Source organism: Pseudoduganella buxea, from assembly GCF_009720835.1.
GTDB lineage: Bacteria > Pseudomonadota > Gammaproteobacteria > Burkholderiales > Burkholderiaceae_D > Rugamonas > Rugamonas buxea.
Map to the genome: position 1 here is coordinate 1 of NZ_WNKZ01000046.1, position 46642 is coordinate 46642.

Annotated in this window: 43 protein-coding genes, 1 pseudogene and 1 riboswitch; of the genes and pseudogenes, 24 read left to right on the top strand and 20 right to left on the bottom strand. The window is 67.5% G+C overall.

Translation table 11 applies throughout. The features are described from left to right. Positions 1-205, bottom strand: a pseudogene (locus tag GM672_RS15870) (cupin-like domain-containing protein); the annotation flags it as partial. A 61-nt stretch (positions 206-266) separates the two neighbouring features. Between GM672_RS15870 and GM672_RS15875 the strand changes: the two are divergent. The 4 genes from GM672_RS15875 to GM672_RS15890 are packed head-to-tail and all read left to right on the top strand — an operon-like array spanning position 267 to position 3481. Continuing rightward, entirely contained in the window at positions 267-956 is a 690-nt protein-coding gene (locus tag GM672_RS15875) for a hypothetical protein (protein WP_155471514.1), read from the top strand. A 59-nt stretch (positions 957-1015) separates the two neighbouring features. Continuing rightward, a complete protein-coding gene (locus GM672_RS15880) occupies positions 1016-1849 on the top strand; it encodes an MlaE family ABC transporter permease (protein ID WP_155471515.1) in 834 nt (277 codons plus the stop codon). 10 nt (positions 1850-1859) lie between these two features. After that, positions 1860-2825: an MlaD family protein gene (locus tag GM672_RS15885; RefSeq protein ID WP_155471516.1), complete on the top strand. Its 966-nt coding sequence runs from the start codon at positions 1860-1862 to the stop codon at positions 2823-2825. Continuing rightward, the gene (locus GM672_RS15890; RefSeq protein ID WP_155471517.1) at positions 2822-3481 is read left to right on the top strand and encodes a hypothetical protein; all 660 of its coding nucleotides are present in this window, start codon (positions 2822-2824) and stop codon (positions 3479-3481) included. Before GM672_RS15885 ends, GM672_RS15890 begins: the two co-directional genes overlap by 4 nt. A 9-nt stretch (positions 3482-3490) precedes the next feature. On the opposite strand, the gene GM672_RS15895 is transcribed toward GM672_RS15890, so the two are convergent. Together GM672_RS15895 and GM672_RS15900 are read right to left on the bottom strand one after the other, a co-directional pair. Then, positions 3491-4750, bottom strand: coding sequence for a DEAD/DEAH box helicase (locus GM672_RS15895; RefSeq protein WP_155471518.1), 1260 nt, complete (start codon positions 4748-4750; stop codon positions 3491-3493). A gap of 86 nt (positions 4751-4836) precedes the next feature. Then, positions 4837-6006, bottom strand: a complete 1170-nt coding sequence (locus GM672_RS15900; protein ID WP_155471519.1) for a mandelate racemase/muconate lactonizing enzyme family protein — start codon at positions 6004-6006, stop codon at positions 4837-4839. Between the two features lie 104 nt (positions 6007-6110). Between GM672_RS15900 and GM672_RS15905 the strand changes: the two genes are divergently transcribed. Continuing rightward, a complete protein-coding gene (locus GM672_RS15905) occupies positions 6111-7028 on the top strand; it encodes a LysR family transcriptional regulator (protein ID WP_155471520.1) in 918 nt (305 codons plus the stop codon). Here GM672_RS15905 and GM672_RS15910 read toward each other — a convergent pair. Then, complete coding sequence (locus GM672_RS15910; RefSeq protein WP_155471521.1) at positions 6994-7380, bottom strand: VOC family protein; 387 nt, start codon at positions 7378-7380, stop codon at positions 6994-6996. The two genes, GM672_RS15905 and GM672_RS15910, sit on opposite strands and share 35 nt — an antisense overlap. A 51-nt stretch (positions 7381-7431) precedes the next feature. Next, positions 7432-7842 carry a hypothetical protein gene (locus tag GM672_RS15915; protein ID WP_155471522.1) on the bottom strand — a complete coding sequence of 137 codons (411 nt, stop codon included), beginning with the start codon at positions 7840-7842 and terminating at the stop codon, positions 7432-7434. 78 nt (positions 7843-7920) lie between these two features. On the opposite strand from GM672_RS15915, the gene GM672_RS15920 reads away from it, so the two are divergent. After that, positions 7921-8313 carry a MerR family transcriptional regulator gene (locus tag GM672_RS15920; RefSeq protein WP_155471523.1) on the top strand — a complete coding sequence of 131 codons (393 nt, stop codon included), beginning with the start codon at positions 7921-7923 and terminating at the stop codon, positions 8311-8313. Between the two features lie 15 nt (positions 8314-8328). Here GM672_RS15920 and GM672_RS15925 read toward each other — a convergent pair whose 3' ends face one another. Beyond that, positions 8329-8955, bottom strand: coding sequence for a LysE family translocator (locus GM672_RS15925; RefSeq protein ID WP_155471524.1), 627 nt, complete (start codon positions 8953-8955; stop codon positions 8329-8331). 65 nt (positions 8956-9020) lie between these two features. On the opposite strand from GM672_RS15925, the gene GM672_RS15930 reads away from it, so the two are divergent. From GM672_RS15930 to GM672_RS15970, 9 genes are all read left to right on the top strand, one after another. Next, the gene (locus tag GM672_RS15930; protein WP_229417766.1) at positions 9021-9746 is read left to right on the top strand and encodes a Mut7-C RNAse domain-containing protein; all 726 of its coding nucleotides are present in this window, start codon (positions 9021-9023) and stop codon (positions 9744-9746) included. 118 nt (positions 9747-9864) lie between these two features. Then, a complete protein-coding gene (gene motA, locus GM672_RS15935; protein ID WP_170300094.1) occupies positions 9865-10731 on the top strand; it encodes a flagellar motor stator protein MotA in 867 nt (288 codons plus the stop codon). Positions 10732-10832: 101 nt separating this feature from the next. Further along, a complete protein-coding gene (dapC, locus tag GM672_RS15940; protein WP_170300095.1) occupies positions 10833-12053 on the top strand; it encodes a succinyldiaminopimelate transaminase in 1221 nt (406 codons plus the stop codon). 4 nt (positions 12054-12057) lie between these two features. Further along, positions 12058-12885, top strand: a complete 828-nt coding sequence (dapD, locus tag GM672_RS15945; RefSeq protein WP_155471527.1) for a 2,3,4,5-tetrahydropyridine-2,6-dicarboxylate N-succinyltransferase — start codon at positions 12058-12060, stop codon at positions 12883-12885. Between the two features lie 78 nt (positions 12886-12963). Further along, positions 12964-14112 (top strand): PilT/PilU family type 4a pilus ATPase, encoded by a 1149-nt coding sequence (locus tag GM672_RS15950; protein ID WP_155471551.1) that lies wholly within the window; start codon positions 12964-12966, stop codon positions 14110-14112. A 169-nt stretch (positions 14113-14281) separates the two neighbouring features. Continuing rightward, the gene (locus GM672_RS15955) at positions 14282-14632 is read left to right on the top strand and encodes an ArsC family reductase (RefSeq protein ID WP_155471528.1); all 351 of its coding nucleotides are present in this window, start codon (positions 14282-14284) and stop codon (positions 14630-14632) included. A gap of 7 nt (positions 14633-14639) precedes the next feature. Further along, positions 14640-15773: a succinyl-diaminopimelate desuccinylase gene (dapE, locus tag GM672_RS15960; protein WP_155471529.1), complete on the top strand. Its 1134-nt coding sequence runs from the start codon at positions 14640-14642 to the stop codon at positions 15771-15773. A 36-nt stretch (positions 15774-15809) separates the two neighbouring features. After that, positions 15810-16697 (top strand): 50S ribosomal protein L3 N(5)-glutamine methyltransferase, encoded by an 888-nt coding sequence (gene prmB, locus GM672_RS15965; protein ID WP_155471530.1) that lies wholly within the window; start codon positions 15810-15812, stop codon positions 16695-16697. A gap of 1 nt (position 16698) precedes the next feature. After that, positions 16699-18705, top strand: coding sequence for an ATP-binding cassette domain-containing protein (locus GM672_RS15970; protein ID WP_155471531.1), 2007 nt, complete (start codon positions 16699-16701; stop codon positions 18703-18705). A gap of 24 nt (positions 18706-18729) precedes the next feature. On the opposite strand, the gene GM672_RS15975 is transcribed toward GM672_RS15970, so the two are convergent. Continuing rightward, positions 18730-19227: a chemotaxis protein CheW gene (locus tag GM672_RS15975; protein WP_155471532.1), complete on the bottom strand. Its 498-nt coding sequence runs from the start codon at positions 19225-19227 to the stop codon at positions 18730-18732. 212 nt (positions 19228-19439) lie between these two features. Between GM672_RS15975 and GM672_RS15980 the strand changes: the two genes are divergently transcribed. Next, complete coding sequence (locus GM672_RS15980; protein WP_155471533.1) at positions 19440-20540, top strand: CaiB/BaiF CoA transferase family protein; 1101 nt, start codon at positions 19440-19442, stop codon at positions 20538-20540. On the opposite strand, the gene GM672_RS15985 is transcribed toward GM672_RS15980, so the two are convergent. After that, positions 20530-22419 carry a flagellar assembly protein A gene (locus GM672_RS15985; RefSeq protein WP_229417768.1) on the bottom strand — a complete coding sequence of 630 codons (1890 nt, stop codon included), beginning with the start codon at positions 22417-22419 and terminating at the stop codon, positions 20530-20532. The two genes, GM672_RS15980 and GM672_RS15985, sit on opposite strands and share 11 nt — an antisense overlap. A 177-nt stretch (positions 22420-22596) precedes the next feature. Continuing rightward, a complete protein-coding gene (locus tag GM672_RS15990; protein WP_229417769.1) occupies positions 22597-22983 on the bottom strand; it encodes a hypothetical protein in 387 nt (128 codons plus the stop codon). Positions 22984-23303: 320 nt separating this feature from the next. Here GM672_RS15990 and ompR point away from each other — a divergent pair, with 320 nt between their 5' ends. From ompR to GM672_RS16020, 6 genes are all read left to right on the top strand, one after another. Next, positions 23304-24005, top strand: coding sequence for an osmolarity response regulator transcription factor OmpR (ompR, locus tag GM672_RS15995; RefSeq protein WP_229417773.1), 702 nt, complete (start codon positions 23304-23306; stop codon positions 24003-24005). Between the two features lie 6 nt (positions 24006-24011). Beyond that, positions 24012-25403 (top strand): sensor histidine kinase family protein, encoded by a 1392-nt coding sequence (locus GM672_RS16000; protein WP_155471535.1) that lies wholly within the window; start codon positions 24012-24014, stop codon positions 25401-25403. Positions 25404-25540: 137 nt separating this feature from the next. Continuing rightward, the gene (locus GM672_RS16005; RefSeq protein WP_211517374.1) at positions 25541-26032 is read left to right on the top strand and encodes a VOC family protein; all 492 of its coding nucleotides are present in this window, start codon (positions 25541-25543) and stop codon (positions 26030-26032) included. Between the two features lie 11 nt (positions 26033-26043). Then, a complete protein-coding gene (locus GM672_RS16010) occupies positions 26044-26454 on the top strand; it encodes a YciI family protein (protein ID WP_155471536.1) in 411 nt (136 codons plus the stop codon). Positions 26455-26476: 22 nt separating this feature from the next. Beyond that, positions 26477-27202: a YciI family protein gene (locus GM672_RS16015; protein WP_155471537.1), complete on the top strand. Its 726-nt coding sequence runs from the start codon at positions 26477-26479 to the stop codon at positions 27200-27202. Beyond that, entirely contained in the window at positions 27199-28533 is a 1335-nt protein-coding gene (locus GM672_RS16020) for an RNA polymerase sigma factor (protein WP_155471538.1), read from the top strand. The genes GM672_RS16015 and GM672_RS16020 overlap by 4 nt, the downstream gene beginning before the upstream one ends. On the opposite strand, the gene GM672_RS16025 is transcribed toward GM672_RS16020, so the two are convergent. From GM672_RS16025 to GM672_RS16035, 3 genes are all read right to left on the bottom strand, one after another. Next, positions 28491-28904 (bottom strand): GFA family protein, encoded by a 414-nt coding sequence (locus GM672_RS16025; protein ID WP_155471539.1) that lies wholly within the window; start codon positions 28902-28904, stop codon positions 28491-28493. The genes GM672_RS16020 and GM672_RS16025 overlap by 43 nt on opposite strands. Positions 28905-28940: 36 nt before the next feature. Continuing rightward, positions 28941-29432, bottom strand: coding sequence for an Imm26 family immunity protein (locus GM672_RS16030; RefSeq protein ID WP_155471540.1), 492 nt, complete (start codon positions 29430-29432; stop codon positions 28941-28943). Positions 29433-29548: 116 nt separating this feature from the next. Further along, positions 29549-29857 (bottom strand): ferritin family protein, encoded by a 309-nt coding sequence (locus GM672_RS16035; protein WP_155471541.1) that lies wholly within the window; start codon positions 29855-29857, stop codon positions 29549-29551. Between the two features lie 161 nt (positions 29858-30018). Further along, a riboswitch (TPP riboswitch) is annotated at positions 30019-30116 on the top strand. Between the two features lie 57 nt (positions 30117-30173). Between GM672_RS16035 and GM672_RS16040 the strand changes: the two genes are divergently transcribed. Next, positions 30174-32282: a TonB-dependent siderophore receptor gene (locus GM672_RS16040; RefSeq protein ID WP_155471542.1), complete on the top strand. Its 2109-nt coding sequence runs from the start codon at positions 30174-30176 to the stop codon at positions 32280-32282. Positions 32283-32421: 139 nt separating this feature from the next. On the opposite strand, the gene GM672_RS16045 is transcribed toward GM672_RS16040, so the two are convergent. Both GM672_RS16045 and pnuC read right to left on the bottom strand, forming a co-directional pair. Next, positions 32422-32949: an AAA family ATPase gene (locus GM672_RS16045; protein ID WP_155471543.1), complete on the bottom strand. Its 528-nt coding sequence runs from the start codon at positions 32947-32949 to the stop codon at positions 32422-32424. Further along, the gene (pnuC, locus tag GM672_RS16050) at positions 32946-33569 is read right to left on the bottom strand and encodes a nicotinamide riboside transporter PnuC (protein ID WP_155471544.1); all 624 of its coding nucleotides are present in this window, start codon (positions 33567-33569) and stop codon (positions 32946-32948) included. Before pnuC ends, GM672_RS16045 begins: the two co-directional genes overlap by 4 nt. A gap of 115 nt (positions 33570-33684) precedes the next feature. Here pnuC and GM672_RS16055 point away from each other — a divergent pair, with 115 nt between their 5' ends. Further along, positions 33685-34128 carry a DUF1810 domain-containing protein gene (locus GM672_RS16055; RefSeq protein ID WP_155471545.1) on the top strand — a complete coding sequence of 148 codons (444 nt, stop codon included), beginning with the start codon at positions 33685-33687 and terminating at the stop codon, positions 34126-34128. A 4-nt stretch (positions 34129-34132) separates the two neighbouring features. Here the strand turns inward: GM672_RS16055 and GM672_RS16060 are convergent, their stop codons facing one another. The 6 genes from GM672_RS16060 to GM672_RS16085 form a co-directional block, all read right to left on the bottom strand. After that, positions 34133-35077: an alpha/beta hydrolase gene (locus GM672_RS16060; protein ID WP_155471546.1), complete on the bottom strand. Its 945-nt coding sequence runs from the start codon at positions 35075-35077 to the stop codon at positions 34133-34135. A gap of 234 nt (positions 35078-35311) precedes the next feature. Then, positions 35312-37435 carry a S46 family peptidase gene (locus tag GM672_RS16065; protein WP_260098570.1) on the bottom strand — a complete coding sequence of 708 codons (2124 nt, stop codon included), beginning with the start codon at positions 37433-37435 and terminating at the stop codon, positions 35312-35314. Positions 37436-37540: 105 nt separating this feature from the next. After that, positions 37541-38947, bottom strand: coding sequence for an efflux transporter outer membrane subunit (locus GM672_RS16070; protein ID WP_155471548.1), 1407 nt, complete (start codon positions 38945-38947; stop codon positions 37541-37543). Further along, on the bottom strand, positions 38944-42213 hold the full coding sequence (locus tag GM672_RS16075) for an efflux RND transporter permease subunit (protein WP_170300097.1): 3270 nt from the start codon (positions 42211-42213) through the stop codon (positions 38944-38946). Before GM672_RS16075 ends, GM672_RS16070 begins: the two co-directional genes overlap by 4 nt. Beyond that, positions 42210-45311, bottom strand: coding sequence for an efflux RND transporter permease subunit (locus GM672_RS16080; protein ID WP_155471549.1), 3102 nt, complete (start codon positions 45309-45311; stop codon positions 42210-42212). The genes GM672_RS16075 and GM672_RS16080 overlap by 4 nt, the downstream gene beginning before the upstream one ends. Then, a partial coding sequence (locus tag GM672_RS16085; RefSeq protein WP_229417770.1) for an efflux RND transporter periplasmic adaptor subunit occupies positions 45308-46642 on the bottom strand: 1335 nt, incomplete at its 5' end. The genes GM672_RS16085 and GM672_RS16080, both read right to left, overlap by 4 nt.

Here is a 46642-nt window from a genome sequence, read left to right on the forward strand (position 1 = left end):
GCACGTCGGCCAGCACGGGCAAGGCGCGCGCGGCCGCCTTGATGGCGTCGCGCATGGCCGCGATCGATGCCACGCCGCGCACTTCGGCATCGCGCTGTTCGCGCGCCGTCCTGAGTGCCGCAGCGTCGGCGGCGGCCGACTCCGTCGCCTGCCTGGTGGGCGGCAGGCGCCGCGTGGGCACAGCCGTCGTCTTCTCTACTGCCATCTGCCCTGCCCTTGCTTCGTCATATGTTAACATCGCCAACCCTGGATTTTCAGAGGCAAGCATGACCGATCCTGTCGACCCGCATTGTAGCGCCCCGGAAGACGGGCAGGCGCCGTTCCAGCTGCGCTCGACCGTCGATGCCGCCGCGCTGGAGCGCATGGCTCCGGCGCTCGAGGCCATCCTGCTTGGCCGCCTGATGGCGCACCGGGCACGCTTCGTCAAGCCCTACCAGCCACGCCCCCGCCTCGCCGCCTTCATCAAGCGCTGCTGCGTGGCCGGGCTGCTGCTATCGCTGGCCTTTACCGCCTCGGGTGGGCTGGAATTCGGCCCGTACCGGCTCGACCTGCTGTGCGCCGTCGCCTTCGTGGCGATCCTGGCGCTGTCCTTCGTTCCGCCCCGCCTCGAAGCGTGGGTGCGCAGGCCCTGGCACAGGTACTGGCACCACCTGGCCCGGGTCCGAACCAATACGATCCTGAAGGCAGCGCGGGCCAGCGCGCCCTTCGATGCGCAATACGATATCGACGAGGGCCAGCTGCGCTACACGCGCATCCGCGGCGACGACGGCGAGGGAAACGCCCAGGTGCAGTGGCGCCGCCCCCTGGCCGGCATCGCCGTGCCGGGACCCGGTTTCACGCTGCTCTTCAAGCACGCCCGCGCGCTTGGCCCCACGCTGATCGTGCTGCACGCTCCCTCGGCGGCATTCGACGCCATGCTGGCGCGCCACGGCGTCCATTGCCTGCCGCCGGCGTGAAGTCGTGGCCGGTGTCATCCGGGCTCGCGGCAGCGCAGCCCGGATGTTAAGATCGCAACATGATCACCCATGCATCGCTTTTCCCCTCGCTGCGCCGGCTGCACCGGGCCACCGTGGTCTGGCTCACCAGCTGGTGGCGCCTGGCGCAATTCGCCGTGCTGGTGCTGTCGCGCGCGTTCACGCCATCGAGCTACCGCAAGGACAACCGCAATGCGCTGGCCTGCCAGGTGGTGCTGGGCACGGCGCCGAACCTGCTGTGGTTCTCGGTCCTGTCGGCGCTGATCAGCCTCGTCATCATTCGCATCGTCGTCGTCACGGCCTACAGCTACGGCCTGTCCGGTTACGCGCTGGAGATGGTGGTGCGCGTGCTGGTGCTGGAACTGATCCCGCTGACGGCCGCCCTGTTCGTGGCCTTGCGCACGACCTTGCCCGCCGGCGTCGAGTTCGCGCAGAAGCGCCTGGCCGCGGCGGCAGCGGCAGCGGCCGGATCGGCCGGTACCCGGGTCGACCCGATGACGGCCCTGCGCACCGAGTACTTCCCGCGCGCCGCAGCCGGTGTGTTCGCCGTCTGGCTGCTGGCCGCCGTCAGCTGCATCCTCACCCTGGTGCTGACCTACCTGATCATCTACGGCTTTACGCCCTACGCCCTGCCCGGCTACACGCGCGTGGTCGGGCAGATCTTCAATCCTTCCGTGGCGCTGATCCTGGTGCTGAAGATCGCCCTGTTCAGCTTCGCGGTGGGCATCATCCCGCTCGCGTCGTCGTACTACGATGCCGCCGCCAATCCTTTCGTGCTGCGTTTTCGCGCCACCCACGGCCTGGCGGACATGGTACGCATGTTCTCCGTCGTGCTGCTGATCGAAGGCGCGTCCCTGATGGGCAACTACTACTGATACCGATTCCATGACCGAACCGACTTCCCCCGCCCCGGCACCGGCCGACGCCGCGCCCGTGCGCAATGCCGAACTGAAGGCGGCCCTGCTGTTGATCCTGATGGTGGCGCTTGTCGCCGGCGCCGCCCTCTACCTGATGTATGCGCGCGGTGCATTCGAGCCGACCCAGCGCCTGGTGCTGACGGCCGACGATTCCGAAGGCGTGGCCGTCGGCATGGACGTGACGTTCGCCGGCTTTCCCATCGGCCGCGTGCAACGCATCGAGCTTTCGCCCGAAGGCAAGGCCCGGGTGCTGGTGGACGTGCCGAAGAAGGACGCCCACTGGCTGCGCACCACCAGCATCTTCACTCTCGAAAAAGGCATCGTCGGTGGCGCCAAGCTGCGCGCCTTCACGGGCATTCCGACCGACCCGCCGCTGCCGGACGGCGCCGAACGGGGCATGCTGGTGGGCGACGCGGCCGCCGAAATCCCCCGCCTGCTCGCTGCGGCGCGCGACGTGCTGGCCAATGTGGCGGCATTGACGGCGGAGGAATCGGCGCTGGGCAGCAGCCTCAAAAACGTCCAGGGCGTGACGGAAAAGCTGAACGGCCCGAACGGCGCCATGGGCCTGATCGCCGGCAAAGACCGCAAGGCCCGCGAGCTGCTGGCCAACGCCAATTCGCTGATCGTCAAGGCCGACCGGCTGGTGGGCAATGCCGACAGCAAGGTCTTCGGCAAGGACGGCGTGGCCACCGATGCCCAGGCCGCCATCGTGCAGCTGAACGGCCTGCTGTCGGATGCCCGCGCCAGCCTGAAGAAGATGGATGCCGTGCTGGTGGAAGCCCAGGCCGTGGGCAAGAACGCCCGCGTCGCCACGGAAGACCTGGGGGCGCTGCGCGCCGATATCGACAGCAACCTGCGCCGCATCGAGCAACTGGTGAACGAGATCAATCGCAAGTGGCCGTTCAAGCGCGAGACGGAGATCAAACTGCCATGAAGCCGATATCCCTGACCATCCTGTGCGCCGCCCTGCTGGCCGGCTGCGGCAGCAGCCCGCCCGTGCCGGACTGGAAGATGAACGCGCAAGGCTCGCTGGAACGGGCCACGAATGCCTACCTGTCCGGCAAGGAGCTGGTGGAAAAGACGGAGTTCGGCCGCGCCCGCGAGCAGATCGCCGGCACCGGCAAGATCGACCTGGTGATCCGCGCGGAACTGATCCGCTGCGCCGCACGCACGGCGGCATTGGCCTTCGAGGACTGCGCCGGCTTCGACGCGCTGCGGGCCGACGCGACAGCGGCCGACCTGGCCTACGCCGCCTACCTGGCCGGCCAGCCGGCCCAGGCGGCGCTGTTGCCGGAACCGCAACGCTCCGTGCAGGCGGCCGGCTCCGACCAGGCCGCGGCAAGCGCCGTGAAAACCATCGCCGACCCGCTGTCGCAGCTGGTGGCGGCCGGCGCCCTGTTCAAGGCCAACCGCGCCACACCGGAACTGGTGGCGCAGGCCGTCGATACGGCCTCGAACCAGGGCTGGCGCCGGCCCCTGCTGGCGTGGCTGAACGTGCAGGCGCTGCGGGCGGAAAAGGCCGGCGCGGCGGACGAAGCGGCCCGCATCCGGCGCCGCATCGCGCTGGTGCAGGGCCAGCCGGCGTCCTGAGACTGCGCCCTACTCTTCCAACGCGGCGTCGGCTGCCGCTGCTTCGCGCAGCTTGTCCTTCTTGCTCTTGCGCTTGCCCTTGATGCCGCCGTTGACGGTGTCGGTAATCGCGCTGGCCGGCGGCGCCGCCGTTTCGACGGGCTCGTAGCCGGCCACGGTTTCCCGCGCCAGGCGCAGGCCGTGGCGTTTTTCGATCAGGCGGAAATGCTGTTCCGTGTCAAAACTGACGAAGCTGACGGCCGTGCCGCTGGCGCCGGCGCGGCCCGTGCGGCCGATGCGGTGGGTGTAGTCGGCCGGTGAACGGGGCAGGTCGAAATTGACAACGACGGGCAGCTGGGCGATGTCGATACCGCGCGCGGCCACGTCGGTGGCCACCAGCACGTGCAGGCGGCCGGCCCGGAAGTCGGCCAGCACACCGGTGCGGGCACCCTGGCTGAAGTCGCCGTGGAAGGCTTCGGCGGCGATGCCGTTGCGGCGCAGCTTGTCCGCCACGTGTTCGGAAGCGTACTTGGTGGCCGTGAAGACAAGCACCTGGCGCCAGCCGTTGGCCTTGATCAGGTGCTTGAGCAGTTGCAGCCGGCGCAGCGGATCGACGGCGAATGCGCGCTGCTCGATGGCCGGCGCGTCGCTGCCGTCGGCCTGCACTTCCACCTTGACGGGGTCGGCCAGCAAGGTCGCCGCGAGCGCCTGCACGGCGGGCGGGAAGGTGGCGGAGAAGAACAGGTTCTGGCGCCTGGCCGGCAGCAGCGCCAGGATGCGCTCGATCTCGTCGGCGAAGCCCATGTCGAGCAGCTTGTCCGCTTCGTCCAGCACCAGGGTCGCCGTGTGATCCAGCACCAGCGCGTTGTGCTCGACCAGGTCGAGCAGGCGGCCCGGCGTGGCGACGACGATGTCCGTGCCGCCGCGCAGCGCCATCATCTGCGGGTTGATCGACACGCCACCGAAGACGATGCTGACCTTGATCGTGGACGGCAGGTGCTGAACCAGCTCGCGGATCGCCTCGCCCACCTGGGCCGCCAGCTCGCGCGTGGGCACCAGCACCAGCCCGTGCAGGCCTCGCCGCGTGCCCTGGCGCGCCAGCAGCGCATGCAGCATCGGCAGCGCGAACGCCGCCGTCTTGCCGGAACCGGTGCGGGCGGCGCCCAGCACGTCCCGACCCGCCAGCGCGGCGGGTACGGCGGCGGCCTGGATCGGGGTCGGGGTCTGGTAGCCGATGGCGGCAACCGCTTCGGCAAGGGCGGGCGCGAGGCCCAGCGAGGTAAATGGCATGGCAGTCGATTCTGTGTTCAAGGTGCGCAGTATAAATCACGCGGGCACCTCAGCTGCCATGACGGCCTGCGCAACATGCCGTGCCCCTACTGCCCGGACAACTCACGCATCCTTGCATACAGGTTCGACTTGCCTTCGAAGCCGATGCCCGGCAGGTCCGGCATCGTGATGAAGCCGTTCTCCACCCGCACGCCGTCGGGGAAGCCGCCGAAGGGCTGGAACAGGTCTGGATAGCTTTCGTTCCCGCCCAGGCCCAGGCCCGCCGCGATATTGAGCGACATCTGGTGGCCGCCGTGCGGAATGCAGCGGGTGCGCGACCAGCCGTGTTCCTCCAGCATGTCGAGCGTGCGCAGGTACTCCACCAGGCCGTAGCTCAGGGCACAGTCGAACTGCAGCCAGTCGCGGTCGGGCCGCATGCCGCCGTAGCGGATCAGGTTGCGCGCGTCCTGCATCGAGAACAGGTTCTCGCCCGTCGCCATGGGGTTGGCGTAGTAGCTGCGCAAGGTGGCCTGCAGCTCGAAGTCGAGCGGGTCGCCTGCTTCCTCGTACCAGAACAGGTCGTACTGCGACAGCGCCTTGGCATAGGCGATGGCCGTATCGAGGTCGAAGCGGCCGTTGGCATCGACGGCCAGCTTCTGGCCGTCCTGCAGCACCGACAGCACGGCGTCGATGCGGCGCAGGTCTTCGTCCAGCGAGGCGCCGCCGATCTTCTTCTTGACCACCGTATAGCCCCGGTCGATATAGCTGCGCATCTCGTCCTTCAGCGCATCCATGCTCTGGCCCGGGTAGTAATAACCGCCGGCGGCGTACACGAACACCTTGCGCTCGGGCGTGCCGTTGCCGTAACGGTCGGCCAGCAGCTGGAACAGGGGCTTGCCGGCGATCTTCGCGGTGGCATCCCAGATCGCCATGTCGATGGTGCCGATCGCCACGGAGCGCTCGCCGTGGCCGCCCGGCTTCTCGTTCTGGTACATGCAGTCCCATACCTTGTTCGGATCGAGGTTGGTGCCGGCAGCGTCGACCAGGGTGGCGGGATCGGCTTCCAGGATGCGGGGGATGAAGCGCTCGCGCATCAGCATGCCCTGGCCGTAGCGGCCATTCGAATTGAAGCCGTAGCCCACCACGGGCTTGCCGTCGCGGATCACGTCCGTGACGACGGCCACCAGGCTCAAGGTCATCTTCGAGAAATCGATGTAGGCATTGCGGATGGGGGAACTGATGGGCAAGGTCAGCTCGCGGATGTCGACGATCTTCATGGCGGGTCTCCTGTAAAGGCCCCCACTCTACGCCCGTTCGCGGAACGTATAATTCACCTGGAATCAATCCATTATTACGTTCAAGTGAAGAATCGGGGCGAACCATGACGAGCGACCTGGAATTTTTCGTACTGCTGTCCAAACTGGGCAGCCTGGCCGCGACGGCGCGCGAGATGGCGGTGACGCCACCTGCCGCCACGCGCCGGCTGAAGCAGATGGAAGCGCGGCTGGGCGTACGGCTGGCCCAGCGCAGCACGCGGCGCATCGCCTTGACCGACGAGGGCGAGCTGTACCTGGCCCAGGCCACGCAGATCCTGGCCGATATCCGCGCCATGGAGGATGCCGTCACGAGCCGGCGGGTGGAGCCGAAAGGCCTGCTGCGGGTGAACGCGACGCTCGGCTTCGGGCGCACCACCATCGCGCCGCTGGTGTCGCGCTTCGCCCGCACTCACCCGGAAGTGGCGGTACAGCTGCAGCTGACGGACCGCGCCATCAACCTGGTGGAAGACGGCTACGACCTGGGCATCCGCTTCGGCGAGCTGGCCGATACGCGCCTGGCGGCGCGGCGCATCATCAGCAACCGGCGCTTCCTGTGCGCGGCCCCCGGCTACCTGAAAAAACACGGCGCGCCGGCCTTGCCCGCGGACCTGGCCCTCCATGACTGCATCCTGCACCGGCAGAACGACGAGGCCTATGCCAGCTGGCGGCTGACGCGCGGGCGCAAGACGGAGAACGTCAAGGTGCGCGGCCGCCTGTCGTCGAACGACGGCGACGTGGTGCTGGGCTGGGCCCTGGACGGCCACGGCATCCTGCCCCGCTCGGAATGGGATGCGGCGCGCTACCTCGACAGCGGGCGGCTGCAGGTGGTGCTGCCGGACTACGCGCTGCCGCCGGCGGATTTATACGCCTACTACCCGAGCCGGCACCACCAGAGCGCGCGGGTGCGCGCCTTCATCGACTTCCTCGTGGAGGCGCTGGCGCCGGCCCCTACATCCCCACGTCGCCGTACGGCCCCGCGATGACCACGACATAGCCTTCCGGGTCGCGCAGCCAGATTTCCCGGTGCTGGGCATTGCGGTTCTCGTGCGCTTCCTCCAGCACGGTGGCGCCGCAGGCGGCGATGCGGTCCACCGCGTCGTCGAAATCGTCGGTCCAGAACCACAGCAGCGCGCCGTTGCCGATGACCTTGTCGGGCTTGCCGATATGGGAGTGATGGTGGGCGTCCCAACGGTGCAACTGCAGGATCATGTGGCCCTCGAACATCAGCTGCTCGTAATCGGGGCCGCCGTGGCCGCTCCTGCAGCCGAGCACCGCCTGGTACCAGCGGCTGGACGCTTCGACATCGCTGACGGCGATCAAGGGTTGCGCTTGCATGGTGCACTCCTCCTTCGGACGTGGAATGGCGCCAGCATAGCACCGCTGTACTCAGCCGCGGCGCAGCGGAAGCCACTGCAGCAGCGCCCACGCGGCCTCCGGCACGATGAAAAGCCACAGCAGCGGCGTATCGGATGCGCCCAGTGCCCACGCCATCCACGTGCAGAACAGCAGGCGCCCGACGCCGTCGTAGCGGCCGAAGCGGGTCTGCGGGTCGCTGATGCGCAGCACGGCCCAGGACAGCACGACGGTGCCCATCAGGCAGGCGAACAGCACGTGCAGCGGCGCGAAGGCCGGCAGCGGCGCGCCACCCAGGTCGCCGTTCACCGCCGCCAGGTGGGCGTGCATGAAGGCGAAGGTCCATGGCGTGGCGAAGGGCGCCGTCACGACCAGGTCGTAGATGCCGCTGGCGCGCACGATGCGGCGGTAGGTGGCGGGAGCTAGGTGCAGGAAGGTAGTCATGGCCGGTCTCCAGTTCAAGGGTGCGGCCATGCTAAAGGCTGGAGTACACTCGAAGGTCAAGCACTTTGGAGGAACACGATGCGCATCGGCGAAATCGCCGCCGCTACCGGCATCAGCCGCGACACGCTGCGCTTCTACGAGAAGCGCGGGCTGTTGCGGGCCCGGCGCGGCAGCAACGGCTACCGCGAATATCCGCCCGAGGCGGTGGACTGGCTGCGCTACATCCGCACGGCGCAGGCGCTGGGCTTCACGCTGGCCGAAATCGAGGCCGACCTGCCCCTGCTGGCGGCGCCGAACGCCGTGTCGGCCGCGGCGCTGCGCCAGGCCATGCGCGGCAAGCTGGCCGAAATCGACCGCCGCATCGAGGCGCTGGCCATGCTGCGCGGCGAACTGGCGCGCCGGCTGGACACGATGCCGGCCGATTGCCCGCTGGCCTCGCGCGCCTTGCAGACCACTACCGAAGCCGCCTGACGGCAGTGCCGCCCGTCAGCGCGCCCACATCAGCCGCAAGCCCAGGCCGATGAAGACGATGCCGGCGGCCCGGTCCAGCAGCGGCCCGGCCTGGGGGTGGCGGTTCAGCCACTGCCCGACGGTGCCCGAGAAAAAGCCCAGCAATCCGAACAGCACGGCCGCCTGCAACGCGAAGGTGATGCCCAGCAGGCCCAGTTGCAGGCCCACGGCGCCGTTGGCGGGCACGACGAACTGGGGCAGGAAGGACAGGAAGAACAGCGTCACTTTCGGATTGATGGCGCTGGCCATGCAGCCTTTCAGGAACAGCCGCGCCAGCGGCTCGTCGGTGCCGGCAGCGGCATCGATGCGCACGGCACCGGCATGGCGCAGTGCATTGAAGCCCAGCCACAGCAGGTACAGGCCACCGGCCACGCGCAATCCCGTCAAGGCCAGCGGCGAGGCCGCCACCAGCGCGCTCACGCCCAGCACGGCCAGCAAGGTGTGACTGAGGCAGCCGAAGGCGCAACCGAGGCCGAAGGCGATGCCGCGACTGCGCCCTTTCGACATGCCCATGCCCAGCACCATCAGGTTATCCGGCCCCGGCGATACGGTGAGCAGGACGGCGGTGAGGAGGAAGGCGGAGAACTGGGCAAGGGTCAGCATGGGGCACTCGAGGCGAAAGCGGGAGCGCGAGTATACCAATGGCGCCGATGCGCTAGGATACGATGATGACAGCGCCTGCCATGGTCACCGCCACCTTCACCTTCGACGCAGCCCTGCTGCCCTTCCTGCCGCGCCAGCGCCGCGCCGGGCCGTTCGCCACGCCGTGCGCGCGCGCCGCCACGGTCAAGCACATGGTCGAGGCGCTGGGCGTGCCGCACACGGAGGCGGGCACGATCCTGGTGAACGGCAGGCCGGCGCCGCTCGACCGACTGCTGGAAGACGGCGATAGCGTGCAGGTGCTGGCCGTGGCGCCGACCGTGCTGACGCCGGGCGAAGCCCGCTTCACGGCCGACGCCCACCTGGGCGGGCTGGCACGGCTGTTGCGGATGGCCGGCTTCGACACGCTGTACGACAACGGCGTCGACGATGCCGCCATCGAGGCCGACGCGGCGGACGGCGGGCGCATCGCCCTGACGCGCGACCGCGAATTGCTGAAGCGGCGCGGCGTGGCGCGGGGCTGCTACGTGCGCGCGCTCAAGCCCGAGCAGCAGCTGGCCGAGGTCTTTGCGCGCTATGGCCTGGCCGGCGCCATGCGGCCGTTCACCTTGTGCCTGGCCTGCAACCTGCCCTTGCACGATGTGGCAAAGGCCGACGTGGCCGGGCGCCTGCCCCCTTCCGTGCGGCTGGTGCACCAGCACTTCCTCACCTGCCGGCAGTGCCACGGCGTGTTCTGGCAAGGCTCGCACTGGCAGCGCATGCGCACCCTGCTGGACCGGGTGGGCGCTGCCTGACGCTTTTTCCCAACACGGCCGCCCCAATCGCACGTGCCTTGCGCGAGATTGCCCTACTTCAATAATGACCGCGCTATGGTTGACCGGATACCGATCAAGACAATGCGGGGAGGCTGGCGTGCTGGTGATCATGGGCTTTATCGTCGTTGCGGCCTCCGTTCTGGGCGGCTTCGCGCTGCAGGGCGGGCACCTGGCGGCGCTGTTCCAGCCGACGGAACTGTTGATCATCGGCGGCGCCGCGCTGGGGGCTTTTTGCGTCGCCAACGACCGCCGCTCGATCGCCGCCACCGTGGCCGCGCTGCCGCTGCTGTTCCAGACCTCGCGCCACTCCAAGGCCCTGTACCTGGATTTGATGGCGCTGCTGTTCGAGCTGCTGACGAAGGTGCGCAAGGAAGGCATGATGGCCGTCGAAGGCGACGTCGATACGCCGCACGACAGCGCGCTGTTCGGCCGCTACCCCGCGATCCTGGCCGAGGCCCATGTCCTCGAGTTCATCACGGACTACCTGCGCCTGATGATCTCGGGGAATATGGACGCCTTCCAGATCGAGAACCTGATGGACAACGAGATCGACACCCACCACGAGGACAGCGAAGTGCCCGTCCAGGCCATTGCCCAGATGGCCGAGTCGATGCCGGCCTTCGGCATCGTCGCCGCCGTCATCGGCGTGGTGCACACGATGGCTTCGGTGGGCCTGCCGCCGGCGGAGCTGGGCATGCTGATCGCCGGCGCGCTGGTGGGCACCTTCATCGGCATCCTGCTGTCGTACGGCTTCGTCGGCCCGCTGGCCGCGCTGCTGCGCAGCAAGCACGCCGAGACAGCCAGGATGTACCAGTGCATCAAGGTCACCCTGCTGGCAAGCCTGAACGGTTACGCGCCGGCGCTGGCCGTGGAATTCGGCCGCAAGGTCGTCTCGGCCATGGAACGCCCTTCGTTCCTGGAGCTGGACCGGCAGGTGCGGCAGGCACGGGCACCGGCGAAATAGGCGAGGAGGGACGGCCGGACGGGCGTCGCGGCCCGCGCCAACGCCGGGCCCGCAGCCACGCTATAATGACTGGCTCCGTCCACGCCATCCAGCCGACCAACGTGAATCCACTTCTCGACAAGCTGCATCCCTACCCGTTCGAAAAACTGCGCCAGCTGTTCGCGGGCGTAACGCCCAATGCCGCGCTGCGCCCCATCAGCCTGGGCATCGGCGAGCCGAAACACCCGACGCCCCAGTTCATCCGCCAGGCCCTGGCGGAGAACCTGGGCGGCCTGGCCACCTACCCCACAACGTCCGGCTCGGAGGCGCTGCGCGGCACCATCGCGGGCTGGCTGGAACGGCGCTACGACCTGCCGGCGCTGGACCCGGCCACGCAGGTGCTGCCCGTGAACGGTTCGCGCGAGGCGCTGTTCGCCTTTGCCCAGGCCGTGATCGACCCGGCCGCCAATGCGCTGGTGGTTTGCCCGAACCCGTTCTACCAGATCTACGAAGGCGCGGCCTACCTGGCCGGCGCCGAGCCTTACTTCGTCAATTCGGACCCGGCCCGCAACTTCGCCTGCGACTACGACAGCGTGCCCGACGAAGTGTGGAAGCGGGTGCAGCTGCTGTATCTGTGCTCGCCCGGTAACCCGACCGGTTCCGTGCTGTCGCTGACGGACTGGGAAAACCTGTTCGCGCTGTCCGAGCGTTACGACTTCGTGATCGCCTCGGACGAGTGCTACTCCGAGATCTACCACGGCGACGAGGCGCCGCTGGGCGCGCTGCAGGCGGCCCATATCCTGGGCCTGTCGTCGGTGGACAAGCCGTATGCCCGCCTGGTGGTGTTTTCCAGCCTGTCGAAGCGCTCCAACGTGCCGGGCCTGCGCTCGGGCTTCGTGGCCGGCGACGCCGACATCCTGAAGAAATTCCTGTTGTATCGTACCTACCACGGCGGCGCCATGAGTCCCGCCGTGCAGGCCGCATCGATCGCCGCGTGGAACGACGAGTCCCACGTGGCGGAAAACCGCACGCAGTACCGCGCCAAGTTCACCGTCATCACGCCGCTGTTGCAGCAGGTGCTGGACGTGGCACTGCCCGACGCCGGCTTCTACCTGTGGGCCGACGTCAGCCGCACGGGCCTGACGGACGAAGAATTCGCCCGTCGCCTGTACGAACAATACAATGTCACGGTCCTGCCGGGCAGCTACCTGGCGCGCGATGCCCACGGCAGCAACCCTGGCCGCAACCGCATCCGCATGGCGCTGGTGGCCGAAACGGCCGAGGGCCTGGAAGCCGCACAGCGCATCGTCCAATTCTGTAACACCCTGACTCTACAAAGCTAACATCATGACCCAACAACTTCAGCAAATCATCGAACAGGCCTGGGACAACCGCGCCGAAATCAATCCGGGCAACGGCAGCGCCGAGCTGCGCGACGCCGTCTCGCACGTGCTGGCAGGCCTGGACAACGGCAGCCTGCGCGTGGCGCAGAAGGACAGCGGCACGTGGGTCGTCAACCAGTGGATCAAGAAGGCCGTGCTGCTGTCGTTCCGGCTGGAGAACAACGTCGTGCTGCCATCCGACGGCACGATGCAGTTCTACGACAAGGTGCCCACCAAGTTCGCCGACTACACGCCGGAAGACTTCGCCAAGGGCGGCTTCCGTGTGGTGCCGCCGGCCGTGGCCCGCCGCGGCTCCTTCATCGGCAAGAACGTCGTGCTGATGCCTTCCTACGTCAATATCGGCGCCTATGTCGACGAAGGCGCGATGGTCGATACGTGGGCCACCGTCGGTTCCTGCGCCCAGATCGGCAAGAACGTCCACCTGTCCGGCGGCGTCGGCATCGGCGGCGTGCTCGAACCGATGCAGGCCAACCCCACCATCATCGAAGACAACTGCTTCATCGGCGCCCGCTCCGAGATCGTCGAAGGCGTCATCGTCGAAGAGAACTCCGTCATCTCGATGGGCGTCTACATCGGCCAGTCCACCAAGATCTACGACCGCGCCACCGGCGAAGTGACGTATGGCCGCATCCCGTCGGGCTCCGTCGTCGTCTCCGGCTCGCTGCCTTCGGCGGACGGCAAGTACAGCCTGTACTGCGCCGTCATCGTCAAGCGCGTCGATGCGCAGACCCGCGCCAAGACGGGCATCAACGAACTGCTGCGCGGCGTGTAAGCCGGCGCCTGATGCATTGGGGACTGTCCCTTCGGGGACTGTCCCCGGTTTTTCACCACGGATGGAAACGACACCATGATGGACCGCCTGTTCCAGCTGATGAAGGAGAAGAACGCGTCGGACATGTTCTTCGCGGCGAATTCGCCGGTCCATATCAAGATCAACGGCAACCTGATTCCCATCAACCAGCAGAAGCTGGAGCCGGAGAACATCCGCGCCCTGCTGGCGGAGGTGTGCACGCCCCAGCAGATGGACGAGCTGGAAAGCACGAATGAACTGAACCTGGGCGTGTCGCGCGCCAACCTGGGGCGCTTTCGCCTGTCCGCGTTCCGGCAGCGCGGCAGCATCTCGGCCGTGTTCCGCTTCGTGCCGGCAGTGATTCCCGCCCTGGACGAACTGGGCCTGCCGCCCGTGCTGGCCGAACTGATCATGGAAAAGCGCGGCCTGCTGCTGCTGGTCGGCTCGACGGGATCGGGCAAGTCGACCACCATCGCCTCGATGCTGGACCACCGAAACGAACTGCGGGCCGGCCATATCCTGACCCTGGAAGACCCGATCGAATACCTGTTCAAGAACCGCAAGTCGATCGTGAACCAGCGCGAGATCGGCAGCGACGCGAAGGACTTCGAGACGGCCCTGCGCAACTCGCTGCGCCAGGCGCCGGACTGCATCATGATCGGCGAGATCCGCGACCGCGCCACGATGGCCGCCGCGCTCGCGTATGCCCAGTCGGGCCACCTGGTGCTGGCCACCCTGCACGCCAACAACAGCTACAACGCGCTGAACCGCATCATCAGCTTCTATCCCATCGAGAACCGCCCTGCCCTGCTGCAGGACCTGGCGTCGACCGTCAAGGCCATCGTGTCGCAGCGGCTGATCCGCTCGAGCCAGGGCGGCACGCGTACGGCGGCCGTGGAGGTGATGGTCAATACCCGCCACGTGTCGGACCTGATCGAGAAAGGCGATATCGCCCAGATCAAGGAAGCGCTGGAGACGAGCATGTCGCCGGGATCGCAGTCCTTCGAGCAAGCCCTGTTCCGGCTCGTGCAGGAAGGCCGCATCACGCAGGAAGAGGCGCTGGCCAACGCCGATTCGGCCACCAACCTGCTGTGGTTGCTGAACAATGGCCCGGATTCGCGCCAGGCCAGCCGGCAGGCCGAGCCCGAGCCGAAACCGGCGGCCGATCCGGCCGGGCCGTCGTTCACGGAATTTACGCTGAACGGCTGACGCTTGCCGGCTGCGGCATCCAGGGTACCGGGGCATGCGACCTTGAAAGCCAGAACGAACAATCTGGGTCGGACCCGCCGGGTCCGCCCCCACCTGCCCGTGCGGGCTATAATGTCGCACTTCACTTGCCCACGGCCCTGCACGCGGCCTTCGCTTCCTCCGACACTCCATGATCACTCTCTACGGCATCCCCAACTGCGACACCGTCAAGAAAGCCCGCACCTGGCTGGCCGACCAGCAGCAGGACTTCACCTTCCACGACTTCAAGAAACAGGGCCTGGACGCCGCCACGGTGGCGCACTGGCTGCGCCACCTGGACTGGGAAGTGCTCGTCAATAAGAAAGGCACGACCTGGCGCGGCCTGCCGGACGAGCGCAAGGCCGCCGTCCTCGATGCGGCCAGCGCCACGGCGCTGATGCTGGAATTCCCGTCCGTGATCAAGCGCCCCGTGCTGCAAACGGCCGCCGCCTGCCACGTGGGCTTCAAGCCCGAGCATTACCAACAGATCTTTACCAACTAAGCCATCCATGACCGCTTCCCGTACCCTCGCGCTGACCGAAAAACTGATCGGCCGCTCTTCCGTCACCCCCGAGGACAAAGGCTGCCAGCAGCAATTGATCCACGCGCTGGAGCCGCTGGGCTTCAAGTGCGAAACGATCCAGTCCGGCGACGTGACGAACCTGTGGGCGCGACGCGGCACCGAACAGCCCGTGCTGGTATTTGCCGGCCACACCGACGTCGTGCCCACGGGCCCTGTCGAGCAGTGGGCGTCGGAGCCCTTCTTCCCCACCATCCGCGACGGCAAGCTGTATGGCCGCGGCGCGGCGGACATGAAGACGTCGATTGCCGCCTTCGTCGTCGCCGTCGAGGAATTCGTCGCCGCCCACCCGGACCACAAGGGCTCGATCGCCTTCCTGATCACCAGCGACGAGGAAGGCCCGGCCACGGACGGCACGGTTGTCGTCTGCAACCGCCTGAAGGAACGGGGCGAGGCGATCGACTACTGCATCGTCGGCGAGCCCACCTCGGACAAGACCCTGGGCGACATCATCAAGAACGGCCGGCGCGGTTCGCTGTCCGGCTGCCTGACCATCCAGGGCGTGCAGGGCCATATCGCCTACCCGCAACTGGCGCGCAACCCGATCCACCAGGCCGCCCAGGCGCTGGCCGACCTGGTGGCCGAGGTGTGGGACGAAGGCAATGAATACTACCTGCCGACGTCGTGGCAGATGTCGAACGTGAAGGCCGGCACGGGCGCCAACAACGTCATTCCCGGCGAGATGATCATCGACTTCAACTTCCGCTTCTCGACGGCCAGCACGGCCGATGGCCTGAAGGAGCGCGTGCATGCGATCCTGGACCGCCATGGCCTGGAGTACCACCTGAAGTGGACCCTGTCCGGCCTGCCCTTCCTCACCCCGCGCGGCACCCTGTCGACGGCGCTGTGCGAAGCCATCAAGGCCGAGACGGGCGTGGAAACGGAACTGTCGACGACGGGCGGCACGTCGGACGGGCGCTTTATCGCGCAGATCTGCCCCCAGGTGATAGAATTCGGCCCTCCGAACGCCAGCATCCACAAGATCGACGAGCACATCGAAGTGCGCTTCATCGATCCGCTGAAGAACATCTACCGCCGCACCCTGGAAAACCTGCTGGCCTGAGCCACGCAGCGGCGCGCCACATCTTATCGAGAACCTATGGACACCTCTCTCTTCATCACGCCGCGCGACCTGCTGCGTTACGCCACCACGCGCTTCAATACCGAGAAACTGTTCTTCGGCCACGGCAGCGCCGAGGCGTTCGACGAAGCGGCCTACCTGATCCTGCATACCCTGAAGCTGCCGCTGGACAAGCTCGAGCCCTTCCTGGATGCGCGCCTGCTGCCGCAGGAAGTGCAGCAGGTGCTGGCGGTGATCGAGCGCCGCGCAACCGACCGTATCCCGGCCGCCTACATCACCAACGAAGCGTGGCTCGGCACCTACAGCTTCTATGTCGACGAGCGCACCATCGTGCCCCGTTCGTACATCGCCGAGCTGATTCCCGACTACTTCGCGCCGTGGGTGAACAACCCTGACGGCATCGCCAACGTGCTGGAACTGTGCACGGGCTCCGGCTGCCTGGCCATCATGATGGCCGACGCCTTCCCGGATGCCCAGGTCGACGCCGTCGACATCTCGCCGGATGCGCTGGCCGTTGCCCGCCGCAACGTCGACACGTACAAGCTGCAGGGCCGCGTCAACCTGATCGCCTCTGACCTGTACCAGAACGTGCCGCCGAAGAAGTACGACCTGATCGTCACCAATCCGCCCTACGTCAATTCCGGTTCGATGGCCCAGCTGCCACGGGAATACCTGCACGAGCCGCAGATCGCGCTCGATGGCGGTGCCGACGGGATGGACCTGGTGCGCAGGATCGTCGCCGGCGCGGCCGAGCGCCTGACGGAGGACGGCCTGTTGATCGTCGAAATCGGCAACGAGAAGGCCTACGCGGAGGCCGCCTTCGGCCACCTGGGCCTGACGTGGCTGACCACCAGCCAAGGGGATGACATGGTCTTCCTGCTGACCGCTGACCAACTGAAAATCTAAGATGATACGTTTTAACCAAGTCAGCCTGATGCGCGGCGTGAAGCCGCTGCTGGAAAATGTCGACCTGACCTTGAACCCGGGCGACAAGATCGGCCTGATCGGCGCCAACGGCGCCGGCAAATCGAGCCTGTTCGGCATGCTGCGCAACGAGCTGCACCCGGACCAGGGCGAGATCGACTTCCCCGCCAAGTGGCGCATGGCCTACGTGGCCCAGGAAACGCCGCCGCTGGAACGGGCCGCGCTGGACTACGCCATCGACGGCGACGTCAACCTGCGCAAGCTGCAGGCCGAGCTGGCACGCCTGGAAGCGCTGCCCGAGACGGCGCAGAACTCAATGGACAACGGCATCGCCATCGGCGAGATCTACAGCGCGCTGGCCGACGCGGACGCCTACACGGTGCAGTCGCGCGGCGAACAGCTGCTGCTGGGCCTGGGCTTCTCGATCGACCAGATGCAGCAGAGCGTGGCCAGTTTCTCCGGCGGCTGGCGCATGCGCCTGAACCTGGCGCAGGCGCTGATGTGCCCTTCGGATCTGCTGCTGCTCGATGAACCGACCAACCACCTGGACCTGGACGCCATCATCTGGCTGGAAGACTGGCTGAAACGCTATGCCGGCACCCTGATCATCATTTCGCACGACCGCGACTTCCTCGACGAAATCGTCAACGTCGTCGTCCATATCGACGAGCGCAAGCTGAAACGCTACTCGGGCAACTACTCCAGCTTCGAGCGCCAGCGCGCGGCCCAGATGATCCTGGCCGCCGGCGCGGCCGAGAAGCAGGCCCGCAAGAAGGCCCACCTGGAATCGTTCATCGACCGCTTCAAGGCCAAGGCCTCGAAGGCCAAGCAGGCCCAGAGCCGCATGAAGGCGCTGGCCAAGATGGAAGAACTGGCGCCGCTGCGGGCCGCCGCCGAATTCTCCTTCGAATTCCGCGAGCCGCTGAGCGCCCCGAATCCCCTCCTGGTGATGGAAGACGTCAATTGCGGCTACCGCAGCGAGGACCCGGAAACCTACGAGATCCGCGAGAAGACCATCGTCAACGGCGTCAATTTCAGCCTGCAGATCGGCCAGCGCATCGGCCTGTTGGGCGTGAACGGCGCCGGCAAATCGACCCTGATCAAGACCATCGCGGGCGAACTGATGCCGCTCGAAGGCATCGCCACGACGGGCAAGGGCCTGACCATCGGCTATTTCGCCCAGCACCAGGTGGAGATGCTGCGCCACGAGGAGTCGCCCCTGTGGCACCTGCAGAAGATCGCGCCGACGGTGCGCGAGCAGGAGCTGCGCAACTTCCTGGGCGGCTTCAACTTCCCGGGCGCCATGGTGACGAGCCCGATCGCACCGTTCTCCGGCGGCGAAAAGGCACGCCTGGCGCTGTCGCTGATCGTCTGGCAGCGTCCGAACCTGCTGCTGCTCGATGAACCGACCAACCACCTGGACCTGGAAACGCGCGAGGCGCTGACGGAAGCGCTGGCCCAGTTCGAAGGCACGCTGGTGGTGGTCTCGCACGATCGCCACCTGCTGCGTGCCACGACGGACCAGTTCATCATCGTCGCGGATGGCCGCCTGCAGCCTTTCGACGGCGACCTGGACGACTACAAGGACTGGCTGTTCAAGACCAAGCTGGGCAAGGGCACGGATGTACTGCCGGCGGCCGGCAAGGAAAACAAGACGGCCTATCCGACCGCCTCGCCCGTCGCCCCGGCCGCCGCGCCGGCCGTGGAAAAGCGCGACAAGCGCCAGGAAGCGGAGCTGCGCCAGAAGCTGTCTGCGCAGCGCAAGCCGATCGAGAACAAGATCAGGAAGCTGGAAGAGCAGATCGCCAAGCGCAATGCGCAGAAGGCGGAAGTCGATGCCCAGCTGCTGGACCCTGCCATCTACGATGCGGCCAACAAGGCCAGGCTGAAAACCCTGCTGGCCGACCAGGCCTTCTACACGAAGGACCTGGAACAGCTGGAAGGCGAGTGGCTGGGGTTGCAGGAGCAGCTGGAAGCCCTGGCTGCATGATGCCGCCGGCCACGCCGTGGAACGTTACGCGGCGTGGCGGGACCCCAGGTTGACGCGGCGGATCGCCATCAGCCGGTCGATATCCAGCACGATCAGGCGGCGCTCGCCCGTTTCGGCAAGGCCCAGCAGGTAGTCGGCATCGCGCGCCGCTTCCGCGCTCAGGTTCGGGAAGGGCTTGATCTGGCTGCGCGCCAGGCTGACGATATCGGTGATGCCGTCCGTCACCATCCCCATCACGCAGCTGGACAGCTTCAGGATAATGACGTCCGTGCCCGGATCGTGCTCGGGCGGGCGCGGGCCGAAGGCGATGCGCATGTCGACGATGGGCATGATGACGCCGCGGGAGACGGCCACGCCCTGGACGATCTCGCCGTCCGCGGCAAAGCGCTCGAGCGCCTTCAGGGGCCGCAGCTCCTGCACATTGCTGTAGTCGAGCGCGTATTCCAGGCCGCCCAGCCGGAAGCTCAGGTACTGGCGCACTTCGCCGTGCGCTGCGACAGTGTCAAATTTCGGCGCTTGCATGGTGTTCCTTTCTCGATCGTGGCCGCCGCGACGCATGGCGGCAGAGTCAGGCATTGACCATCGTAACCGTCGGTGGCCTTGACACGTTGACCGGGCTCAATGATTCCACCTGCCGTGCCCGCCTGAACAAGACCCGGACAAAACCGGCAACAGTCCCCTGTTTTACAGCAATTGACAGCACCGCCGGCCGCCGCTACCGTGGGGCTCTTCCCTTGCCGAAGGAGCCGCCCTTGTCAACGCCCGCCCTGCCCCTCGCCGGCATCCGCGTCCTCGACCTCACCCGCCTGCTTCCCGGCCCCGTGGCCACCCTGCGGCTGGCCGAGATGGGCGCCGACGTGCTGAAGATCGAAGAGCCCGGCGACGGCGACTACGCCCGCGCCATCGGTCCGGCACGCTGCGAAGTCTCGCAGTTCTTCGTGGCCGTCAACCGGGGCAAGCGCCTGCTGCGCCTGGACCTGAAGGACGCGGCCGGACGCGACGCGCTGCTCGCCCTGGTCGACACGGCCGACGTGCTGGTGGAAAGCTTCCGGCCGGGCGTGATGGACCGCCTGGGCCTGGGCTGGCAGGATCTGAAAAGCCGCAATCGCCGCCTCGTGATGTGCGCCATTTCCGGCTACGGCGCCACCGGTCCGATGGCGCATCTGGCAGGCCACGACATCAACTACACGGGCCTTGCCGGCATGCTGGCGCAGAACGCCGGGCCGGACGGCCGCCCCGTGCTGCCGAACCTGCAGGTGGGCGACCTGCTGGGCGGCGCCCAGTCGGCCGTGCAGGGCATCCTGGCCGCGCTGGTGGCCGTCAAGTGTGGCGGGATGGGCAGCTTCGTCGACGTGTCGATGACGGACGCCGTGTTCGCCCACAACATCATGCCGCTGGTGGCCCACAACAACGGCCAGGCGGCACCGCCGGGGCGCGACCTGCTGACGGGCGGGGTGCCCTGCTATAACGTCTACCGTACCCTGGACGGCCGCTGGATGGCCGTCGGCGCGCTGGAACTGAAATTCTGGCAGGGCTGCTGCGCCGTGCTGGGGCGGCCGGACCTGGCGGGGCGGCACTGGCAGCTGGGCCAGAGAGTCGGCGGCGACGATGCGCTGGCCGTGCAGGCGGAACTGGACGCACTGTTCGCCACGCGCACGCAGGCGCAGTGGTGCACGCTGTTCGACGGCGTCGACTGCTGCGTCACGCCCGTGCTGGACACGACCCAGGCGCTGGCCCATTCCCTGTTCCACGCGCGCGGCATGGTGGAACGCTTCGTGCACTCCACCGAAGGCGAAAGCCTGCTGCCGGCCGCGCCGGTGCGCTTCACGGCGTAAGACCGGAAGGCGGCTGCCACGCCAGCGCGCCGGCACTGCCTCCGGCGACTGGCGCGTGCTGCTGGGCCGCGCCGCGCAGGCGGGCCCGCACTTCCTGCGACGTCATATGCCAGGCTGGCGCGGCGTACGGGTCCACCGCCAGGATGCGCAGCTGCGTCTCGCCCGCCAGTTGCCCGACCTGGCAGCGCACGTCGCCGGCCAGCGCATCGCGGCGCCGCCGCGCCGCCAGGGCCTGCTCGCCCATCGCCACCTGCTGCGATCGGGCCTGCCGGGCTGCCAGGGTCAGTTTGCCCACTTCCTGCAGCACCGGGGCCGCCTTGGCGGCCATCTTGCGAAACAGCGCCAGCTGCGGCGGCGTCAGGTGTACTTCGCCCTGCCGCACCCGCTGGGCCAGGGCCAGGTAGCCGCGCACGTCCTGTCGCGCCCTCAGCTCGCCGATGGCCTCCGTATGGCGCTGCGTCAGGCGGCCATAGGCGGCCGCGCGCGCGGCGAAGTCAGCCACCTCCGCGTCGTGGCGGGCCGTGTCGGGTACCAGGGCGAACAGGTTCATTTCGTTCTGCTTGCGCGGACCCGCGATGTCGATGGCGATGTGGCGAGCGGCGATGGCGCAACCGGTGGCGCAGCCGATCACCACGGTGTCGGCCACGATCTCGCAATTGACGGCATGCCTGATGTGCACCGTGGTGCCCGCGATCACGCAGTTCTGCGCCCGCAGCACGTGCACTTCGCCGGCCCGGGTGCGCAGCACGGCATTGGCCGCCACGCCGCCGACGCGGATGTCGCCATCGGCGTTGACGGCGGCGCCGCCCATCAGGTTGCGCCGCAAGGTGATGGTGCCGCCGCGCGAGACGATGCGGCCGAACACGTCGCCGTGGATGGTGATGCCGGCGCCTTCGACGATGCGCTTTTCCTGCACCTCGCCGAATTCCTCGTAGTCGCCCTGCAGCTGCAGGTTGCCCGTGGTGCGGGTGCTGACGCCGTCGCGGTTGACGATTTTCGCGCCGATCGACACCCGCGCGCTGCGATGGTCGACGCTGACGAAGCCTTGCACGGCCGCCACCAGGTAGTCGGTGCCGTCCGCGTGCTCGATGACGGTGCCCGGCCCCGCCACCGTCACCAGTTCCACGTCGCGCCCGGCGGGCGCCGCGATGGCGATGCCGGACAGCTCGAAGCCGGTCGTGCCGGCCGTACGCGGCACTTTCCTCAAGAGCCGCTGGCGCGCCGCCACCTGGGGAAAGCGGTTCTGGAAGCTGTGCAGGTCCAGGCGGCCGCCGGGCAGTTCGCGCGGCGCGTTCGACCGGTGCAGGGTATCGGCCACTTCGGCGACGCGGGCATCCTGCCCCGGCACGGGATCGCGCCGGCGCGCAACGACGCAGCGCAGGGTGCGGCCGCCGGCGATGGCGGCCCGCACGGCGTCGGCATCGATGCCGAAGCGGATGCCCTTGGCCCACATGTCTGCGACAAATTCGTCGAAGGACAGTCGGACCGCCGGCGGCCGGCCCGCGCCGGCGTCGAGGAACACAGGTTCGAAGCAGTAATGCGCTTCGCCCTGCACGATGCGCACGGACTTGTACAGCGCGCGCCGGGCCGGGATGAAGGGCTCGATGCCGGCGGCAAGGCGCACTGGGCCCTCGATGGGGACGGGGAGCGGCCCGAAGACATGGCGCAGGAAGACGTCGTAGTCGAGCCCCGTGAAATGGCCGCCGCTGGCGAAGATGCGGGCCACGGCGTCCTGGCAAGTCTGCGCCGTGCTGCCGGCGCCGAAGAAGACGCCGTCGTCGCACTGCACCAGCACGGGGCCGGGCGGCGTGGATGCCGCACCCTGGTCGCCTGCCGTTGCCAACACCTTGTCCGAGAGTTCGTCCATGAGTTCCGCCATGTACATTCCGTACGGAAACTGTAGGACGGCACCCACGGCGGGCTCTTGCGCGCGATCAAGCGCGCTCGAGATACGGCGCGACGGTGTCGAATGGGGCGGACAAAACAACGGGGCCGCTCTTGCGAACGGCCCCGGCGGAATACTGGCTGGATACTGCGACTGTGGTCGGCGATGCTGTCAGCGACGGGGCGTGACGGAATACACTTCCTGCCCCGCTTCGTTGATCTGGCGCCGCAGGTCGCGCCGCTCGTCGGCCGTCATGCGGCTCATGCGGCGCGACATTTCCGCGTTGTTGGCGTTTTCCTGCATCAGGCGGCGCTGCTCCTCGGCCCGGGCCTCGAAGGAGCGGCCGTCGCTGGCATCGCCCCAGCGGCTGTCGCGCCGGTTCTGCTGGGATTGCTGGTTCTGCTGCTGACCCCGGTCATCCCGGCGCGGCGGGCCGTCGTTCGGCCCCGCCTGGGCAATGCCGACCAGCGACAAGGCCAGGAAGCCGAGCACAACGGCGGCCCGTGCACGAAAACCCGTGCCCGATGCCTTGCTCCGATTGTGTGCCCGATCGCTCATTGCCTGCCCTTTAAAAAAACACTGTGTGCCGCCGCTGCTGCGCATTCGCCCCAACCGATCCAACTGAACCATGAAGTGTGTCGGGATCGAACCAGCCGATTAACCAAGTGTATGCCCGTTTCCCTATGAGGGACAGTGCGTTCGGGTAAAGAATGTAACACTTTGTAATGGGTGCCGTCCAAGGCGCCCCGTCGCGCATTATGACGTTACCATAGCGACATGGTTCTGACAATTCCGACAGCCTTATGACCAATACTTCTACAGATTCCGGCAACACTCCCGCCAGCAGCGCTGGCCCAGCCGGCCACCAGGCCAAGATCATGGTGGTGGACGACGACGTCCGCCTGCGTGACCTGCTGCGCCGCTACCTGACTGAACAGGGATTTAACGTCTTTACGGCCGAAAGCGCCACGGCAATGAACAAACTGTGGCTGCGCGAGCGCTACGACCTGCTCGTGCTGGACCTGATGCTGCCGGGCGAGGACGGCCTGTCGATCTGCCGCCGCCTGCGTGGCGCCGGCGACCAGACGCCCATCATCATGCTGACGGCCAAGGGCGAGGACGTCGACCGCATCGTCGGCCTGGAAATGGGCGCCGACGATTACCTGCCGAAGCCGTTCAATCCCCGCGAGCTGGTGGCGCGCATCGGTGCCGTGCTGCGCCGCAAGGCGCCGGACGAGATTCCCGGCGCGCCGTCGGAAACGCCGCAGACCTTCGAGTTCGGCCAGTTCGTGCTGGACCTGGGTACGCGCACCTTGAAGAAGAACGGCGACACGGTGCCGCTGACGACAGGCGAATTCTCCGTGCTGAAAGTGTTTGCCCGCCACGCCCGCCAGCCCCTGTCGCGCGAGAAGCTGATGGAGCTGGCGCGGGGCCGCGAGTACGAGGTGTTCGACCGCAGCCTGGACGTGCAGATTTCGCGCTTGCGCAAGCTGATCGAGCCGGACCCGTCGAGCCCGCTGTACATCCAGACCGTGTGGGGACTGGGCTATGTCTTCATTCCGGAGGGACAGCCGCGCTGATCCAGCATGGACTTTTCCTCCTTGAAGTTGCCACCGTTGAAGTTTCCACCGCTGAAGTTCCCGCCCTTGAGCCGCTTCAAGAGCGGCTTGTTCTGGCGTACCTTCCTGTTGCTGGGCGTGCTGACGACCCTGTCGCTGGCCTCGTGGATCGGCATGATCAGCGTGGTCCAGCGCGAGCCGCAGGCCCAGCAATTGGCTGCCCAGGTCATCTCGGTCGTCACCATTACCCGCGCTGCGCTGACGCACTCGGCCCCCGAGCTGCGCACGGAGCTGCTGTTCGAGCTGGTCTCGAACGAAGGCATCCGCGTCTTCCTGCTGGAGGAGGACGACGAAGTCGAGCCGCCGCCGGGCAACGCCCTGATGCCGGACATCGAAAAGCTCGTCAAGGCCAAGCTGGGCAAGGACACCCGTTTTTCCGCCCGCGTCAACGGCATGCGCGGCTTCTGGGTCAGCTTTCGCATCGGCGAGGACTCGTACTGGCTGATGCTGGAACGGGAACGCATCACGGGACTGACGGGGGTGCAATGGCTGGGCTGGGCCGCCGTCGTGTCGATCGTGTCGCTGCTGGGCGCGGCCTTGCTGTCGAGCCTGATCAACGCGCCGCTGCGCCGCCTCACGGCCGCCACCCGCGCCATCGCCCAGGGCCGCCGCCCCGATCCCCTGCCGGAAAAGGGGCCGAAGGAAATCCGCCTGGCCAACCGCAGCTTCAACCAGATGGTCGACGACCTGCAGCAGGTCGAATCGGACCGCGCCGTGATCCTGGCCGGTATTTCCCACGATTTGCGCACGCCCTTGACGCGCATGCAGCTGGAAGTGGAAATGGCCGACCTGTCGCCCGAGGCGCGCGAAGGCATGCAGTCCGATATCGCCCAGATGGACGCCATCATTGCCCAGTTCCTCGACTACGCCAAGCCGACCGAGGCGTCGAGTTTCGTCAACGTCGATGCCAGCGCCATGCTGCAGGAAGTGGCGCACGAAGTGGGCCGGCTGCCGGACGTGCGCGTCATCACCGATATCGCGCCCGGCGCCCACGTGCTGGGCAACGGCACCGACCTGAAGCGCGTGATCCACAACCTGATCGAGAATGCCCGGCGCTATGGCAAAACCCCCGGCACCGACATGGCCGAGATCGACATCCGCTGCACCGTCAAGGGCATGCATGCCTTGAAAAAAGTGGTGATCGACGTGCAGGACCACGGCGTCGGCGTGCCGCCCGAGCGCATCGGCGAGCTGCTCAAGCCGTTCACCCGGCTGGACGAAGCCCGCAGCCAGGCCAATGGCGCCGGCCTGGGCCTGGCCATCGTCGAGCGCGTCCTGCAACGCCATGGCGCGGAGTTCCAGTTGAGCAACCGCGACGGTGGCGGCCTGCTGATCCATATCGAAATGAGCGCCGTTTGACCTGACCCATATTGAGGCAGCGCAAAGCTTGAGTCCGTCTGCAACAAAAAATATTTTTTAGCGTTTGTCGATTTGTCTTTTCATCATTCGTCGTCGATCATGAGAGCACACCCGCTCTTGCGACCACAACCGAGGAGATGACGATGAATCAGCCTAAAAAAGTTCCAGACGACATGCACACGATCACGCCCCACCTGGTGTGCCGCGATGCCGCCGCCGCCATCGAGTTCTACAAGAAAGCCTTCGGCGCCGTCGAGATGGCGCGCATGCCCGTGCCGGACGGCAGCGGCAAGCTGATGCACGCGATGGTGAAGATCGGCGATTCCAACATCATGCTGGTGGACGAATTCCCGGAAATGGGCTGCGTCGGCCCGCAAACCCTGAACGGCTCCCCCGTCACGCTGCATTTCTACACGGAAGATGTCGATGCCGCCTTCCAGCGCGCGCTGGACGCGGGCGCCACCACCAAGATGCCCGTGGCGGACATGTTCTGGGGCGACCGCTACGGCATGGTGACGGATCCGTTCGGCCACCTGTGGTCGCTCGCCACCCATATCCGCGAGGTCAGCCCCGAGGAAGCCATCGAAGCGTCGAAGTCGGCGCCCGAATGCGCCGCCTTCGAGCAATAAGGAGTATCGCCATGCGATTCATGATCCTGGTAAAAGCCAATGCCGATTCCGAGGCGGGCAAGATGCCGTCCACCGAGCTGTTGACGGCGATGGGCAAGTACAACGAGGAACTGGTCAACGCCGGCGTACTGCTGGCCGGCGAAGGTCTGCATCCCAGCGCGCGCGGGGCCCGGGTGCGCTTCGGCGGTGGCACGCCGCAGGTCGTCGACGGGCCGTTCGCCGAAACGAAGGAACTCGTTGCCGGCTTCTGGCTGATCCAGGTAAAGTCGATGGACGAGGCGATCGAATGGGTCCGGCGCGCACCCATGCAGGACGGCGACGAGGTGGAAATCCGCCGCGTCTTCGAGGCCGAGGATTTCGGTGCCGAGCTGACGCCCGAACTGCGCGAGCAGGAAGAACGGCTGCGCCGGCAGACGGCGTGAGGTCCACGATGGGGAGGGCTTGATGCAATTCATGGTGATACGGCGGGCCGGCGGCGGCTCGGAAAGCGATGCGTTTCCGCCCGGCGGCCTGGTGGACGGGGTAGCGGGCGGACGCTGGCTGCGCCCCAGCGCCCACGGTGCACGCCTGCGGCGCACCGAAGACGGCTGGACCTTGCACGAAGGCCCCTTCCCGCTTGATGAACTGGTGGCCGGTTTCACGATCATCGAAGCGCCGTCGAAGGCGGCGGCGCTGGAATGGGCGCGCGGCTGGCACGTTGCCGACGACGAAGGCGATGTCGAACTGGAAGTGCGCGAGACAGGCTGCAGCGGCGACTGCCACAGCATCGACACGGGCCGGGCACCGTCGCTGACGCCCTACGTCGTGCTGCTGCGTTCGGACGAGACGACCGAGGCGGACCCGGTGCCGCCGCCGGAAGTCATCGAACGCATGAACCGCTGCAATGCCGAAGGCGTCGCGGCCGGCATCGTGCTGGCCGGCGCGGGCCTGCAGCCGACGTCGAAAGGCGCGCGTCTGAAGCTGCGCGGGGGCCGCGCCGCCGTCATCGACGGGCCGTTCACGGAACTGAAGGAACTGATTGCCGGCTACTGGCTGATCCAGGCCGCCACGCGGCAGCAGGCGGTCGACTGGATCGAGGCATATCCCTTCCCGCTCGGACCAAGGATGGAAGTGGAACTGCGCGAGGTCGCGCTGCGCGGGGTGGCCATGGCGACGGCGCCGGCACGATGACGGCAAACGCCGTGCACCGCACCATCGAGGCGGTCTGGCGCATCGAATCGGCCCGCATCATCGCCGCGGTGGCGCGCATGCTGCGCGACGTCGGGCTGGCCGAGGAAATGGCGCAGGAAGCCCTCGTCAGCGCGCTGGAAACGTGGCCTGCCGCCGGCCTGCCCGCCAACCCGGCGGCGTGGCTGATGACGGCGGCAAGGAACCGGGCGCTCGACTGGCTGCGCCACCGCAAGCTGGAACAGGCGCGCGAAGGTGAACTGGCGTTCGAGATCGAAAGCCAGTTGCAGGATGCCGCACCCGACCTGGAACGCGATGCCCACGACCGGATCGGCGACGATTTGTTGCGCCTCGTCTTCATCGCCTGCCACCCGGTTCTGCCCACCGAAGGTCGCGTGGCATTGACCCTGCGCCTGCTGGGCGGCCTGACCACCGACGAAATCGCCCGCGCCTTCCTCGTGCCCGAGGCCACGGTGGCCCAGCGCATCGTGCGCGCCAAGCGCACCCTGGCCGAGGCGCGGGTGCCGTTCGACGTCCCCGTCGGACACGAACTGGTGCAGCGGCTCGCTTCGGTGCTGCAAGTGATCTACCTGGTCTACAACGAAGGCTATGCCGCCAGCGCCGGCGCCGACTGGATGCGTCCGGCCCTGTGCGACGAGGCCTTGCGCCTGGGCCGCATCCTGGCCGGGCTGGTGCCGGGCGAAAGCGAAGTGCACGGCCTGGTGGCGCTGATGGAGATCCAGTCCTCGCGGGCCCGGGCCCGCACCGATGCCCAAGGCGTGCCGGTCCTGCTGCTGGACCAGGACCGCTCGCGCTGGGACCAGCTCCTGATCCGGCGCGGCCTGGCCGCGCTGGCGCGGGCGGAACAGGTGGCCGCCGAACGGGGCAAGGCGCTGGGGCCGTATGCGCTGCAGGCGGCCATCGCGGCCTGCCACGCCCGCGCGCGCCGCGCCGGGGATACGCCATGGACCGGCATCGCCGCGCTGTACGACGCGCTGGCCCAGCTGGCGCCGTCCCCTGTCGTCGAACTCAATCGGGCCGTGGCCGTTGCGATGGCCTTCGGCCCGGCCGCGGGCCTGGAGATCGTCGAGGACCTGCTGGACGAACCGGTGCTGCGCCACTACCACCTGCTGCCCAGCGTGCGGGGCGATTTTCTCTTCAAGCTGGGGCGCCTGGCCGAAGCGCGGGCCGAACTCGAACGGGCCGCCGGGCTGACGCAGAACGAGCGCGAGCGAACGCTGCTGCTGGAGCGCGCCGCCGCCTGCGTGGCACGGCAGGTAACTACAGTGGGTCAAGGCAGCTGCACCGCTCCCTCGGCCCGCGTACGCACATAACGCGGCAAGGTATCGGCCAGTTGCAGCCACCGCACATGGCTTTGCATGAAGCTATGGTAGCCCGGCGGAATCAGCTCCGGGTCGTCCAGGCTGGCGGTGGTGATGTCGATCTCGTCGGGCCAGCGGGCATCCTCGAACGTCAGCTGGGTGCCGCAGGCGGCGCAGAACCGGCGCAGCACGCCGGGGCTGGATGCGTAACAGGCGGGCGTCCCGGCGGTATAGCGCAGCCCTGTCTTGGGCACGGAAAACCAGGCCACGGCAGGCGCGCCGGCGGCGCGGCGGCACATGGTGCAGTGGCACAAGGTGCTGTTGAACGGCGTGGCCGTGACGAGGTAGCGGATCGCGCCGCAGAAACATCCACCCTGGTGCATGTGCCCCTCCCCTGCAATATCAGTTTCCGGAAAAACCTACTGGGGCAGGTTCTGGTGGGCCGGGTCCGGCTGCTCCAGCAGTTTCGTCAGCAGCAGCTCGGTGGACCCATAGCCGTACAGGGAATCGCTTTCCAGCCCCTCGGTTTCGTACGGCACCGACACTTCGCGCTCCGGCTTGGCCGGGTCGTCCGCGTACGTGGCCTGCCAGGCCCGCTTCAAGGTGTCCGACCGGCGGATAAAGACGGGCACGGGCCAGTCGTTGCGGTCGAAACGCTCGGCATCGCCCAGTACGGGCCAGCGGCCGTTGGCCAGGGCCATGTCGCCCGTGCGGATGGCCTTCAGCGCATCGTGCGCCGTCAGGCTCTGCAACTCGGCCAGGGCCGGCATCGCCGGACGTTTCGGACCGAACAGGTAGGCCAGCATGATTTTGCCTTGCGGCGACATGCGGGCGACCAGTCCGGCCGCGAAGCCGCCGTTAATCAGCGGCACGGCAAACCAGCTTCCTTCGTGATAAGGCTGTAACTTCATATATCCCTTTTCTGGCGGGACCCGCGCCGGCGCTGCAGCACCGGCACGCTCCCCTATACGTGCGTTATTCGATTGTTCGCACTGTTGTCCTGCTTGTTGTGCCGTGGCAGGAGCGCTCAGGGCTCCTCGCCGTAATGATACTGCGCCGCGATGGGGCCTGCCTTGAACAGGGCTTCGCGCAGTTCCTTGTCGAGCTTGCTGTCGCGGCGCCGTGCCCATTCCAGCAGCATCGCCACATGCTTGCGGGCGCCGTCGCGCTGGTTCGCCAGGACCAGCTTCAGCTCGGGGTCGGTGCAGGCCTCGATGCGCTGGTTCAGCATGTCGAGCGTACCGAGCTTGTCGATCAGCGCGGTCAGGCCCCGGTGCATGTCCAGCACCTGGGCGTTCAGGTTCTCGCGGGGTTCGACAACATGTTCCTGCGTCATGGGGGCTCTCCGATGGTTCAGCAAAATTTCAAGCTCGTGATTCCGACACCGGGAAATCGGCGTCGGCAGGCAGCATTGTCGGCCCTGGGCAGTCTTTCCTCAAGTGTAACAATACGACTGAAAGCATGGCGCACGAATTTGCAGGCGGATGTGGTAAGCTTCGCCCTCGCTGGGGGTCCTGGAATGCGTTTCCGGGTGAGAAATACCCTTCGTACCTGATCTGGATAATGCCAGCGAAGGAAAGCGCAAATGTGGTGTTCACCCCTCCTCCTTTGAGTGCTCCGTCGCTGGTTCCGCCGAACCCGAAGAGCACACAATGTACAAGACCAAGATCGTGTTATCCGCCGCCGCGCTCGCCGTAGCGCAGGCTTTCCCCGTACTCGCCCAGACCCAGGCCGCGCCGCCGGAGCAGGACGTCACGGAAGTCGTCATCACCGCCACCCGCGCCGGCGCCGAACGCGCCTCCGTGGCCGGCTTCTCCGACGCGCCGCTGCTGCAGACGCCCGCTTCCGTCAGCGTCATCACGCGCGAGCAGCTGCAGGCGCTGAACATCCGTTCCACCACCGACGCGTCGCGCTACGACGCCAGCATCGGCGACGCCTACAACGCCGTCGGCTATGCCGAGCAGTTCGCCATCCGCGGCTTCAAGCTGGACAACGCGCGCAGCTACCGCAAGGACGGCCTCGCCATTTCCGGCGACACCCAGATCCCGCTGGAGAACAAGGACAGCATCGAGGTGCTGAAGGGCCTGGCGGGCCTGCAGGCCGGCGTGGCCGCGCCCGGCGGCATCGTCAACTACGTCACCAAGCGTCCCACCAATGAAACCCTGCGTTCCGCCCTGCTGGAAGTGAGCGAACGGGGCACCGTGCTGGGCACGCTGGACCTGGGCGGGCGCTTCGCCGACCGCCGCTTCGGCTACCGCGTCAACCTGGCGGGCGAGCGCCTGCGCTCGTACATCGACGGTGCCGACGGCCACCGCAACTTCATCTCCGGCGCCTTCGACTGGCAGATCACGCCGCAGGCGCTGCTGCAGATCGATGCCGACTACCAGAAGAAATCGCAGGTCTCCGCGCCCGGCTTCCAGCTGATCAACGGCGTGTCGCTGCCGAACGTGGCGGCCGACACGATGCTCAACAACCAGCCGTGGAGCTACCCCGTCGAAACGGAAAGCAGCAATATCGGCGTGCGCTTCCAGTACCGCTTCAACCCTGAATGGCAGGCCGTCGTCAGCGCCAACCGCCACGACTTCAAGCGCGACGACTACACCGCCTTCCCCTACGGCTGCACGGCGCAGGAACTGTATCCGGGCTTCTGCGGCAACGGCGACTACGACGTCTACGACTACCGCAGCCTGGGCGAGAAGAAGAAGCCCCTGGCGGCGCAGGCCATGCTGCAGGGCCGCTTCGCCACGGGCGCGCTGCGCCACGAGCTGACGGCCGGGCTGTCGTATTTCCAGAACAAGGAAAGCTGGGCCGACTACCTGTACGAGTATGCGGGCGTGAGCAATATCTACCGCCCCGTCGCCGTGCAGCCGCTGAAGTGGACGGGCGACCCGGCCACCGAACGCCGTGTCGACAGGGAGAGCTCCGCCTTCGTGCAGGACATCGTCGGCCTGACGGCAGCCCTGAAGCTGCACGCGGGCGCCCGCTACACGAAGGTGCGCCGCAACGAGGTGGGCCTGGATGCGCAGACCGACGCCGGTTTCTGGCTGCCGAACGTGGCGCTGGTATACAGCCCGCGCGCCAACGTATCCGGTTACGTATCGTATGCGCAGGGCCTGGAGCACGGCGGCATCGCCCCGATCGGCACGACGTTCCCGAACCGCGCGCTGGCGCCGGGCAAATCGAAGCAGGTGGAAGCGGGCGTCAAGGCGGAAGTAAGGGGCATCAGCCTGGCCGCCGCCGTCTTCCAGATCGACAAGGGCCTTGAATACACGGACGCCACCAACACCTTCGTGCGCAACGGCGAAGCGCGCCACCGGGGTCTGGAAATGAGCGCGCAGGGCAAGGCCACGCGCGAGCTGACGGTGGGCGCCTCGCTGGCGGCGCTGCACACGGAGCAGGACGGCACGGGCCAGGCCTTCTTCGACGGCAAGCGCGTCACCAACGTGCCGGCCTTCCGCTCCACGGTCTTCGCCGAATACGCGCTGCCGCAGGTGCCGGGCCTGAGAATCAACGGCGACTGGCAGTTCGTGGCAAAGAAGGCCTTCGACCAGGCCAACTCGGTGATGGTGCCGAAGTACCACGTCGTCAACCTGGGCGCCTCCTACGCCACCCGCGCCGGCGGCATGCCGCTGACCCTGCGCGCGCAAGTACGCAACGCCTTCGACAAGTTCTACTGGCGCGACGTCACGCAGGACCTGGGCGGCTACCTGTTCCCCGGCCCCGAGCGCACCTTCCGCGTGTCGGCCCAACTGGATTTCTGACCCGGCCGCTTCACCCGGTGTCAGACACCTGATTCAGACGTGTTGCCCGAAAACCGGTGCCTGACCGCCGCGGCGGGCCGACCGGTTTTCGGGCAACGCCGCGCATTCGGCGTCAGACACCGAATGCGCGGCGAACCGATCAGCGGCCGAGCACGGCCTCGACCTGCGCCATGCGTTGCTCCAACGGGCCGTGGATGCGCACGTGGGCGATGCCGCGCGAGATCAGCTCGGCCGTCAGGATCGTGTTGACGGCGGCGCTCTGGTCTTCCGGCTCGCGCTGCAGGCCGTCCGGCTGCCACGGGATGTCCGGCGCGCAGGCGAACGTGACGTCGTAACGGCGGCTGGCCGCCAGTTGCGCCAGCGCGTCGTCGATGCGCCCGAAATAATGGCGGCTGTAGACGGCCGTCATCAGCGGCGTCGTATCGCAGAACACGAAGCGCCCGGCCCGCGCGGCCGCCAGGTCTTCCCGCGCGGCCTGGGTCTGGGCGATATGCAGCTGGTCTGCTTCCACCGGCACACGTCCCCGCGTCTCGACGAATTCGCGCAGGTATTCGGGCACCCATACGGACTCGTAGCGTAGGGCCAGGGCCTGCGCCAGCGTGGTCTTGCCGGAGGACGCGCTGCCGACGATCGCCACCCGCATGGCCTGGCCGCCGAAGGCCGTCATTTCAGCACCATCGCCGCGCTGCCGACGGCATCGCCCTCCATCGACCGCCGCCACGCTTGCAGGCCGGCGATGGCCATGAAGACGAACAGGCCGTACAGCAGCGCCGTCAGCATCAGGCCCTTGTGCACGTACAGCGCCACATACAGCACGTCGACGATGATCCACACGTGCCAGTTCTCCAGCCGCTTGCGCGACAACAGCAGCTGCCCCACCAGGCTGCCCGCCGTCAGGAAGCCGTCCGACACCGGCACGTCGGTGTCGGTGAACGAGCGCAGGAACCACGCCAGCACGGCAAAGGCCAGCAGCCACGCCAGGGCGGCGACGCCCCTGCCGCGCCACGTCAGCGCCGTCACGGGCAGGCGTTCGTGGCGGTCGTCGCCGTGCAGCCACTGGTACCAGCCCCACACGGAAACGGAGATGAACACCAGTTGCAGGCCCATGTCGCCATACAGCTTCGATTCGAAGAAGACGGCGCCGTACATGGCCGACGACAGGATCGCGAACAGCCAGGCCCAGTGGTTCTGGCGGATGTTCAGCCACACGGTGACGATCGACAGGACGAAGGAGAGCAGCTCCAGCGGGGTGGTGGCAAGGCCGAAAAGGATCAGGGATTGGTTCATTGCATAGCGCCGATGAGGACGCAGGATTATGCCACGCCGGCGTGCCCTGCGCCGCCCCGGCCGGCATTGGGCTACACTATCGGCCCGGGCCGACGCCCAGCCATGGGAGACCAGCATGTACGCCAATCCGGACAGCGCCACCCACCTCGACCTGGAACGTTTCGTCACGGCCCAGGCGCCAGTCTACGGCCAGGTCCTGCGCGAACTGTGCGACGGCCGCAAGCGCAGCCACTGGATGTGGTTCATCTTTCCCCAGCTGCGCGGCCTGGGCCACTCGGAAACGAGCCGCTTCTACGGCATCGCCTCGCTGGCCGTGGCGCGTGCCTACCTGGCCGACGACGTGCTGGGCACCCGGCTGTGCGAATGCACGGAACTGGTCAACAGCCATGCCGGCCAGCCCATCGTCCGCATCCTGGGCGACGTCGACGCGCAGAAATTCCATTCGTCGATGACGCTGTTCTGCCGCGCCACCCACGACAACGCCCTGTTCCGCAAGGCGCTCGACAATTTCTACGGCGGCAAGCCGGACGGCACCACCCTGGCGCTGCTGCGCGGCTGACCGGTCAACGTGCCTGGACGAAGCGGGCCACCGCCGATACCAGGTTCGGCGACAGCGGCACATCCGGCGTCGCATACGCCGTGGCCTGGGCCTGGCCGTCGCCTTGCGCCATCTTCAGCACATGGTTCATGCCCGGCACGACCACCAGCGCCGTGCCGGGTCGGGCCTGCTGTAAGGTGAACGCATCCTTGACGCCCACCTGGAAATCGGTGCTGCCCTGGATCACGACCGCCGGCATCTTCAACCGGGCGAACTCCCGCGCCGGATCGTAGCGGAACCAGGAAATCAGGTAAGGCTGCACGCTGGGGCGATACAGCATGGCCAGTTCCGGCGGCACGTCGCCGGCCGGCTTGCCCTGCTCCAGGGAAGCCAGGATTCTTTCGCTGTGCGCCGCAAGGCCCGGCGGCAGCTTGCCCGCGAACTGGCCGCGCAAGGCGTTCGATGCGCGCTGGCCCGGCCCCGCCAGCGACACCATGCCATCGGCGCCTGCCGCGCCGGCCGCCAGCATGCCGATCAGGGCACCCTCGCTGTGACCGACGACGACGGTCTTCGTGAAGCGCCGGTCGGCCTTGAGCTTGCGCACCCACGCCGCCGCGTCGTCCACATAGTGCTCGAAACGCAGATCCGCCTCGGAAAGTGCGGCCGGCGCGCTGGCGGCGATGCCCCGCTTGTCATAGCGTACAGTGGCCACGCCGGCCGCCGCCAGCGCTTGCGCCAGCTGCCGCAGGCTGTCGTTCTTCAAGCCGGGACCATTGCCGTCGCGGTCCGTCGGGCCGGAGCCGGCGATGAGCAGCACCACCGGGGCGGGCCCCGCGCCATCGGGCAGCAGCAGGCTGCCGTGGATGGCACCGTCGGCGTCTAGCCGGATGGCCGTCTCGGTCGGGGCGGCACATGCACCGGCGGCAAATGCAAGGGCGACAGTCAATGCGAGGGGTTTGGTAACGGGCATGGTCTTCATCTCCTGGCAAGGTGGCCGCTGCGCGGGTCGGCAGCGCAGCGCCAGTATAGGTTTCCCAGGCACGCTTAATTCTCGCCAATTGTCACGATGCCGGCGCAAAAAAAAACCGCCATCCTCGCGAATGGCGGTTCTTCATCGATACGAGCCGGCGGCTTGTTTGCCCGCTTATTTGCCCGCTTATTTGCCCGCTTAGTTGCCCGCTTAGTTGCCCGCTTAGTTGCCCGCTTAGTTGCCCGCTTGTTTGCGAGGATACTTGATCGTCATTTCCTTCAGCAGATTGTCGGCATGGTCGACTTCCTTCATCACCCACAGCATGTAGCGCACGTCCAGGTGGATGGCGCGGGTGATGTCGCGGTCGAAGTACCAGTCCTTCGTGATCGACTCGTAGGTGGAGTCGAAGTTCAGGCCGATGAGCTCACCGCGCTTGTTGACGATGGCCGAGCCGGAATTGCCGCCCGTCGTGTCGGCGCTCGAGAGGAAGTTCACGGGTACCGTGCCCAGGACCGGGTCCTTGAACTGGCCGTAGCGCTTGGCCTTGACGGCATCGAGCAGTGCGGCCGGGGCGTTGAACGGCTCCTTGCCGGTGTGCTTCTCGGCGATGCCTTCCACCGTCGTGAACGGGCCCTTCGTGATGCCGTCCTTCGGCGAGTAAGGCGATACGGTGCCGTAGGTGACGCGCAAGGTGGAGTTGGCGTCCGGGTAGACCGGTTTGCCCTGCGACTTCTTCCACGCGATGACGGCGCTCATGTACTGCGGGATCACCTTCTCCAGGTTGCCGTCCACTTCCTTCGAGCGGTTCTCCAGTGCCCGGTCGATGGCATCGAGCTTGATGGCCAGGCGGATAAAGGCGTCGTCGGACTTTGCCAGGGTGGCGGCATCCTTGTCCAGCAATGCCAGGCGGGTGGCGGTATCGCCCAGCTTCGTGTTCGCATACAGCTTGGGCACGTCGGCCGCGGCAGGCAGCAGCGGGTCCAGTCCTTGCGGGCGCGTCGCCAGCTTCGCATAGCGCTGCAGGCCGGCGACGAAGCGGGCCTGGTCGACGCCGGCCACATACGACTGTTCCAGGCGCGTCAGGCGGGCCTTGATGAAGGTCAGGTCGCGTTCCTGGTAGCCCGCTTCGCGCTCGGCGTTCGGCTTGGCCCGTTCCTGCGCCAGGCGGTACAGGGTGCGCGCGCTTTTCAGCAGGTCGCTGTTGGTCGCCACGTTCCACGCGAACAGCTCCTGCTCCAGCGCCATGTCGGCGGCGATCGCCGCATCCAGCTCGGCCAGCATGGCCTGGGACACGCCCGGCTGCTTGCCGTACCAGGCGCGGAACTCGGCATCCTGCACGTCCTTGATGGCGGCAATGTCCTTGCGCGCGAAGCCGTCCAGCAGGCCCTGGGTCTTCTTCATGCGGTTGTTGATCGACTTGACCACCGACGCGTAGCGCACTTCGTCATCGGCCTTGGCTTTGGTGGCGGCGGCAATCGTGTCCAGGTCGGCCTGGTACTCGGCCACCTGGGCCGGGTAGCTGGTGCGCTGGGCGAAGCGCACTTCGGTCGGCAGCTTGTAGCGGCTGGTACGGCCCGGGTAGCCGGCCAGCAGCACGGGGTCGCCCGCCTTCAGGCCTTCGGCCGACACCACCAGGAAATCCTTCGACTTGTAGGGCACGTTGTCCGGCGACGGGTCGGCCGGGCGGCCATCCTTGCCGACGTAGGCGCGCAGGAAGGAGTAGTCGCCCGTGTGGCGTGGCCATTCATAATTGTCGATATCGCCGCCGTAGTTGCCGACCGTGTCGGACGGCGCGTAGACCAGGCGCACGTCGCGGATCATCATCTGGCGGATGCGGTAGTACTCCAGGCCCCGGTGGAAGGCCGGCACCGAGCAGCGGTACACCTTGTCGGTCTCGCACTCGGCAATCAGGTCCTTCACGCGGCGTTCGATCTGCTCGTGGCGCGCGCGGCCGCCGACATTGTCCAGCCCTTGCAGCACGCGTGCGCTGACGTTCTCCACCTTGTCCGTCACGTAGACCAGCGTGTTCGGGCCGCCCGGCAGCTCCTCGCCGCGGGTCTTGGCCAGGAAGCCGTTGGCGATATAGTTCTTCTGCGCCGTGGAGTTGCGCTGGATGGCGCCGTAGGCGCAGTGGTGGTTCGTCACCACCAGGCCGTCCGGCGACACGAAGGAAGCGGAGCAGCCGCCCAGCGAGACGATGGCGCTCATCGGGTGCTTCGACAGGTCGGCGATGCGTTCGGCCGGAATCTGCATGCCGATGCGCTGCAGTTCGGACTTCAGTTGCGGCATCTGGTGCGGCTGCCACTGGCCTTCATCCGCCTGGGTGGTACCGAAGGCGGCGAGCAGCGCAGCTGGCAAAACGAGTTTTGTAAACGACAAGATGGTTCCCCCAAATATTGTGGCCACGGCAGTATAAGCCCACTTCCACCATGTGAAAATGCCTTTTTGGCCACGGGGCCCACTTCATTCCGGGGTGTGCCACCCTCCGCCCAGCGCCTGGATCAGGGCCACCGCCGTCGTCTGCCGGTCCGCCTGCACCTGCACCAGCGCGCGCCGGGCATTCAGAGCCGTCACCTGCGCCGTCACCACTTCGCTGTAGCCCACCTGGCCGGCCCGGTAGCGGTTGATCATCTGCTGCTCGACCTGGTCGGCCGCCTCCGAGGCGGCGCGCCGCAGGTCCTGCTGCTGCGCCAGCGCGCGCGTGGCGGCCAGCTGGTCCTCCACGTCGGCAAAGGCATTGAGCACCGTCTGGCGGTACTGGGCGATGGTGACGTCGCGCGCGGCGCGGGTCTGCTCGACCCGCGCGGAGATGGCGCCGGCATTGAAGATGGCCTGCGCCGCCGACACGCCCAGCGACCACAGGTTGTTCGAAGCGTTGAACAGGCCACCCGCCTGGCTGGCGCCATAGCCGTACGAGGCCGAGAGGTTCAGCGACGGGAAGTAGGCGGCGCGGGCGATGCCGATCTGTTCGTTGGCGACGGCCACGCGGCGTTCGAAGGCGGCGATGTCGGGCCGGCGCTGCAGCAGGGTCGAAGGCACGCCCAGCGGCACGTCCGGCACGGCCAGGGTCCAAGGCGCGGGCGCCAGGCTGAAGTCGGCCGGTGCCTTGCCCAGCAGGATGGCGATGGCATGTTCGTACACGGCGCGCTGGCGCACCACGGTCAGCCGGTCGGCCTGGGCACTGGCCAGCTGCGTCTGCGCCTGCAGCAGGTCGGAGCGGGCCGTGATGCCCGCGTCGAAGCGGTTCTGCGTGATCTGCTGCACGCGCTGGTAGCCTTCCACCGTCGTGGCCAGCAGCGCCAGCTGGGCGTCGGCCTGGCGCAGGCCGATGTAGTTCGCCACCAGCTCGCCCTGGGCGGACAGGCGCGCGGACGCAAGCTCCGCGGCACTGGCCTGGGCACTGGCCTGCGCACCCGTGACGCCGGCCCGCAGCGAGCCCCAGATATCGGGCTCCCAGCTGCCGCCGATGCTGACGCGGTAGTCGTTGGCGGCGCGCGCGTTGCCGCCGCCCGAGCGGTTGCCCGATCCGGACAGGCTGACCACGGGGAACAGCGACGCGCGCTGCTCCGCCACCACGGCACGCGCCTGGGCATACGAAGCGGCGGCGGCAGCCACGTTCTGGTTGTCGATGTCGATGGCGCCGGCCAGCTCGTTCAGGGTGGCGTCGCCGAACAGGGTCCACCAGGGTCCACGCTCCAGCGCATCGGCCGGCGCGGCGGCGACCCAGCCCTGCGCCTCCTTGAACTGGGCAGGGGCAACCGTGGCAGGCACTTCATACTTTGGTCCGATGGCGCAGCCGGTCAGCAGGAGTGCCGCGAATGCGATGGCGCCAAGGCGCACACGTGGAAAGGAAATCTTCTTGTTGTTCATGGTATCGAAGGCGATGCGCCCGGGCCGTCGTGGGGACGGGCGAGCTTGTGTTCGTCGGGGCTGCGCGTGCGCAGCTTGTCGAGCAGGATATAGACGACCGGCGTCGTCAGGAGCGTCAGCAGCTGGCTGGCGACCAGGCCGCCGATGATGGCGATGCCCAGCGGCTGGCGCAGTTCCGACCCTTCGCCGAAGCCGATGGCCAGCGGCAGCGCGCCGAGGGCGGCGGCCAGGGTCGTCATCAGGATGGGGCGGAAGCGCAGCAGGCACGCTTCGCGCACGGCCTCTACCGCCGTCAGGCCCCGGGCCCGCTCCGCGTCCAGTGCGAAGTCGATGATGAGGATGGCGTTCTTCTTCACGATGCCGATCAGGAGGAACACGCCGATCAGCGCGATGATGGAAAACTCCATGCGGAACAGCAGCAGCGCCAGCACGGCGCCGACACCGGCCGACGGCAAGGTGGACAACACCGTCACGGGGTGCACCAGGCTTTCGTACAGGATGCCCAGCACGATGTAGATGACGACGATGGCCGCCAGGATCAACAGGGGCTGCTGCCTGTTCGATTCCTCGGCCTGTTTCGCCTGGCCCTGGAAGCTGCCCCGCACATTGTTCGGCATGCCGATATCGGCTTCGGCCTGTTTTACCGCGTCCTGCGCCTGGCTCAAGGTGAAGCCCTCGGCCAGGTTGAACGAGATCGTCGTCGCCAGCTCGCCATCCTGGTGGTTGACGGAGGTGGGCGTGGAACTTTCGGCGAAGCTGGCAATGCCGGACAGCGGCACCATCGGCGACACGGCCGTGCTGAGCGCGGAGCCCGTCGACGTGTCGCGCTGCCCCTGCGCGTTATTGGCCGTGCTGTTGCTGCCGCCCGATGCGGTGGCGCCGCTGGCGGAATCTTCGTTGGCGGTGCTTGACGCGCTCGCCGCCGGCGCCGTACCCGGCACGTAGACGTCATTCAGCGCTTCCGGGCTTTGCGCATACTCGGGCGCCACTTCCATCACCACCTTGTACTGGTTCAGCTCATCGTAGATGGTGGCCACCTGGCGCTGGCCGAAGGCGTTGTACAGCGCGTTATCGACGTCCCTGACGGACATGCCCAGCCGCGCCGCCGTCTCCTTGTCGATGGTGACAAAAGTTTCGACGCCGTTGTCCTGCTGGTCCGTGTCGATGTCGGCCAGTTCGGGCTGGCCCTTCATCGATGCGGCCAGCCTGGTCGCCCAGGACTGCAGGTCGGCGCGGTTATCGCTTTTCAGGGTGTACTGGTAAGTCGAATTGCTGGAGCGCCCGCCCATGCGCAAATCCTGCACGGGATTGAGGAACAGCGACACGCCCGTCACCTTGGCGATCTGCGGACGCAGGCGGGCGATCACAGCCTGGCCCGATTCGGTGCGCTCCGAGGCGGGTTTCAGGTTGACGAACATGAAGCCGCCGCCGGCACGCGAGCCGCCCGTGAAGCCGACGACGGTGGCCACGGCCGGGTCCTTGCGGATGATATCGACCAGCTGGCGCAGTTTCTGCTGCATGGCCTGGAACGAGATGCTCTGGTCCGCGCGCAGGCCGCCGTTCAGCTGGCCCGTGTCCTGCTGGGGGAAGAAGCCCTTCGGTGCGGCGGCGAACAGGTAGACGTTCAGGCCGATGACGAAGGCCAGGATCAGCATCACCAGCCAGGCGCTGTGCAGGGCCCAGTCCAGCGCGTGTTCGTAGGTGCGCTGCATCCACAGGAAAGCGCGCTCGAAGGCCCGCGACACGCGTCCCGGTGGCTTGCGCTCATGCTCGGCCTTCAGCAGCCAGGCGCACATCATTGGCGTCGTCGTCAGGGAGATGACGAGTGAGATCAGCACGGCCACCGACAGGGTCACGGCGAACTCGCGGAACAGCCGCCCCACCTGCCCGCCCATGAACAGCAGGGGAATGAACACGGCCACCAGGGAAAGGCTGATCGACAGCACCGTGAAGCCCACTTCGCGCGCACCCAGCAGGGCCGCCTTGAAGCGGTCCATGCCCGCCTCCACGTGGCGCGCCGTGTTTTCCAGCACGACGATGGCATCGTCGACGACGAAGCCGGTGGCCACCGTCAGCGCCATCAGCGACAGGTTGTTCAGCGAGAAGCCCATCACGTACATGGCGCCGAAGGTGCCCAGCAGCGACACGACGGTGGCAATGGCGGGAATCACGGTGGCCCGCACATTGCGCAAGAAGGCGCTGACCACCAGCACCACCAGCACGATGGAGATGACGAGCGTCAGCTCGATCTCGGCCAGCGAGGAGCGGATCGAGTTGGTGCTGTCCGACGCCACCGACAGCTTGATGTCCTGCGGCAGCTGCGCCTGCAGTTGCGGCAGCAGCGCGCGCACGCTGTCGACCGTTTCGATGACGTTCGCATCGGGCTGGCGCCGCAGCAGCACGATGACGGCCGGCTCGCCGTTGTACAAGCCCAGCGTGTTCTTGTTCTCGGCGCCGTCCTCCACGGTGGCGACGTCGCGCAGGCGGATGGCGGCGCCACCGCGCCAGGCCACGACCAGGTCGCGGTAGTCTGCCGCCGTGGGCCGGCCGGTGCCGCTGCCCGTGCCGGGCGACGAGTAGATCTGCAGGCGCCGCCCTTCGCTTTCCAGCGCGCCCTTGGGCCGGTTGGCGTTGGTGGCCTGGATGGCGGCGCGCACATCCTCCGTCGACACGCCGTAGCGGTTCAGCGCATACGGCAGAAGCTCGACACGCACGGCCGGCAGCGAGCCGCCGCCGATCTCGACGTCGCCGACACCCTTGACCTGCGCCAGCTTCTGCTGGATGACGTTCGACACGGCCTCGTAGACCTGGCCCGGCGTGCGCGTGGGCGACGTCAGCGCCAGGATGATCACGGGCGCGTCGGAAGGATTGGCCTTGCGGTAGGTGGGATTGCTGCGCAGGGTGGACGGCAGGTCGGCGCGCGAGGCGCTGATGGCAGCCTGCACTTCGCGGGCGGCCGCGTCGATCTTGCGGTTCAGGTCGAACTGCAGGTTGATCCGCGTCGAGCCGCTGGACGAACTGGACGTCATCTCGTTGACACCGGCGATGACACCGAGCCGGCGCTCCAGCGGCGTGGCGACGCTGCTGGCCATCGTGTCGGGGCTGGCCCCGGGCAGGCTGGCGGAGACGGAGATAGCCGGGAAGTCCACCTGCGGCAACGGCGAGACGGGCAGCACGAAGAAGGCGCCGATGCCCGCCAGCGCGATGCCGATGGTCAGCAGCACGGTGGCGATGGGGCGCCGGACGAAGGGTTCCGACAGGTTCACGGCGCCACTCCGGCTTGCGTCGCGGCCGGCCCGCCGCGCTTGCGGAAGCGCTGGCCCAGGCGGTCGAACGCCAGGTAGATCACGGGCGTCGTGTACAGGGTCAGCACCTGGCTGACGATCAGGCCGCCGAAGATGGCCAGGCCCAGGGGCCGGCGCAGTTCGGCGCCCTCGCCCCAGCCCAGCATCAGCGGCACGGCGGCGAACAGCGCGGCCAGCGTCGTCATCAGGATGGGGCGGAAGCGCAGCAGCGCGGCCTGGTGGATGGCCTCGCGCGGGGCCTTGCCGCCATCGCGTTCGGCCTCGATGGCGAAGTCGATCATCATGATGGCGTTCTTCTTGACGATACCGATCAGGAGGATGATGCCGATAATGCCGATGACCCCCAGGTCCTGGCCCGAGAGCATCAGCGCCAGCAGCGCGCCCACGCCGGCCGACGGCAGGGTGGACAGGATCGTCAGCGGGTGGATATAGCTTTCGTACAGCACGCCGAGCACGATGTAGACGCATACGACGGCCGCCAGGATCAGCCACAGCTGGTTCGACAGCGAGGCCTGGTAGGCCCCGGCCGCGCCCAGGAAGGTCAACGTGACGGAGCCGGGCAGCCCGATTTCGTCGGCCGCCACACGGATCGAATCGACCGCGCGGCCCAGCGAAATGCCCGGCGCCGTGTCGAAGCCCAGGGTGGTGGCCGGATACTGGGCCACGTGCGTGATCTGCAGCGGCGCCGGCTTCTCCACGATGGTGGCAATCGCCGACAAGGGCGTGGGCTTGCCGCTGCCCGTGCGGATCTGCAGGTCGCCCAGCGCGGCCGGCGTATTCAGGCTGCCCGGCTGGGCTTCCAGGATCACGCGGTACTGGTTCGTCTCCGTGAAGATGGTCGACACGATGCGCTGGCCGAAAGCGCTGTACAGCGCGTCGTCGACGGCGGCGGCCGTGACGGACAGGCGCGAGGCCGTGTCGCGGTCGATCGTCACGTAGGCCGCCGCGCCCGTGGCGCCCGCGTCCGACGTGACGTTGCGCAGCTGCGCCTTCTGCGCCATGCGCGCGGTAAGCTTGTTGGCCCACTCCGTCACGGTGGCCGTATCGGCTCCTTCAAGCGACACGCGGAACTGGGTCGGCCCCGTCTCGGCGTCGATGGTCAGGTCCTGGGTCGGCTGGAGGAAGATCCGCACGCCGGCTACTGTCTCGACCCGCTTGCGCAGGCGTTCCATCGTGTCGGCCTGGTCGCCCCGGTCGCGCTTCAGGTTGATCAGCATGCGGCCCGTGTGCAGCATCGTGCTGTTGGCGGCGTCCACCCCGACGAAGGAGCTGAGCGACTCGACATCCGGGTCCGCCAGCAGTTTTTCTGCGGCCTGGCGCTGCAGGGCGGCCATGCGCGTGTACGACACGGCTTGCGCCGTTTCGATGCGCCCTTGCAGCTGGCCCGTGTCCTGGGTGGGGAACAGGCCTTTCGGAATCAGGAGGTACAGCACCACCGTCAGCACCAGGGTGGCCAGGGCCACCAGCAGGGTCAAACCCTGGCGCGCCAGCACCCACTGCAGTGAATTGTCGTAATGGTGGATCACCTTGTCGAAGAAGCGCTGGACTCTTCCGCCGAAACTGTTCGGGTCGTCGTCCTTGTGGCTGGTCAGCCACCGTCCCGCCATCATCGGCACCAGGGTCAGCGACACGACGGCCGAGATCAGGATCGTGATCGACAGCGTGATGGCGAATTCGCGGAACAGGCGGCCCACGACGTCGCCCATGAACAGCAGGGGAATCAGCACGGCGATCAGGGACACCGTCAGCGAAATGATGGTAAAGCCGATCTGCTGGGCACCCTTCAGCGCGGCCACCATCGGCGTCTCGCCCTCTTCTATATAGCGGGCGATGTTTTCGATCATGACGATGGCGTCGTCGACGACGAAGCCGGTGGCGATCGTCAGCGCCATCAGCGACAGGTTGTTCAGGCTGTAGCCCAAGAGGTACATGGCGCCGCAGGTGCCGATCAGGGAAATCGGCACGGCCAGACTGGCGATGACGGTGGCGCGCACGCTGTGCAGGAAGAGGAAGATCACCAGCACCACCAGCAGCACGGCCAGCACCAGTTCGATCTCCACGTGTTCGACCGAGGCGCGGATGCCCGTCGTGCGGTCGCTCAGCACGTCCATGCGCATGGCGGCCGGCAGGCCGGCCTGCAGCTCGGGCAGGCGCGTCTTGATGGCGTCGACGGTGGCGATGACGTTGGCGCCCGGCTGGCGCTGCACGTTCAGGATGATGGCCGGCTTCATATTGGCCCAGGCACCCAGGCGCACGTTCTCCGCGCTGTCGACCACGTTCGCCACTTCCGACAAGCGCACCGGCGCGCCGTTGCGGTAGGAGACGATCAGGTTCTTGTAGTCGTTCGCCGTCAGCAGCTGGTCGTTCGCATTGATGGTGAAGGAACGGGTCGGGCCGTCGAAGGACCCCTTGGCGCTGTTGGCGTTGGCGTTCGAGATCGCCGTGCGCAGGGTGTCCAGGCCCAGGCCGTAGCTGGCCAGCGCCAGGGTGTCGGCCTGGATGCGCACGGCGGGTCGCTGGCCGCCGGACAGGGTGACGAGACCCACCCCCGTGACCTGGCTGATCTTCAGCGCCAGGCGCGTATTGACGATATTCTGCACTTCCGTCAGCGGCATCGTGTCCGACGTGATGGCCAGGGTCAGCACGGGCGCGTCGGCCGGATTGACCTTGGCGTAGACGGGCGGCGCCGGCAGGTCGGTCGGCAGCAGCGAGCCGCCCGCGTTGATGGCGGCCTGCACTTCCTGCTCGGCCACGTCGAGCGTCTGGCCCAGGCCGAACTGCAGGGTGACGACGGAGACGCCGGCGGCGCTGGTGGAACTCATGCGCTGCAGGCCGGACATCTGACCGAACTGGCGCTCCAGCGGCGCCGTCACGGTCTGCGCCATCACTTCCGGGCTGGCGCCGGGGTACAGGGTCTGCACCTGGATGGTGGGGAAATCCACCTGCGGCAGCGCCGACAAAGGGAGAAACTTGAAGCCGACCAGGCCCGCCAGCACGATGGCCAGCATCAGCAGCGACGTCGCGACGGGCCGGCCGATGAACGGTGCCGAAGGACTCATCGCGCGCTGCCCGCCTGCGGTTGCGCGGAAGGCTGTGCGGCGCTCGGCTGGGCGCTATTGCTGCGGTCCGCCGCGCTGCCTTGCCCGCTGCGGCCGCCCTCTTCCGGCATGCTGCGGGGCGCGACCGTGTCGTCGGCGCGGTGCGGGCGCATCTTCGCCGCGTCCTTGCCGACGGCGCCCGCCGCCACGTCCGGCGTGCCTGCTGGCGCCGTGGCCACGGGAGCGGCGTCGGCCCGCTGGCGTCCACCGCCCTCCCCACCCCTGCCACCTTTTTGTCCGCCCCGTCCCGCGCCCGGCTTGTCACCCGGCAGCGTGACCCTGGCGCCGTCCGTCAGGCGGTCCGCGCCTTCCGTGATGACCTTCTCGCCGGCCTTCAGGCCCGACACGATCTGCACCTTCTCCACGGTGGCCTGGCCCCGCTTGACCTGGCGCAGCGCCACCGTGCGGTCGGTGTTCAACACGTACACGAAGTCGCCCGTGGTACCGTGACGCAGCGCCGTCACGGGCACCATCACGGCGTCCTTGATGGTGCGCATCTGCAGCCGCACGTTGACGAACTGCAGGGGGAACAGGGTCATCTTGCTGTTGTCGAAGCGGGCCTTGGCCATCACGGTGCCCGTCTGCGTGTCGACCTGGTTGTCCAGCGCCGAGAAGCGCCCTTCGTCCAGCACGTCCGTGCGGGTGCGGTCGTAGGCCACCGCCGGCAGGACGGCGCCCGTGCTGGCGCGGCCCATGATGTCGGGCACGCGGTCCTGGGGAATGGCGAATTCGACGTCGATGGGCGACTGCTGCGTGATGACGGCGATGCCGGCCGTGTCGCCCGTGCTGACGAGATTGCCCACGTCGACCACGCGCAGGCCCACGCGGCCCGTGATGGGCGCGATCACCTTCGTATAGCCCAGGTTCAGGCGCGCCGTGCCTTCGGCCGCGCGGTCCGTCATGACGGTGCCCTGCAACTGCTTGACCAGGGCCGCCTGCGTGTCGACGTCCTGGCGCGCGATGGAATCCTGCGACAGCAAGGTGCGGTAGCGTTCCAGGGTCAGCCGGGCGTTTTCCAGCTGGGCCTCGTCGCGCTGGCGCTGGCCCGTGGCCTGCAGCAGCGCCATCTCGAACTGGCGCGGGTCGATCTGGGCCAGCACCTGGCCGGCCTTGACCAGTTGCCCTTCCTTGAACAGCACCTTCTGCAGGATGCCGGAGACCTGGGGACGCACCGTCGTCGTCGCGGCGGCCGTCACCGTGCCGAGGGCATCGAGCGTGACGGGCAGCTCGGCCAGTTCGGCCGTGGCCACGCCCACCGTCGTGGCCGGACCGCCGCGCCGGCCGCCGCCGCC

Coding starts and splice junctions, on each gene's coding strand:
- GM672_RS16010 (WP_155471536.1), top strand. CDS start 26,044: ATGCGATTCATGATCCTGGTAAAAGCCAATGCCGATTCCGAGGCGGGC.
- GM672_RS15925 (WP_155471524.1), bottom strand. CDS start 8,955: ATGCTGACCCTTGCCCAGTTCTCCGCCTTCCTCCTCACCGCCGTCCTG.
- GM672_RS16000 (WP_155471535.1), top strand. CDS start 24,012: ATGGACTTTTCCTCCTTGAAGTTGCCACCGTTGAAGTTTCCACCGCTG.
- GM672_RS15985 (WP_229417768.1), bottom strand. CDS start 22,419: ATGGCGGAACTCATGGACGAACTCTCGGACAAGGTGTTGGCAACGGCA.
- GM672_RS16025 (WP_155471539.1), bottom strand. CDS start 28,904: ATGCACCAGGGTGGATGTTTCTGCGGCGCGATCCGCTACCTCGTCACG.
- GM672_RS15970 (WP_155471531.1), top strand. CDS start 16,699: ATGATACGTTTTAACCAAGTCAGCCTGATGCGCGGCGTGAAGCCGCTG.
- GM672_RS15955 (WP_155471528.1), top strand. CDS start 14,282: ATGATCACTCTCTACGGCATCCCCAACTGCGACACCGTCAAGAAAGCC.
- pnuC (WP_155471544.1), bottom strand. CDS start 33,569: ATGAACCAATCCCTGATCCTTTTCGGCCTTGCCACCACCCCGCTGGAG.
- GM672_RS15880 (WP_155471515.1), top strand. CDS start 1,016: ATGATCACCCATGCATCGCTTTTCCCCTCGCTGCGCCGGCTGCACCGG.
- GM672_RS15895 (WP_155471518.1), bottom strand. CDS start 4,750: ATGCCATTTACCTCGCTGGGCCTCGCGCCCGCCCTTGCCGAAGCGGTT.
- GM672_RS15890 (WP_155471517.1), top strand. CDS start 2,822: ATGAAGCCGATATCCCTGACCATCCTGTGCGCCGCCCTGCTGGCCGGC.
- GM672_RS15875 (WP_155471514.1), top strand. CDS start 267: ATGACCGATCCTGTCGACCCGCATTGTAGCGCCCCGGAAGACGGGCAG.
- prmB (WP_155471530.1), top strand. CDS start 15,810: ATGGACACCTCTCTCTTCATCACGCCGCGCGACCTGCTGCGTTACGCC.
- GM672_RS16035 (WP_155471541.1), bottom strand. CDS start 29,857: ATGACGCAGGAACATGTTGTCGAACCCCGCGAGAACCTGAACGCCCAG.
- GM672_RS16005 (WP_211517374.1), top strand. CDS start 25,541: ATGACGATGAATCAGCCTAAAAAAGTTCCAGACGACATGCACACGATC.
- GM672_RS16045 (WP_155471543.1), bottom strand. CDS start 32,949: ATGACGGCCTTCGGCGGCCAGGCCATGCGGGTGGCGATCGTCGGCAGC.
- GM672_RS16015 (WP_155471537.1), top strand. CDS start 26,477: ATGCAATTCATGGTGATACGGCGGGCCGGCGGCGGCTCGGAAAGCGAT.
- GM672_RS15930 (WP_229417766.1), top strand. CDS start 9,021: ATGACAGCGCCTGCCATGGTCACCGCCACCTTCACCTTCGACGCAGCC.
- GM672_RS16080 (WP_155471549.1), bottom strand. CDS start 45,311: ATGAGTCCTTCGGCACCGTTCATCGGCCGGCCCGTCGCGACGTCGCTG.
- GM672_RS16055 (WP_155471545.1), top strand. CDS start 33,685: ATGTACGCCAATCCGGACAGCGCCACCCACCTCGACCTGGAACGTTTC.
- GM672_RS15910 (WP_155471521.1), bottom strand. CDS start 7,380: ATGCAAGCGCAACCCTTGATCGCCGTCAGCGATGTCGAAGCGTCCAGC.
- GM672_RS15905 (WP_155471520.1), top strand. CDS start 6,111: ATGACGAGCGACCTGGAATTTTTCGTACTGCTGTCCAAACTGGGCAGC.
- GM672_RS15920 (WP_155471523.1), top strand. CDS start 7,921: ATGCGCATCGGCGAAATCGCCGCCGCTACCGGCATCAGCCGCGACACG.
- ompR (WP_229417773.1), top strand. CDS start 23,304: ATGGTGGTGGACGACGACGTCCGCCTGCGTGACCTGCTGCGCCGCTAC.
- dapE (WP_155471529.1), top strand. CDS start 14,640: ATGACCGCTTCCCGTACCCTCGCGCTGACCGAAAAACTGATCGGCCGC.
- GM672_RS15975 (WP_155471532.1), bottom strand. CDS start 19,227: ATGCAAGCGCCGAAATTTGACACTGTCGCAGCGCACGGCGAAGTGCGC.
- dapD (WP_155471527.1), top strand. CDS start 12,058: ATGACCCAACAACTTCAGCAAATCATCGAACAGGCCTGGGACAACCGC.
- GM672_RS15900 (WP_155471519.1), bottom strand. CDS start 6,006: ATGAAGATCGTCGACATCCGCGAGCTGACCTTGCCCATCAGTTCCCCC.
- GM672_RS16070 (WP_155471548.1), bottom strand. CDS start 38,947: ATGAACAACAAGAAGATTTCCTTTCCACGTGTGCGCCTTGGCGCCATC.
- GM672_RS15990 (WP_229417769.1), bottom strand. CDS start 22,983: ATGAGCGATCGGGCACACAATCGGAGCAAGGCATCGGGCACGGGTTTT.
- GM672_RS15915 (WP_155471522.1), bottom strand. CDS start 7,842: ATGACTACCTTCCTGCACCTAGCTCCCGCCACCTACCGCCGCATCGTG.
- GM672_RS16030 (WP_155471540.1), bottom strand. CDS start 29,432: ATGAAGTTACAGCCTTATCACGAAGGAAGCTGGTTTGCCGTGCCGCTG.
- GM672_RS15950 (WP_155471551.1), top strand. CDS start 12,964: ATGGACCGCCTGTTCCAGCTGATGAAGGAGAAGAACGCGTCGGACATG.
- GM672_RS15885 (WP_155471516.1), top strand. CDS start 1,860: ATGACCGAACCGACTTCCCCCGCCCCGGCACCGGCCGACGCCGCGCCC.
- GM672_RS16060 (WP_155471546.1), bottom strand. CDS start 35,077: ATGCCCGTTACCAAACCCCTCGCATTGACTGTCGCCCTTGCATTTGCC.
- GM672_RS16020 (WP_155471538.1), top strand. CDS start 27,199: ATGACGGCAAACGCCGTGCACCGCACCATCGAGGCGGTCTGGCGCATC.
- GM672_RS16040 (WP_155471542.1), top strand. CDS start 30,174: ATGTACAAGACCAAGATCGTGTTATCCGCCGCCGCGCTCGCCGTAGCG.